The organism is Paenibacillus sp. CF384, assembly GCF_900106745.1.
In the GTDB taxonomy this organism is placed as follows: domain Bacteria; phylum Bacillota; class Bacilli; order Paenibacillales; family Paenibacillaceae; genus Paenibacillus_Z.
In genome coordinates this window covers 57,672-115,017 of the sequence record NZ_FNNV01000016.1, presented here as the reverse complement: position 1 = coordinate 115,017, position 57,346 = coordinate 57,672, and the positions used below count along the sequence as shown (strand labels likewise).

Sequence of the window (57,346 nt, the reverse complement as noted above, 5' to 3'; positions counted from 1 at the left end):
GCCAGTGTAATAAGGGCATCGATCAGTACGATGACGAAGATAATCGCGAGCAGCTTTCGTTCCTTGCCGAAATACGACCACAGCCGGCCCAGCGTCGCCTTCAAATTCTTCGGCTTCACAACCGGTCCCCGGCCCATAAAGCCGCCTCGGCCCGGGACGTTCACGGCAGGCATCGGCGGCGGCGACCCCTGAGCTTGAGCCTGCGATTGCGTTTGCCCCTGCGCCGGAGCACTTCCCTCAGGTCGTTGATTCCGTTCAGACATTGGCACGCGCCTCCTTGCCGGTCTGCGACCGATAGATTTCCTGATAAGCCGAGCAGCTTATCATCAGCTCTTCGTGTCGCCCGGAGCCCACAATCTGCCCGTTATCGAGCACGATAATACGGTCTGCATCCATCACAGAGGACATACGCTGCGCGATCAGGATGCAAGTCAATCCCTGCGCATATTCGCGAAGCGCTTCCTTAATGCGAGATTCCGTCGATGTATCCACGGCGCTCGTGCAGTCGTCCAGAATCAGAATGGACGGCTGGCGAATGAGCGCCCTGGCAATGGAAACCCGCTGCTTCTGACCTCCGGAGAGGTTAACCCCGCCCTGACCTAGCAGCGTATCGTAGCCTTCAGGACAATCCATAATGAAGTCATGCGCCTGCGCCATCCGCGCCGCCAGCTCGACCTCCTCATGGCTGGCATTTTCCTTGCCCCACAGTAGATTCTCCCGGATGGTGCCGGAAAACAGAACGGCTTTCTGCGGCACGATAGCGATTTGCTCCCGAAGCGACTTTAGCTCGATGTTCCGCACATCCTGCCCGTCCACTTCCACCGTACCTGAGGCAGCATCGTAGAATCGCGGAATAAGATTGACGAGCGTGCTTTTGCCCGAGCCTGTCGAACCGATGATCCCAATTGTCTCGCCCGGTTGGCAGTCCAGCGTAATATCGCGAAGCACCGTATCCGAATCGGCATACGAGAACGATACGCCTTTGAACGCAATGCTCCCCTTGCCGCCGAATTGCCCGGAAACCGCCTTCTGCTGCCCCCCATCGCTCACCGTCATCGAATCCTTCTCCGCGAATACCTCGCCGATCCGCTCAGCCGACGCCTTCGCTCTTACGAACATCGTGAACACGCTCGATATCATCAACAGCGAGAACAAAATTTGCGTCATGTAGTTAATAAATGCAATAATATGGCCAACCTGCATGTGGCCTCCGTCGACCCGTACGCCGCCGATCCAAATCACCGCGGTAATCCCGAGATTCACGGTCAGCATAATGCTTGGACTGAAGATCGACATCAGACGCATCGCGCGAGTCGACGCTTCCTGATAGCTGTCGTTGACCATGCCGAACTTGTCCGTCTCGTAATCGACGCGATTAAAGGCTTTGACAACACGTACCCCGGATAAATATTCGCGCGACACGCCATTAACGCGATCGAGCGCACGCTGCACACCTGCAAACAGAGGAAAACCAATACGCATATTGATCACAATGAGCAGCGCCACGAAAGGAATGACAACCGCCAATACAAGCGATAGAGGCGGATTCAATCGAATCGCCATAATGAGACTGCCGATACAAATCAGCGGAGCTTTGACAAAGATACGCATGAGTCCGTTCGTGAAGTTTTGAATCTGGGTCACATCGTTCGTCAGCCTTGTAACCAGAGAAGCCCGATCGAATTTGTCGATGCTGTCAAACGATAACGTCTGAATCCGGCGGAACAAGTCCGACCGCAGACGCGTGCCGAAATTCAAGGATACATGGCTGGAGATAATGTTGCGCATCGTCGCTCCTGCCGCACCAATTGCCGTTATGAGCAGCATGTAGCCGCCGAAACGGAAGACATAATCCAGATTTCGGTTCGCAACACCAACGTCAATAATCCGCGACATCAGCGTCGGCTGCATGAGATCGCATAACGCTTCGAGCATTAGGAATAGAATCGCTGCGGCAAACGGTTTTCCGAATTGGCGAAAATAAGGCTTTAGAAAGCTCAACGTTCAGGACTCCCTCACAGTTTGTCTTCCTTATATTGTAACTACTATTGCCCTGCTATTGGAACCCGGTTAACGAAAACTAATCACGGAGGTACCCTGTATGAAGAAAATAGTAATCATTAGCGCAGCTGTCCTTGTCCTCCTTATTCTTATTCTATTTGGCACGCTTAAATGGATGAACTCGCGCACCTTTCAAGTATTCGGAGGCATAACGAGCCAAGTGGAGACGAGTCAGAAGGTCATCGCAATCACCTTCGACGACGGCCCTACCGGCAATGTCGATCAGCTCCTGCCGCTGCTGGACAAGTACAAAGCCAAAGCCACCTTCTTCCTCATTGGCGGAGAGCTGGAGCAGCATCCGGAGGAAGGCCGCAAGATTGTAGAAGCCGGACATGAAATCGGGAATCACACCTTCTCGCACGACCGAATGGTCTTCAAATCACCTTCCTATATCAAGGACGAAATCGAAAAAACCAATGCGCTAATTCGCCAAACCGGCTACAAGGGAGATATCCTATTTCGTCCGCCTTACGGCAAGAAGCTGCTTGGACTTCCTTATTACTTGCACAAACATCATATGAAGTCAATCACTTGGAACCTTGAACCGGATACGTACTATTCGGCGACTGCCGATAAGGTACGCTATGTGGAAGAGAAGGTGAAGCCGGGAGACATTCTGCTGCTTCATCCCATGTATGACCAGAACGAGATCGCCGCAACCGATGAAATCCTGCAGGCGCTAACGGAGCAAGGGTATGCCTTTGTTACGGTTAGTGAGCTGTTGAAGCTGAAGTAACCCTGACGAGCGAGCGGGATTGCTCCACGCATGCGCACGGGAGGGAAAGTGGGGGTGGTGCACGATTCCAGCACTTCGCATAAGCTGCGGGCGGGTCATTGTTGCATATTGTGCAACATTTCTGAAGCAAAGTTAGCTTCAAACAGGAAAAGTTGCACAAATGGCAACATTCTTCCTAAATATGGCCTCATAGCAGCTAATTCTCTTAGGAATGTTGCATCTTGTGCAGCATTAAGTGAATTAAGGCTATTCGACGGGATGAAATGTTGCATTTTACGCAACATCGGCGCGGTCCCCTTCCCCGACCGGCAGAAAAAGGACCGAGCAGCAGCAGCCGCTCGGTCCTTTCTCTATCTTACACATAACGAATGGCCGTACCATAAGCATTCAATGTCCCAGCCGCCAGACCTGGCGTGAGCAGGATGCCGATAACCGCATCACACTCCGATACTGCCCCGCCGGCGAGGCCAAGCTGCTGCAGCAAATTCACAGGCGAGCTGTTGCTTATCCTGCCGGAGTAGACGGTGCACAGCACTTCATAAGGCTGCGGCAGCGAATGGACGGTGTATACGGGGACGACCCGAGCCGTGTCCGCTGCCGCCGGCTCCGTTGTTTTCGCATTCTTATTGCCGAACATGGATCCATCACCCCGACTGTTGTTTTGCAACTATCATAGCAGATGGCTTCGTGCTCGCATACAGCCTTGGCCCAATTAAGCTTCTTGCCGCAGCTGGAGCCTATTCAATTAGCTGATCCATGTCATGTCTGCCTTCTTCACTTGCCATTCTCCGTCCTTTAATTCCACCACAACTTTCATTCCAATGGCTCCGTCACCCGAACGATACTTGGAACCCTCTACTATAAGCTGCCTCTCCGTAAGCTCTGCCTTATCCACTTTCAACAGGATTCCGTCAAGCGACAGTGTATTCTTATTAAATAACCCTTTGGCCTCTAACTGCTCATAGGTCGCTTCCATCACGTCCACCTTATAGGTTTTGAAATGGTCCAGAATCTGTCCCTTATCTGCCCCATCGAGGTCTTTCAAGTTGCTCATATCAATGGCAATGTATTTCATTCCGCCATTGAGGCCTTCATCAACCGGCATATAAGCGTCGAGAGCCAAGCTGTACAGTTCGCCTAAATCCGGAGCAGCGACTTCAGACTTCTCCCCGCATGCACTCAATAGCAGCATGATCGCGCATAAGGATACCCACATTATTTTTCGGAAAAGCATGCCAGCCTCACATCCATTTCGGCTCTATTGCTATACAAGACGGCGTGAATAGTAAAATTGTTGCCAGGGTAATGATATATAATCCGCCTTAGCAGCATCTATGAGTCGATATTGAATATTCCTTGACAGGAATATTCCTAATAGAGTATATTCAAAGCAGGAAATTTAACTCTGGAGGTATCATAATGACCGATAACCAAGCAGTAAACGCTAACGAAGTAAGCACGAAGGATGGGAAATTAGTCATTTCTCGTACTTTTAACGCACCGCGCGAGCTAGTTTTTAAAGTTTTTACAGAAGCCGAGCATCTGAAGCACTGGTGGGGACCTAAGGGTCTGGATCTTGAAGTGGTACAGCTTGATCTGCGTCCCGGCGGCATATTCCTCTACACCATGAGCACGCCCGATGGACAATCCATGTGGGGCAAATTCGTTTATCAAGAAATCGCGGCACCGGAGAAGCTTTCTTTCTTCAGCTCGTTCTCTAACCCAGAGGGCGGCACGGAACGCCCTCCATTCGCGCCGCAATTTCCGCTGCAAGTGCTGAATATGGTTACTTTTACCGAGAACGAAGGCCAAACGACGATTAAGCTTGAAGGCGGCCCTCACGAAGCAACCGCTGAGGAGAACGCATTCTACAAAGGCATGTTCGAATCCATGCAACAAGGGTTCGGCGGCACCTTCGATAAGCTCGACGACTACTTGGCAAGCTTGTAATCGACAGAAACAGGGCCGTGATTATCACCCGTATGGGCGATTGTCACGGCCTTTGTATGGAATTTGGGGAATAATACTTGCATCAACAGTAAAGAAGGTGCCCTAATAATGAAGAACAACAAGCATTACGCCGTATTCGCCCTGCTCTTCCCCTGCATCATCGCATGGGATTTGTTCATGGATCTCCTCCAAGGGCTTCCTCCGGACCGCATGATCAGAAATTTAATATTCCCGTTCAACATGCTGGATTTGGTCGAGAGAATCATGCTTGCAGCACTCCTCTTCTTCTATATTCGTAAGCCGTTTATGGCTCTTGTACGCAAGCTCATGCCAGGGCCCGGCAACCCGCCTTCGTCAGGAGGAAGCGACGGATCGCCATCTGCGCCGAATTAAGCCAATCAGCATAAGTACGGTTGGAATCGCGTACTGGAGAGGCAGATGAAGGTAATACGGCACGATCTTGAGTCCTTCTTGCAGATGTTCCGTCAAGCTTCCAGCGATCGTAAGCGATGAGAACAGCACAATTAAGCCAATCGGCATAATGAGTGTCTTGTGATCCGCAATCCGAAACAAATCGCCGGCGGCCAAGATCGCGGCAAACATGAAGGTGCCGATTTTGACGAAGCTGGTGATGATAAATAAGAAGAGCACAATCGAATCCATTCGCTGCACAATTTCAGACAACCTTAGTCTGCTCAAGGAAGTAAACAAAGGAAAGGTCGCTCGCGAAGCGATTTCAGTACCCAGCACGGACGTATTCACGTAAGTCGCAATGCAGAGCAGTATCGCGCTGAACACCATCGCGCCGGTACCGATCTTGACCGCTTTATATTTCTTGTTCAGGTAAGGCAGGAACATCGTCATGACAATCATCTCGCCGAATGGAAACGTGATGTTCGTGGGGAACAAGGCTTTCCAGACGGGGGTCCATCCTTCGCCAAGCACCGGGAGCAGCCGCTTGCCATCCGACAAATCCGAGAACATCACCAAGACGATGATGAACAGAAACATGAAACAGCAGATCATGAAGAAAACAAAGGTTGTTCTGCCAAACACCTCGACTCCCAGACGAATCGTATACCCGGTCGCGATCAGCATGACCAACGAAAGCGCGAACAGCGGTGTGACATCATAAGCGGCAGCGGATAACAAATCGGCAAAGTCTCTCACATCGCGCCCGGAAATATAGATGAAATACAGCAGGTACGCGAAGCCCAGTATCCAACCTGGAACAGGGCCGATAATTTGACGGATGTACCCTGTCAGGGGAAGGTCGGGATACAGTCTATACAGCGTGCCGAACACCCCGGCAAACAGGGCAACGCCGCACAGACAGCCGAGCACAATGACAATCCAGGCATCCTGCTTCGCTTCCATCCCCATCTGAATGACGACGGCTGTTCCCAGCTCGAATAAGGTAATCCATGCAAACAAATGCAGCGGCCCAATGTAAACCACCCGGCTCTTCATGCTGCCATTCCTCCCTGTATCAAGGCTTCTCCATTAGCGATTTGCCCCTCATGCCCGATCTCATGATCTGCCCTTGGAAGGTGATGCTCACCTCCGCTTCAGAGAATGCTTCCGCCCAATTGTCTTCTACTTGCTTCCACGCCTTCGGATGACTGCGCTGCAGCACTTCGCCGAAACCAAACACATCGGACTGTACGGCTTGGGCACGTTGAATCGCCGCCATCATGCTTGCTTTGACCAACTCGCCCCATTCTTGCTCCAGCTTGTTCAGCACGGATAATTCCGTAAGCGGAATGCCGCATTTGACCTCGGCTACGTTCCCCTCTGCCTTCACGACGATATGCACCTTCGCATGACCGTCTTTCATCGAAACCTGCGTCTTCGTTTTACTCTTTATGACTTCAAGCGCAATGCCGTCCGCCTGACCTTCACATGACAAATTCATAATCGTACTGTTCATTTGATCGATGATGAACATGTACCCGCGCGATTCTGAGTTCTCCAGCCAGCCCGCGAGCTTCTTGTCACGGAACATGGCAATGCCGGATATTTCAAGGTGATAAGGCAGACGTGTCTGCCCCAGGTTCTGCTGCTGCGTCACGTTCTGCTGATCCCCCAGCAATCGGAGTCCGCTGATGGACGGATCGGCCCCCGGATTGATCAACTTCCGGATCACCTCGTCAATTCCGATATCGGGAGAGCTGGACCAAATTTTCGACGAAAATTCGCTGGCACCCAGAACAGCCTCGGCTTGCAAAGGCGCAAGCGGCGTGATCGTACTTATTAATTTCCCCGGGGGGCTGCCCTTGGCAACAAGCAGCATGGAAGTTAACCGCACCTCATGCGATCGTTCGAAGAAGTCGAAAATCTCTTCGATTCCCGCCTTAGCGAGCCTCTCGCCGAGAACCACAACTTGAATGTGAGAGAAGAACAATTGCCTCGGCACCTGCTTGGATGCCTTGCGTATGCCTTCAAACAAGGTTTTGGATCGCACGCTGTAAATGGAGAACGGCGCACCTCCTCCACCTCCGCTATTGCTCGACTTTGCTAACTGGCCCGGGATGACAACCTGGAAGGTCAGCTCGTATTGATCGGCATCAGCCGCTTTGTCGATCGCCATTGCCGTCACAATCGCAAGCTTGTTCAGCTCTCTGCTGTTCCAGCAGCCGGTTGCGAGCAAGACAGAAGCCAATGAGACAGCAATCAGGACAAGCTTAGCCAATCGTTTTTCGATCTTCATTAGTCTGATCCCCCTACTCACTCGCTCTCTGGTTTCTGTCCCGGAGGCATCCGAACGGTCTCCTTCGCCGTATCGTCCGGCCGGTCTTCAAGACTCCAGTGCGGGAGACGGACAAACACGTCTTTCATCTGTTTGTATTTGAATGGCACGAGCGGAGACAGGAAGGATACGCCGAATGAGCGCAGTGCATTCAAGTGCGCTACCATCATGATCATGCCTAATACAATGCCATAGAACCCAAGTAATCCGGCCGCTATCATGAATAGGAATCTCAGCATGCGTGCCGTTATGGCCAGATTGTAGGCCGGAATGGAGAAGTTCGCGATGGCGGTTATAGCCACGACGATGACCATGATCGGCGATACGATACCGGCCTGAACGGCCGCTTCACCCAGAACCAGCGCGCCTACGATCGACACCGCTTGTCCGACAGCCCTGGGCATCCGAATGCCGGCCTCCCTCAGGATCTCAAAGCAAATCTCCATAATGAACGCTTCGACGAGCGCCGGAAAAGGAACGCCTTCTCTGGACGCCGACAAATTGATGAGGAGTGTCGTTGGCAGCATCTCTTGGTGAAAAGTCGTTAAAGCGATATAGGCAGCCGGTCCGAACAACGAAATTATGAATGCCACATAACGCAATAATCGGATGAAGGTGCCAATATCGTAACGCTGGTAATAGTCCTCTGCAGCCGCAAAAAATTGCGAAAGTACGGTGGGTACCACCAAGGCAAATGGAGTTCCGTCTACCAAAATCGCAATACGTCCCTCGAGCAAATTAGCTGCGATGACGTCGGGTCGCTCCGTGTTGAATACCGTTGGGAAAGGAGAGCTCCAGTTGTCTTCGATGAACTCCTCGATATACCCGGATTCCAGGATCGCGTCCGTGTTGATTCTCTCCAACCGGCTTCTTACTTCTTGCTTAATATCATCCTTGACGATTCCCTCTATATAAAGCATCGCAACCGAGGTTTGCGTAACGGAGCCAATCTTGATGGCTTCAAAGCCAAAATTCGTGCTCCGTATCCGGCGTCGTACCAGCGAGATATTCGTCGAGATTGATTCGGAGAAGCTGTCCTTCGGTCCCCGAATGACAACTTGGGTGCTCGCCTCCGATACGGCACGTTTCTCACCGCCAATCGTGTTGCCGCAGACGCACTGGCCCCAGCCGTTGACAATGAGAAGCGTCTTGCCGGTCAACAATTCGAGCAGCATGGATGTCCAGTTATCGAGCACTTCGATCTGCCCTACTGCGAGCGCATTATCGCAGATAAACCGGAAAGCAGTCTCCGTAGAATCCGCGTCCTCCGGGATTTGCGGCAGAAATGGCGACATGAGCGAGCGCATCACAAATTCGTTCACCATTTCTTTATCTGTAATGGTATCCAGATAAACCGCAGCCACGTGAAGCGGCTGTCCCGTACGCAGCGTGAATTTGCGCACGATGAGATCCGGGCTGGATACCAACTCCGTTCGGATTCGGTTTATATTGGCATCTAGATCCGTTTCAAGCTGCCCGGGCGCAACGGTGCGCTTCTCCTTGCCGCCTCCGCCACCGCCGCCCGCCCTGCCATGGCCGAATACCGCTCTACGTATCCTCATCAGAGTTGCATCTCCTTCGACCTGCAATCGATCTATTTGCGTACCACATTGGCTAGTATGCCTTGTTTGTCCTTTTTTTACCTATTGGGATAGAAAAAGCCGGCAACTCTCCCGAATGAAGAGTTACCGGCTATATGTTTGTTAATTAGACTGCTCGTACTCGCCTTTGATAATAGCCAGGATACGTTTAGCTTCTATTGCCGCAGCTGAAGCTTTATCGTTCCAATTGTAGGTGATAAGCGCCTTCCATAGTGCCCAGCCGCATGCCCGGTGGCGTGTTCCTTCGTCACAGCCGAGCTCTCTAAGGAAGATCTCCCTGCTTTCAGAGTCGAAGAATGTCCATGCCATCACGTAATCGCAGGCCGGGTCGCCCGTGCCCATTGTGCCGAAGTCGATAACCCCACCCAGTCGCCCGTTCTGCGCCAAGAGATTGCCCACTGCAACATCGCCGTGCACCCAGACCGGCTTGCCCGTCCATTGCGACTGTAGGGCTAGGTCCCACTTTTCATGAAATCCGCGAGTATCTAAGGTCGACTTGAGATTCTCAATTGCAGCCTTCGTTTCCTCATGATAGACAGTAAGTGAACCGCCCCGATGGAAATTATGCGTTCCCGCAGGAGGTCCTTCCGAAGCCGGAATGGCCTGAAGCTCCTTTAAGAAAGCAGCTAAATCTATAGCCAGCTGATTCAAATCGTCTATTGAAGAAAGGCTTACGGTTTCCCCATCAATCCATTGATTGATGGACCACGGCCACAGGTAACCTTCCGCAGGATTCCCTTTAGCTAACGGAACTTGTATCGGTAAAGTCAGGTGCGGTCTAAGCTGAGGCAGCCACGTTAATTCTTTTTCCACTTGTGCCGCATATGCCTCATGACTCGGCAGCCTGACACTCATCGTGCTGCCTAGATGGAAAGTTCGGTTATCATGGCCGCTATTGGCAACCGGATAGATCGGCAAGTCTGCCCATTTCGGGAACTGGCCTTTGATCAGTCTGCTTACTAGTTCCACGTTGATCTCCGTCATTCGATATCATGCACTCCTTCGTGCTTTGAAAATTTTGATTTGTGCCGCGAAATCCACCGAAACTGGACCGACTCCTCACCCGATCAAGGGAGCCGATTGTCCAAGTGTCCCTTCTACATCGTTCCCTTCCTTCCGCCAGTATTCGATGCCGCCGAGCATCTCTTTGACTTGGAATCCAAGACCGGATAACCGCGCCGCGCCTTTCGTGCCGCCATTGCAAGCCGGCCCCCAGCAGTAAACCACGATTACTTGTTCTTTCGAGAATGCGGCTGTCGTCTCTGGGCTGATATTGTTGGAAGGCAGGCTGATTGCGCCCCGAACATGACATTCTTCGTAGGCTTTCGTGCTGCGAACGTCGATAAGCAGGAAATCATTCAGACCATGCTGCATGTCATACCGCACATCCGCAACATCGGTTTCCACAGCTAGTTTGTTCATGAAGTGACGATGCGTATGCTCAGGCGATGCAGCAGGTGTTTCGAGAACGAGAGATTGGCGTGTTTGAGTGGTCATTTGGATTACCTCCGGTAGGGTTGTGGTTTTTGTTTGTTGATCTCAATGTATCACAGCCCCTAACCATGGAGTTATCGATAGAAATCTATACTATACTTCACTCATTTCGATAATTAGCGTTGTCGCCGCCGCTGAGCAGTTCCACCAAGCCATTGAACGCCTTGGACTTCCATTTCTTCTTCGAATAAATCAATTGCGTGTAGAACTTGCAGTCCGGGTGGACAAAAGGAATCGCGATCAGCTGACCTTTGCGAATCTCCTCAGCCACCGTAATCCGGGGCACCAAGGCAATCCCAAGTCCATAGATGACGCACTGCTTGATCGCTTCCAAATTGCCAAACTCATAGGAGAGACTGAAGCTCACTTGATTGCCCTTCAGCACCTTGAGCAGCATCGCCCGGTATGTGCAGCCATCCTCCGTCAGGATGAGGGACTCGTTCTCCAAATCCTCGACATGAACTTCGCTTTGTCCATTTAATCTATGATTGGGACTCGTGATCATAACAAGCGTTTCTTCCCGCAGGATGCTGCTGTGAAGCTCTGGGTCCGTGAACGGAGGATCCAGAATGATCCCAACGTCGAGCTCGCCCTCTTTGACCGCCTCGATAATGAACGGCTCATTTGCCGGCTGAATGACTATGTTAACTTCCGGAAACTCGCGGCGATAAGCCTGTAGATGCGGCGGGAGGTAGAAGGCGGCTAATGTCTCGATCGTCCCAATCGAGAGCGTCCCCTTGGCTTGTTTGGCTACGACTTCTTTGGACTCCTCGTGCAGTCTGTGGATATCGTTGGCGTATTGCAGGAGCGCTTCACCGGCCATCGTCAGCCTCATGCCTCTTCCGAACCGCTCCAACAGGACCGCCCCGTACGCTTCTTCCAGCTTCTGAATCTGCGACGTGATGCTCGACTGGGCATAACCCAGCGATTCCGCGGCCCGCGTATAGCTCCCACACTTCGCTACCTCGCGAAAAGTCTTCAAGTACGTCAGTTCCATGGGTACCGACCCCATTCCTATAAGTTCCCGCTACTTTATCATGATCTCGCTGTTCCGGCAATCCATACGGCGCTGAGCCAGGTGCAGCTTATAGACTCGAATGGAGCTCTCGCAGCGCGATTAATGCTTTTGACTCCAACGCCTGTAGCTCAATCAGGAGTACGGCGCATTGTTCACTCTGTTCGAGTGTTTGCGTGCGTGGTTCCGTATAGGGATACATATCCTTTAATACCTTACCTTTAGCCGCAATTTCGGTATAAGTGAGGATGAGTTGATCCAGGCAGCTGAGATTGAGATTCGTCATGCTCGCTCTGATTTCGGACAGAAACTGGGCTGCATGATGCCTGGCTTCCGTTATAATTTCGACGAATAAACTGAAGAAATACTTATCTAACTGCTGGCTTTCAAGCGCCGTTAACCACCGATCATAGGCATGCGATCCGACGAAATAGGTTTTGCCGGACCATCGATAAGAGCCTATCTCATTTAACTGGATGACGAACTCGAGTGCTTCTTTCAGAGCAGCCTGATTCTCTCTCGCGACTGGAATAGACGTTGCCCGGTGAAGCGAGATTAGTCCGCTGGTGGAATCGGCGGTTTGCGTATCGGATGACTCACGATCATGTACGCAATTGATGCACGGGCATAGACTTAACCCTAACTGATTCCACGGGATCACATCATCGCTGTGCTCATAACCCGTGTGCCAATTATCGGTGTAGTACCCTTGATCGTCGTATGCAAGGATGACCGACGACTGGTTGCTGATATCGATGTTTTTGGCGAAGACTGGCTGCCCCGCGTTAATGGCTTCTCTCGCTTTCTCCCAAGCCTCCGCCTGTAATTGCGTGAAAGCCTCTCCCTCTGCATGGATGTGATAGCCCTCAATATCCACGCCCAAATTACGAGCAAGCGCAATACCTCCGGTTCCAACGGTCCTCCATTAGGCTCACACATGTTCTCGTCAAGGATGTGCAGGAAGGCAATGCCGGTCATGCCATAGATCCATGATGTCGTTAGCGGAAGTTGATAGTAATCAGCAACCGACTTGATGGCACCGACGAGTGAAGCATCTAGGCCGCTGAACTTATAATTCTCGAGCTTTACCAACGTGTTAGGCTGAACGAACGTATCCTCTTGCATTTGGCAGCACCACCCTCGCATGATCTCACAAAGAACATTCACCATTATTATCCAACTTACCTGCCGAACAACAAAAAAATACAGAGCCGCGGCGATACGCTCACCACTGCTCTGTACGTAGACTTATTGCTTAAAAGAAAGCCCGACTGCCTCCAACGCCGCTCTCAGCTTTGGCATTGATCCGGGTCCCATCCCGTGAAATTTGAGTATTTCCACTTCCCTATATTGCGATAGCTGCTCTAATGTGGTGACCCCGTTGTTCTCCAATGCACGTCTTGCCGGTGCCGACAGCTGAGACAGAAATCCACTCTCCGGCTTCCGCTCTTGCTCGCAGGTCGGGCAGGTCGGACAATCCGTGCTTTTATAATACTGATGCCCTTTTCGGCAGGTACGTAAGGACTTCTCAGACGTTGTCATTGGTGTACAACCATCCTCTCCGGGGAATGCTCTGTTTTGTTTATTGTACCGCAAAAAGACCGGCAGCTGTCGCCTCCAGTTGTCCTCCGACAATTATTTGTGCCAATCCTGCAAATTCACTACCATGTAGACTTCCTGGTTGGCTACATGGGAGCCAACGCTGTATATTCACTACCATGTAGACTTCCTGGTTGGCTACATGGGAGCCAACGCTGTAAATTCACTACCATGTAGACTTCCCGGTGGGCTACATGGGAGCCAATGCTGTAAATTCACTACCATGTAGACTTCCCGGTGGGCTACATGGGAGCCAATGCTGCAAATTCACTACCATGTAGACTTCCTGGTTGGCTACATGGGAGCCAATGCTGCAAATGAGGACCCTAACAAAAAAAGCGTGGGACACTGCCATCACAGTGTGCCACGCTTTTTTACTTTAGCCGTTCTCACCCGACCGCCGCATCTACGAGCTGCCGCAGCTGCTTGGCTGCCGCGAATGGCTCCTCGGCCAGCGATATCGCAGAGATTAGCGATATCCCGTCAGCTCCAGCACGGATAACCTCGGCTGCGTTCCCATCGGTAATTCCGCCGATGCCGACGATTGGGATGCGCATGCCCCGTTCACGCATCTGCGTAAGCACGCTAAGACCCGAGGCGTCCTTGGCATCCTCCTTCGTACGCGTGGAGAACAGCGGGCCAATGCCTAAATAGTCCGCACCGCAACGAATCGCCGCCTCAGCTTCCCGCTCATCGTAGGCAGAGACGCCAAGCAGCTTGTTATCGCCAATCAACCGGCGTACGGTCGTTGCTGCTTCATCCTCCTGGCCGACATGGACACCGTCCGCGTCCACTTCCAAGGCGAGCTCGACATCGTCGTTCACGATGAACGGAATGCGATGCTCGCGGCACAGCTCACGAAGCCGCCAAGCAAGCGCTACTCGGGCATCGCCGCCAAGCGCGCCGCTTCCCTTCTCCCGGAACTGAAACATAGAGACGCCGCCTCGGATCGCTTCCGCCAACACCTGCACGGGATCGCTTCCCGGCAAACAGTTGTTGCTCCCCATGATGAAATAAAGCCGCAGCGCCTCACGAATGGCATCACCCTGCCATGCCCCAGCGCTCATCGGCCGCTCTCCTGATCGCGGTACGCCCAGTGATTGGTCGGCCCGTGGCCTTGTCCAAGACCAAGCGGATATTCGATCGCCGCCTGGATGAAGGCTTTGGCAACCTCGACTGCCTCAGTCACGTCTCGGCCTTTGGCAAGCTCAGCCGTAATCGCGGAAGCGAACGTGCATCCCGTGCCATGGGTATGACGCGTTTCTCTCCGCTGGCTGCTAAATTCATAGAAGTCCCGTCCATCATAGAGAATATCGATGGCCTGCCCGTCATCGGACAGATCATGGCCGCCTTTGAGCACGACATGCTTGGCGCCGAAATCGGCGAGCCGCTTAGCCGCTTCTTTACGCGCAGCAATGCCGGAGATCGTCATCCCCGTCAGCGCTTCCGCTTCCGGCACATTAGGCGTGACGACCCAAGCCAGCGGAAGCAGCGTTTCTTTCATCGCGCGAACCGCTTGATCCAGCAGCAGCGAGGCTCCGCCCTTGGCGATCATAACCGGATCGACAACAACCTTGCTCCAGCCGTAGCGGCGGATTTCCTCGGCAACCGCAACAATAATTTCATCGTTGAACAGCATGCCCGTCTTCACCGCATCCGTGCCGAGGTCATCGCCAATGGCCTCAATCTGCGACCGAACCGCTTCAGCCGTAAGCGGATAAATCCCCCGTACGCCTAGCGTATTCTGCGATGTAACAGCCGTTATTGCCGACATCCCATATACCCGCAGCTCTTGAAAAGTCTTCAAATCCGCTTGAATACCGGCACCGCCGCCGCTATCCGAGCCTGCAATCGTTAATGCTCTCGCTACATGACTCATGCTTCAATCCGCTCCACTCGGCCCAGCTTCTCGATATCCTCTACCGTTACATTCGACAATTGATCGAGGAACGCGATTTGGAAGCTGCCGGGTCCTTGTCCGGCCGCCTTCACGGCAGCAAGCTCAGCAGCTACGCCGTATGCCGCTAGTGCAGCGACCGAAGCAACGATTAGATCGCTCTCCACCGCCGCGAATGCGCCGATAACCGATGTCAACAGACAGCCCGTTCCGGTAACTCGCGTCAGAATCGCATCTCCGTTGCGCACGGCAAACGTTCTAGTTCCGTCAGACACGATGTCTGCCTCGCCGGTAATAACGACGACAGTATCAAGTTGAATAGCAGCATACTTAGCTAATTCGACAACATCGCCGCCGCTCGTTCCGGCATCGACGCCTTTGATCGACCATTCGCGGCCGACAACGTTTGCGATTTCGGCGGCATTGCCTCGAAGGATGCTGATCTTCACTTCTGCCAGCAATCCTCTTGCAGTATCCGTACGATAAGCCGAAGCTCCCGCGCCTACCGGATCCAGCACGACCGGTACACCATGCGCGTTCGCCGAGCATCCTGCCAGCTTCATCGCTTCGATCTCCGTTTCGTTCAGCGTGCCAATGTTGAGCACGAGCGCTCCCGATATTTTGGCGATATCCGCAACTTCCTGTTTGGCATAGGCCATGACCGGCGATGCGCCCAATGCTAGCAGGCCGTTTGCCGTGAAATTGGTGACGACGACATTCGTAATATTGTGAATTAACGGGTTCGTTTCCCTTACTTGTCTCAGCTTGCTCGCTACTGCTTGAATATTCATAGCCTCGCCCACCTCTTCTTTACTATTTTGCCACTCGAGTATCAAAAAAACGCCTTACCCGCCAAAAGAGGGTAAGGCGCAACAATGCGCACGACAGCCGTGAACTTCCTACGATGGCATTACCCAACAGGTTAAACGGTCTACGACGGATTAGTCGTACTCTCAGCCTGTTTCCACAAGCTCCCGCGCTTATTCGATTGTGATCAGTGTAATCCATGACACCCAAAATTGCAACGAAATTCGCGGGATACGGATACGGACATGGACACGGATGATTAACTAATTCTATCGAGTAGTCCTAGCAATCTGAAAATACTAGAATAGAATAGTGTATCCCGCTCTGAAAGGAGGATACACCTCATGGCAGGCATAAAAACATTTGTAAATACGACCGGAGCCGCATTGGATATAACGCTGTTTATCCGCGCAGGATTTGAGCCTTACAACCAATATGGCACGGAATCCTTTACCCTTGGACCGTATGGGACAGAAGAGGTTGCTTATGGCGACGACAACAACAAGTTTCTGAACGGCATCCTGATTTTCACCATTTTCGAAGGTGACCTCTATAGTAAAATGCAATTCGTTGTGACCGTCGAAAGCGATTTTGATGCCTTAATTAACACGAACAGTACCCTTACGTACACGCTAGTGAACACGGATTATGTGATTTCAGGCAGCAACTAATGATGCTTTGATTTACGCTCGCGACACAAACAGCCCCCGCTTCACGCAACGTGATGGCGGGGGCTGTTATGTTCATCTACCGGTTACAGAACTCACTTTACCGTCACAAGCGCTTCCGCTTGCTGCCCCAGCTTCTGATCCCCGATCGTAATATCGACGGCGATTCGGGCTCGTTTTACGGTTATCCCAGCAGGAACTGTAATCGTAAACTGTATCGTCGCCACCTGGTGTGGATCGATCTCCAGCTGTTGTTCATCGGCTTCCATGTTCCAGCTTGGAGGCGTAACCAGCCGAACAGTAACCTTCTCCCTGAGTGAGAACGGATTTAACACCTCAACCGCGATCTCAGTCGTTTCCCCGTTGGAGACCTCAACTTGATACGGTTTAATCCATGCGCAGTACCCTTCCGCTCCCAGATCAATCTTCTCTAGAGTCAGCAGCTCGTCGTGCAGTTGCTTCAAGCTCTCCCCGTCCCGCTTCAGCTTGTCGAAGTAACCTTCCTGCACCCATAGCGGGTCCCAGTGACCGGAAATAATCAATTCGGGGTTCAGCTTCTGGTACAACTCTGCACTCAGCACATAATCATGCGAACGGAACCGGTTCTGATACACGTAATTATTCAAATTCCCGTCGTTGCCTTGCTGATCTCCGATAGCCAACACGCGTTTCCCATCGACTTCGAACGAGATCGCAACCGCATAGAGCGTATGCCCAGGCTGCTCGTAGAGGCGGATCTCACACCCCTCCCACACAACGGTTTGTTCGAGAGGTATTCTCCGATCTACCGGGATCGGATCATACCAAATGCAGGGCACGTCGTAGTGGGATGGATTTTCGAACAAATCGGCAAAATTATCGGCTACCCACGTCTCCGTACCTTCGACATCACGCAGAAGATTAAACCCCGCCACATGATCGTCATGATAATGCGTCGGTATGACCACATCAATCTTGGTCACGTTGTATTGTTTCTTCAACTGCTCAATCGGAAAGAGGTTTGGCCGGCGTGATGCGCGATCCGTACCTGCTATGAAGATGGCATGCAGGTTTGCATAACCGTAGTCGATGAGAAGCGCTTTGCCGCTCTCAGACAGAAGGACGAAGGAGTTGGCAAAACTACGCGCATTCCACAGCAGGTGAGGAGTAATTTCCCGAAACTCCGGTTCCTTGAACGACTCATAATCCGCATATTGGCCGCGAAGCCGGAGAAGCTGCTCTAGTTTCTCGATTAAAGGTTCAATGGCAGCTGAGGGCTGCTCCATTATTTCGCCGTGTGACGGAAGCAGCAGTTGTAAGCCTTTATTGCGTAGGGCTGCCAACGAACAGATGGAATGATAGACCCCTTCGCAGCCGTTATACGACCACTGAGTGGCAGACATGGACCACACCTTTCCCGGGCCGGCGATCAAATCCCCTGTAAATCCAACAAGGTTGCCGTCCAATACGGTTGTCAGCGTTATCGATCCCGTGGTGTGACCGGGGGTTGGAACGACGTTAAACGAATACCCGCCGAAGTTGTGGTTACTATAATCCTTCAATGTTCCGGCAATCGGAATCGGCTCGAGCAGCGAGAATTTATCTTGGCGCACATTGTAATTGACGAGTATTTCACGAGCCTGCCAGTGTTGATCCACTTGGGCAAACAAATCCTGCTCATGATGAGGCACCCACACACTTGCACCCGCCGCAACCGCTTTGTCCAAGCCTTGCCCTTGATCGCGATGATGATGCGTCATCAGAACATCCGTTACCTTGTCGACGCCAATAGAAGCCAATTCTTCAAGCACAGCCCCGGATCCGAAATCGATCAAGACTGCCTCGCTGCCATTCTTAATGACATACACCAGACAAGTATCCTCATATTGAAAAAGATGCGTCGAAATCGGCTTCAGCATGCCCGTTGCCCCTCCACTATTTCTATTATCGATAAGTTTGTCTTCTCATCCACTGGGTCGCTACCCACTTCTCGCCGACTACAATGGGGTTGCCGCCATGCAAAGTAAGTCCGTTCAAATGGTCGTCGGTATAGAAATATTCAAAGTAGACAGCGCTTCCTTTTCTAGGTGTCACTGCAAAACGAAGCGAAGGAAAGTACGTTTCTCCGCCTTCTTCCACATCATTTAAGTACATGACCAAGGTGCTGATGCGATTGTTTACGGCGTGTCCGGTCTTAAAATAGTCATAGTGCGGCTGGTACTGCTCACCGGCCTTATAATGTAAAATTTGCAGTGGCTCCGCATGCGCGAGCGGTACATTCATGAGCTCGGCCACCCGGGTTTCGATGCGATGAATCGATTCATTCTCGCTCTCCTCGAAGAACATGCTGCTGCTGGTGCGAATATCGCTTACCTCGTGCGACTTGCCAATCTTAGCCCGCTGCATGCGGTTTGTAGCCAAAGCGATCAACGTATCGCACTCGGCGTGGCTCAATACATTTTCCAAGATGAGAATTAGCGGTTCTTCGATCCTGCCGACAATCGTAATTTCCTGATCCGTGGTTACAATTTTGTTGCTGCTCACGTTCACAATCGTCTGCTCTTTAATCGCCAATGTCCCGTCCTCCTCTGCTTCGAATACTGAGGAAGTAGTCGAGTGAAACGGTATTCCAGTTGGTTACTCTTTCGTCAGACGAGCCTGAAAACCCTTCCATAGGATGGATTGGCGCATTGCGCACACGCAAAAAGGCACGGGTGGGGGGACCCGTGCCTTTAGCAGGTTTACCAGTTGCCGCGGATTCTAACGAATCGTCGGAGCCTTATTCAGCCGAATTTCGGTGTTTCGAAATTCTAACGAACCGTGGAGGTCTTATTTCGGGCAAATCCGCCCTCAACCCCCGACAAACCACCAAATAAGGCCTGTAGGATTCGTTAGCTTTTTTTCGGGGCTGTTTTCGGGCAAATAAGACCTGTACGGTTCGTTAGCGCATTTCACTGTAGATAAAATCATCCTCTTCAACATTCTCATACTCGGCTAACTCACTCCACAACCGTTCAATGTCTTGTTGCAGCAACGGTTGTACACTCGCACACAATTGAAGCAGATCATTAATCTTATTCTGCTTTACTTTAATTCTTACGTTACGATTGTATCCGTCAGCAAGTAAAGCGGTTATTGTGTCCGAGTTGTGCTGCCGCTCGCTGTGGAATAATTCCTCCACAAGATCTTCGGCCATGAACGGTTTTGCAATAAATCCTTTTGCCCCGGCACTAAGACTCTCAAGCACGTTTAGAACCTGCGATCTCGCCGAACACATAATCATGACGGCTGATGAATGGATCTGATGAATTCTTTTCACGACATCGATGCCATTCATACCAGGCATGTTAATATCAACGATGGTTATATCCGGTCTTAGCTCATCGTATAAACGTACACCCGACTCCCCGTCTGCTGCCTCTCCAACGATTTGAAAACCTTGTTTCTCATCGATATCCCATATTGCTTTCACTCCATAATGGCAAGCAGGTCCATTACCTGCTCATCTGTGTAATAACGGTAGCGTGTCGATGGATGAATATGATTTGGCTTAAATAAGCCAATTTGGTCATAATGACTTAAGGCATCTACGGATATCTTCACCATCTTAGAAAGTTGGCCAATTGAGTGCATAATTCCCTCCACAAAATTTTCGTTCCGGAACTGAATTCATCGTAATGCCTAGGGTAACACAAGGGTCAACTACAAATCGAGAATTAAAAAGAGCACCGGGAATCACTCCTATGTGGAGGATTGCCGGCCCGCTTGCATCATTTTATTACTTCATTTATTTTCAATTTATTTAAGTATTCATCATTTTTGATCGGGTTGTTAGGGATTTTCAGTGTTTTTAAATGTTTAAGATCCCTTAATGGCTCTATATTACTGATTCTATTATCGCTCAAGTACAGAACAGTAAGATTCGGTAAGTTACGCACCCAATCGATTTGTTCAATATTGAGATTTTCTGCCGATAAAACTTGAAGTTTTGTCATCGCATATAATGGAGAGAGATCAGAGATCGGATTCAACCCTATACCTAAGACGATAAGATTATTAAGCTCGTTAATAACTTCTATATTTTTTACGTTGTTGCTATCGAACGCCAGCGTGTACAGCGAATGGAGCGTTCTTAAAGGAGCTAAGTCGTTCACATGATTACGAGTCATGTCCAAGTAGGATAAGTTTACTAGATTTCCAAGAGAACGGATATTACTAATCTGATTCGAACCTAAATTCAAATACGTTAATTTGGTTAGCGATGCAAGACTACTGACATCTTGAATTTTATTATTAGATAGGTCTAACTCTTTAAGATTTATGAATTTCTTTAAATCACTTAGATCTGTCAAAGAAATGCCACTCAATGAAAGCTGCTCAATTCCTTCAATATCCGTTTCTTTTATTGCTTGTTTACGATCAATATGTAGAGATTCTCTTACCGCTACTTCCACTAATGGGTTAGTAAAAATAGTATTACTGCCCTGTCTATTAAATAAAAAGTAACCTGCAATTAAAATAATAATAGCCGTCAATCCGAGTATATTTCTTTTCATTCGAACATTCCTTTGGTGTTTGAAACACTTAAATTTTTCTTACGACTAGAAGTATATGTAAATTCTGTATGCGAGTCAATGTTTGTTCATAATATTGTAAATAAACAAAGAAATAATAGTCGTACACAAAACAGGGCCAGGAATCTCTCCTATGTGGAGGACTCCCAGCCCTGTTTTTTACATCCAGTTGTGCAACTTGCAACTATTCCTGCGCGATAATGTTTCTCCTAATCGGCGGCAGCTGCGGAATAATCATCCCCACCAGCATAAACACACAACCGATGACGCCGCGTGTATCCAGCAGCTCACCGAGGATCAAATAACCGCCTATAACCGCAAACACCGTTTCCATGCTCATAATAATCGCCGCCTGCGTCGGATGCGCACCCTTCTGGCCAACAACCTGCAGGGTGTAAGCAATCCCGACAGAGCATATTCCGCCATACAGCAGAGGAATAAGGGCCTGCGACAGTCCTGTCCATTCGATCGTCTCCGTTGCAAAAGCAACGATAAAGCTAAGCACGCAGCAGGTTACCACCTGGAAGAACGACAGCTTTATGACATCCGTCCGCCGAGATAACTTGTCGATCAGCAGAATATGCGCCGACCAGAAGAATGCCCCTACGAGCTCGTATAAGTCGCCGGTTCCGAGCGTCAGATCACTCTTTAAGCACAGTAAATATAAACCGTATACCGCAATAATCGCACCTACTGCACTGTTCGCATTAATCCGCTGCTTTAGAAACAAGCCCAGAAACGGTACGATTACAATGTATAGACCGGTGACGAAAGCGGCTTTACCCGCTGTTGTGTATATCAGTCCGATTTGCTGCAACGACGCTCCGCAGAAGAGGATCAGACCTGCTATGAAGCCGGAGGCGGCGGAGCTCTTGACTGAAGCCTTAATCTCGCCGGCTGATTTCCCGGATTTGCGGTCCAGCCAGATGATGAGTGGAACCAAGGATAATGCACCTAGCGCAAATCTAACGGCATTAAAGGTAAACGGCCCTACATGGGACATCCCTTCTCGCTGAGCGACAAAAGCGGACCCCCAGATGCAAGCCGTAATCAGAAGCAATAAACTGGATTTCATTTGTTTACTCATAAGATGTCGTCTCTCCCAGCCAATCTTTTTGAAACACCAACTAACCATACCAAAAATACCGGTACCTTTGTATATCGATTTCCCTTGAAACACGGCCTGGTACAATTTGACTCACTAATAGTGCGGTCTTTCCAAAAAAGAGAGCACGATTACTTATTCCCTTTTGCTCGGACTGCCCCTATACTAATGATTAATGACAGAGAACGATAATCAATCTCAATGATAGGGGTTATAAACATGTACGCAATGAAACGAATGTCCTTACTCGCTCTACTGATCTCCCTGGTCCTACTCGTTGCGGCGTGTGGCAACTCATCTAACAAATCGAACACCGCCACGGACAATTCGAATGCGTCGGCAAATTCGTCGGCATCCTCGAACAACGCTGTGGCATCCGAAGACTCAACAGCGTCGGAATCGGAAGCAACCTTCCGCACGTTAACGGATGTCATGGGTCATGAAGTGCAAGTGCCAACGCATCCGAAACGGATTATCGCTCCGTTCATGGAAGACCCGCTTGCCGCGTTGAATCTCAAACCGGTCGCGCAATGGGGTGCCGGCGGCGTTCCGCAGCACTATTTGCAGGATCAGCTGAAAGATATTCCCGTGCTGGATATGAACGGCGGTCTAAAGCCGGAAGAGGCACTATCCTACAAGCCTGACCTTATTATCTTCCTCGCTCCGACTTACATTGCCGACGGCAGTTACGAGCAGTTTGCGAAAATCGCGCCAACGTTCGTATTATCCGAGGACGAAGCAGACTGGCGCGGCAACATGCAGAAGCTAGGTGCATTGCTTAACGAGGAAGATGCCGCCAAGCAAGCATTGGACAGCTACGATCAGAAGCTCGCTACAGCAAAAGCTACGCTCGGTACGCTCCCGGCTAACAAAACAGCCGTTGTCCTGCAAGCTGACGAAGAGAAAGGTTTTGCCCTGTTCGGCCCGAATTTCTACGGCGGCGCTACGCTGTATGGTGCACTTGGCTTCAAGCAGCCGGCTGTTCTAAAGGGTGAATATGAGCAGTATTCCATTGAAGCGCTCGCTGAGCTGAAGGATGTGGACTATATCTTCCTCATTACCGGGGAAGGACGCGGTAAGCCGCCGGTCAATAATACGCTCTGGAAGTCCCTCTCCGCGGTGAAGGCAGGTCACGTATTCGATGCGGATTCCGGCCATTGGTTCAACGCCAATCCGATTGCAAATGACCTGATTATCTCCGATGTTCTGAAAGATATCCATGAATAAGAATATCAATTTCGACTCTCAGCCCATGGCTGGGAGTCTTCTCCGTTACACGCTGCTGGATGTTAAAGCCCTTCGGATTACAGCGCTTGAAACCGGATCTGAACGAGACTTCATTGAGCCGAGTAAATCCCATCTGCTCCTGCTGTCCGTTTCCCATGGCGGGAACCTAGTCATCGATGGGCATCTTCATGCGCTTCGTCCCGGAACCTTAATTATCTGCGCCCCCGGCCAATTAATTGAGCTGACCAACTTCGCGGGGCTCCCTTTTGAATTGCTGCTGCTTGAATTCGAAGTACACGCTTTTCCTTCAGGGAATTCTGCCGCGCGATTCCCTTTTATCGGTGAAGCGACGATTCCTTCGGCTGCCACGGCCGCACATCTCTTTGATACGCTGCGTTCGAACTGGAACCGCGACAGCGCCGCTTCGCGTCTTCGCTGCGAAGCCGGCTTGCTCGAGCTGCTCAGTCTTGTGCTTGGCTATCAAGAACAGAAAACAGCTTTCGCCTTAGAGAGCGCTCGGCTGGAACTCGAACGACGTTACAAAGAAGAGCTCACCATCGACTCGCTTGCGGCCATCGCCGGCCTAAGCCGCTATCATTTCATGCGACTGTTTAAGGATCGTTATGGCAAAGGCGTGTCTGAATACCGCACCGAGCTTCGTCTCACGGAAGCGAAGCGTCTGATGGAAGGGGACAAGCCCTTGCTCATCAGCCAAATCGTATATGAGGTGGGGTTTAAGAATGAAGCTTACTTCAGCAGCCTGTTCAAGAAAGAAACCGGGGTTGCCCCGGCCGTCTATCAGCGCAACCAGAAGCTTAAAGTGGCCGCGTACAGCTGGATCAACTTCGGTCAATTGCTTGCCCTGCAGATCATTCCATTCGCTGCTCCGATGGATCACTATTGGACCGATATGTATCGCAACAAATACAAATACGAGGTGAAAGTGCCGCTCAGCCATCGGTACGACTACAATTACAACGCTTTGCGGCAGGCGCAGCCCGATTACATTATCGGGATCGAGGATCTTATTCCGCCGGAAGAACGTGCGAGGTTGAATGCAATAGCGCCGACTCTGTTTCTGCGTAACGAGGACGATTGGCGGCGTCATCTGCTATTGATTGCGGAATTGCTCGACAAGCCGGAAGCAGCACGCAAATGGCTTACTCGCTACGATCGCAAAGCAGCCGCGACCAAAGAATCGCTGTCACCCCTAATTAGACAAGACGCCTTGCTGGTCTTGCTCGTCTGCCGCGATCAGCTGTATGTATGGGGGCGCAGAGCCGGTACGGTATTGTACGACGACCTCGGCATACCCGCTCCGACGACCATATCCGAGCTCGAATGGAAGCGGCCCATCCAGCCCAATGAGCTTGCAGAATTAGCGGCCGATCGGATTCTGCTTCATGTTGAAGGCGATGAAGCCGCGCAAGCGTTATGGAGTCGACTCTCCCAGTCCCAAGTGTGGCGCGAGCTCGCTCCTGTCCGGGGCGGCAAAATCCATCTCGCCTCCGGCTACTCCTGCTTCGAGGCTCCTTGGAGCGATTATGCGGCGAGTCAGCACGATATTTTTCTCAGTAACGTTCCGCAGCTCTTCTCCTCGCATCTCGAATGAATTATTCCACTAAATAAGGCCGGATTGTCATCGATTAGATGGCAGCCGGCCTTTCGTTTATCGCTCAAACCGTATGAATTACAGCGTTTTCCGTGCAAATTGCATCGTATATTGTTCATCGAAGCCAAGGCTATCATACAGATTTCTGGCGTAATTCCCCACCACGCACCATAGGTCGACGTTGGCATGGCCACGCTGATAAATCTCGTTGCATAAGTACATCGTAAACTTCCTTCCGATGCCTTGCCCCTGCAGGTCTGCACGAACAGAAATACTGCTGAGCTCATGATTAGAAAGATGGCCATACGCAGCAATTTCCCCGTTGAATATGTAGACAAAACGATCTTGCATATCCTCCTGCCATGATCTCCGCTCTTGTTCACTGGGTTCCGCAATCACGGAATCCGGAAAGGAGCCGACACGGACACGCATCTCATGAAAAGCTCTGGCATACAACGACTGACTGACCGTATAGTCTTCGTCCGTGTATCCTCTCACCGGAAGCTCCTCCAAGGAAAAAGGCTCGCCGGTTCGCCGCATTAAGGTCGACGAGAAATATTCGACATAACCGAGTTTACGTGCAAACGTAAGGGTTGAGGGATGACTGGCGCGAAAAGAACTCCTGACTTTCTGGGTTCCGCCCGTTCGCAATCGTTCCTCCGCGTACCTTACCACCGCAGAACCAATGCCTTGCCTACGATACGGTGGAGCGACAAACACGGTTAAATAGGACAGCGTTCCAGGTTCGTTCACTTGAGCCAGCGCAACCAGCTTATCTTCGATAAACGCCGTAATAAACAGCTGCGGCTCTGCATCAAGCACCCGAAGAATATTCTCTCCTGCATCAACATGGCTTAATAGTTCCCGTGCGGCATGATAATCTCGCTCATTAAAACGCTCGTATCGGATTGATGTTGTGTTCATGTAGCCTTCAATACCACCTTCCCCTTCGTATTTACGCCAGGCGCTGTCTACGACGTTTATCCCTCTATCCGGTGCATCTTTCTATATTTGTGCGGCGGCAGGCCAATCGTCTTCTTAAACACGTTCTTGAAGTGGGTTTCACTCTGATAACCGACCAGCTCAGCGATTCGGTACACCGGCTCTTTCTCGGTCCTCAAGTAATGCTTGGCAACCTCCATCCGATAGCCAACCAAATATTGAATAGGGCTGATTCCCTCGGATTGACTGAACACGCGGCATGTATAGCCCGGACTAAGAAAAGAAGCTTTTGACAGCTGCTCGAGCGTAATCGCGTCCATGTAATGATTATGAATGTATTGTTTAATAGCGGTGACTGTCCGGTCGCTGCTTGTCGACGTTTCCTTGGCAAAGCCGGTATAGACGATCTTGGCTAGCTCGATTAACAGAATGGCCAAATAATAACGGGTGCTAAGCTCGCCCGGTACGTAAGGATCTTCGGCCGATTGCAGAATCATCCGCGATAAGGAAGCTATCTCATCATAGCGATCGCCCAGCTCGATGACCGGGCTGATTCCGGCTTTCATGAAAGTGCCAGGCGGCAGATCGGCAAGCTGGAAAGCTGCGAAGGATATCGAAATCGCTTTAAACGGTTGCGAGGCGTCTGCCAGCTCCTCATGCCACACGCCGGTATCATAGACCAGCATCGTTCGCGGTCCGACTTTATAGGTTGTCCCATCGATTAGAAACGTTCCGCTGCCTTCGGAGATCAGCAGCAGCTGCGCCAGCTCAGGGTGATGGTGAAGGGGGAATACGAATTGTTCGCCCCGCTTCAAATCGAAATTTAACACGGCAGGCACGAATGGCAGGAACGGTTCGACAAAAAGCGATTGAGTCAGGGCGAATCACTCCTTTGTTATAAAAACAAAAGCGCATATCTTTTCGACCAGTATACCCTCTGCAAAGCACTTACAAATTATCATATACTCGGGTTACCAGTTGTTGCAAGCGCTTTCCATTCAACAGGTGAAGTGGCAAATCAAATATGAATGCAACACAGCGTGAGGTGAAAGAGCAGTGGGAAAAGAGGGAAAACGCGAGGCAGTCGCAGGTTATCTGTTCATCGCTCCGTGGATTGTCGGTTTCGTCGTATTTGTGTTGGGAGCCTTGATCACCGCTTTTTATGTCAGCCTGACGGATTGGGATTTGCTTACACCGTCCAAGTGGATTGGCGCAGACAATTATAACACGCTCATTCATGACAAGAAGTTCTGGATCTCGCTGAGAGTGACGGTCATCTACGTCGTAACCGCCGTTCCGCTCGGCATCGCATTCGGCTTCTGCATTGCACTGCTGCTCAATCAGAAAATAAAAGGGTTGTCCGTCTGGCGGACGATTTACTATTTCCCCGCCATCTTATCGGGTGTCGCCGTTTCGCTCATGTGGATGTGGGTACTGAATCCTGACTTCGGTGTCATTAACCTTCTTCTCTCTTACGTCGGCATTCAGGGTCCTGGCTGGATTGCCAGTCCGGATTGGGCGCTCCCGTCATTGGTCCTTATGAGCGTCTGGGGCGCAGGAGGCGGAATGATTATTTACTTGGCCGGACTTCAGGGCATTCCCACCGAATTGTACGAGGCTGCCGAAATCGACGGCTGCAGCAAATGGATGAAGCTGTGGAAGATCACGATCCCCATGATGACATCCGTGATTTTCTTTAATCTGATCATCGGAATGATCAGTGCGTTCCAGACGTTCACGGAGGCCTACGTCATCACCAATGGCGGGCCTGATAACGCTACGCTGTTCTATGCGATGTATTTGTACCAGAACGCCTTTAAGTTTTTCAAAATGGGCTATGCTTCCGCTCTTGCCTGGGTCTTGTTCTTGATCATTCTGCTGGTGACCGTCTTATTGTTCGCGACCTCGAGAAAATGGGTGTATTATGCGAGCGGAGAGGAGAATCGGGGATGAAATCAGCTGCCGGGCAGTTGCAGAAAGCACTTATATATGCCGTTATCGGATGCGGCGCCTTATTCCTGCTCGTTCCGCTTTGGTGGATGATTACAACCTCAATTAAGCCTTATGCGGACGTGTTTATATTCCCGCCGGAGGTCATTCCGTCGCGATTCCGATGGTCCAACTATCCGGATATCTTTCGGATATTGCCGTTCGGCAAATACTTTCTGAACACCTTATTTATTGCCGTGTTCGTCGTCAGCGGCACTGTCTTCTCTTCGGCGATGGTTGGTTACGGCTTCGCCAACTTGAGGTTTCCCGGACGCGGCGTTCTCTTCATCGTGATGCTGTCAACCATGATGATCCCCTACCATACCACCTTGGTGCCCCAATTCATCATTTTCAAAGAACTCGGCTGGCTCGACTCCTATTTGCCTCTAATCGCACCGGCCTTCTTCGGGACGCCATTCTATATCTTTCTATACCGGCAATTCTTCATGAATATCGCCAAGGAGTACAGCGATGCCGCCAAAATCGATGGCTGCGGCTATTGGAGCACCTTTATCCGCATTATTATCCCGATGTCGCTCCCCGTTATTGGCGTCGTGACCATTTTCTCATTCAACGGCGTATGGAATGACTTCCTCGGACCGCTCATTTATATCAATTCCGAGCAGCTCCGAACCATTCAACTGGGTATTAACGCGCTTAGAGGCTTGCATACCGTGGAGTGGCATCTTCTGATGGCAGCTTCCGTCATCGCGCTCGTTCCGACTGTCACCATCTTCTTCTTGTTCCAGCGCAAGATGATTCAAGGCGTGGTCGTTTCCGGAATCAAAGGGTAACGGAAGGGGGGATGTCGAAGGCCGTGCCGGATTGAAGTTTCGTGAAGCAGTTAAATATTAAGGGGAGGCAACACAAATGAGAACGCAGAAAGTCGTCAAATGGAGCCGTTTACTGCTATTGTGCACTGCCGTTAGTTCGCTCGTCTTCGCTGCAGCATGTTCAAACAATAATTCAGGCGGTTCCGGAGACAAGGTCACGATTACTATGACGTATACCGGCGATGAGAATGCGACGAAAGTGTTGAAAGCGCGGATCGATAAATACTTAGACAAATCGCTTAACATCGATGTACAAGTTACACCGATACCCGGAGGAGAATACTGGGATAAGGTAACGACGATGTTTGCCGGCGGCACGCAGCCGGATGTGCTGTTCATGAGCGAACCGCTCAAGAAGTTCGCAAGTCAGGGCAAGCTGCTGGACATGAATCCGTATATCGAAGCCAGCTCGACATTTAATAAAGACGATTTCTATCCGGCGTCACTGGAGTTCTATCAATACGACGGAAAACAATACGGTATTCCGCAGGACTTGAATACGGCGCTCTTCTTCTATAACGAAGATATGTTCAAGGCTGCCGGATTGAAAACACCTTGGGAATCCTACGAGGAAGGGAACTGGACGTGGGAAACGTACTTGGAGGATGCCAAGAAGCTGACGCTGAAGGACGGCGATCGTTTCGCGCAATTCGGCACCAGCTATCCGGGAATCGGGCCATGGTGGTATAGCGCTTGGGTATTCACCAATGGCGGATCCTATTTGAACGAAGACAGCACGAAATCGGCATTCAACGATCCGAAAGTCATCGCTGCGCTTGCGTTTACAAGTGAGCTATCCAACAAGTACAACGTAGCTCCGTCACCGGCCGGCGGCGGTCAAGACGTGACGGGCATGTCGTTTGCAACGGGCAAGATCGCCATGGAAGCGAACTTCTCTTGGGCAATCGGCGGTTATAAGACGTTGCCGTTCAAATGGAACGTAGCGCCGATGCCGGTGGCAAGCACCGATATCGATCCGCTCACCACTTATATTCACAACTCAGGCTTCTCCATCTCCAAAGATACGAAGCATGCTGATGAAGCATGGGCGGTTATCGAAGCGCTCTCGACGCCGGACTCTTACTCGGATGACGCAGCCAGCCGTGGCATTATTCCACCTAGACCGAGCGTCGTCGACAAGAAAGAGATATTGAACGCGGAAGGAATGCCGTCCAACGCCAAGATCATTTCGCAAATGCTGCAAAAAGGCAAGTTGTATCAGTTTACCGAAACGACGGCGGAAGAGGATCAGGTGTATATCACTTACGGCGATCAAATTCTGAACAAGAAAGTGACGCCGGAAGAAGGCGCCAAGAAGATCGCTGAAGAAATCGACGCCATATTAAGCAAGGAAAAGTAACCATACTTAAGGGGCGCTCCATTAAACCGGAGCGCCCCTTTTTATCTTAAACCTTATCATTTGCATGAATGTTGTACGATAGGGGTAGAAGTACATTATCGAGTGAAAGGGGTTTATGAAATGAATCAAATCAAACCTATATTCCCGTGTCCCTCCATCAAGGAACAGACTGCCTTCTATGAACATCTGGGCTTCGAAACCGTGTATACCTCCAATCGTCCGCATACGTATGCCGTTGTAAAGTATGGTGAGCTGGAGATCCATTTCTATGGAAGCAAGAAGCTGGTGCCTGCCGCAAATTCGCAAATGTGTTACGTGCAAGTGGATGACGTCAATCGTCTCTATGAGGCTTTCACTTCCGGCTTGAAACAAGCGACCGGGCGAATCCCGCGCTCCGGCATCCCCCGCATATCGAAGTTGAAGGACTTGGCAGAGGATCGTCGCTTTATCATCACGGATCTGGGAGGAAATACGTTGTATGTCGGAACGCCTAATACCGAGCTTGCCAATCCGGCTTTCTTTCGGACGATCGAGAGCGCGGAATGGTCCGGTCCCTTCGAGACGCTCTTCGATTTAATGTACTCCAAAGAAGATACCCCGTCCGCGTACAGAATGCTGGAGAAGTTTTTTCCTGCGGATCTCCATACGTTGAACGTCGAAAACAAGGACTTAGCTAAAATACTGCTCGTTGGATTGGATATTCATCTGCAGCTCCATAACGATGTCCATCCGGCTGTGAACGTTCGACTAAAGGCGCTTATTGACGCTTGCGATCCAAACGATGCCGATTGGCTGCGAATTTCTCAGCAGTTTGCCGACATCACGAACGGCGAATAGCACGAGCATAAGCGACAACCGGCGGCTCGCCGAAAGCTTGCGCGTAGTCCTCACCTAACCATACGCCGAAGCTGGTCTGCCGGTTGAACCCCAAACTCCGATAATACGCCGCGTCCTGATGGATAACCTCTTCGTAGAAAGGCAATGCTTGCAACGGCTTGGTCCAGTTTAGAAACCTGGAGTTGTCCATCCAGTATTCCAGAATCTGAGCGCCATCCTGTCCGAATAGCTGCAGTAGACCCGGCAGATGTTCGAGCTCCTTATAATTCTCTGGACAATCCGAATCATCAATCGGACGGGCTGAATTGCGGTAGATAGGCGCATATTCCAGGAATATCCCCGGGTCGGGCTGTACCTTCACTGGCGCTTGGATCGTATCTTGGTAAGCCAGATAACAATGCTCGGCCGCTTCATCGAAGCGCCGAATCCCCCGCAGGATATGATTGTAGAAAATCATTGCCTGGTCGGAAGTAGATAACGTACGGCATTCTTCACAGTGGCAGGCACTGTTCGTCACGTCGTCGATCCAGAAGTAGTATCGCCCGGATTGTGTAGGCAACGCTCGAGCCAGCTCTTCTGACCGCGCCTCTAGGAAATGAAGTCCCTCCTTGTTGGAAGCACACAAGTTGAAGTCCGGATTGCGATTTCCTGACTCGTCCAGACGGAACCAGTCGGGATGCTCGGAGAAGAGCGCTCGCGGAACAAGCCATGACATCGCGTGCGACTCGAACTCGAGGTCCACATTGAGCTCCTTCATCCGTTCTGCGAATTGCGCAAAAACCGGGGTTTTCACGAATTCCAGCATCTTCTCGAGCTCTTCAAGCGCTCCCGCTCCCCAGCCCGGATGGATCCCCACCAGATTAAGGCCTGAACGCGCAATCAGGTCCGCCCAATAAGGGCCAACCTCCTCTGGCAGAATGAGTATGCCGCGTTTATCTTCTTTCATGTTGGTCGTCTCCTCTGATGCTGTTAAAATTTATCCGCCGTATACCAGAAGATCGGAAGCGGAAACCATCCGGCAGGCACGTTTGCTCTCGAATAACGACCTTGCGGAGTAAGGAGAAGCGTCTGCGCCTGCTTCTTATCCAGCTGGACCGCACCGGGCTCGGCCGACCGTTCCACCGTCACGCCATTCTCATCCACGCGAGCGGTAACAGGCTGGCCATCCAGCACGGCGGAGAATTTACCCGGTGCAAGTCCGGTCGTCCGATGGGCAAGCGTCAAATAAGCTTCAAGCACACGGGCAAAGTCTATGATATGGTACATATCCGATGTACCAATTACGTAATTTTCGGCAAAACTGCTCAGGCTCGCATTTAGCTCCGTCTCGTAGTCCGGCGCGAATACAGCGATCCATTCCTGACCCGCATGTGCCAAATACCCTTTGATTGCGCGCGGCACATCGTTCACATTCTCCATCGCGATCTCCGTAATTTCATTGCCTTCTTTGTTGAGGATGATATAGCCAATAAGCTTGTCCCCGTCTAACACGCCGATCGCTCGCTGCTCCAGTCCGTGCAAAATGTACGACATGTGCTGCTCGTTACGATGAACGAATGCAGGCCTAGCCTCATTCAGCTTATGCGCGAAGGCCGCTGCGCCTTCGATCTCGAACAACGGGGGGAAGGTCAGCCCCTTCACTTCTGCGTCCTTCAAAGCATGGCGGCAATTGACCTGGCCCACCGAATACTTGATTTTCACCCCTCCGACGGTAAAATCGAAATACTCGTACCGCTGCCGCTGACCCCATAGGACGACCATATCGTACGATTCAGGCGCTTCTTCCAGCCACTTGTTCATCAGCACCTTCATATGCCCTTCCCCGCGTGCTCTCGGGTGCACCGATACAATTCCCAAGTATCCGATGCGCAGCGCAACGCCGCTTACGTTCATCGACTCCGGGTAGATGGCTACCTGCGCGCGCAACCGTCCCTGCTCATCTGCAGCCACCATATGGATACCCGAATAATCGACGTCCTTGCTGTACACTTTGGGCAGCACGGTCTCGACGTCAATCTTAAAGGCATAATTGGCTAAATCGATATATTCTTCACGTTCATCCGGTCTTGCCTTTCTATATTCCAGCATGATAGTAGCTCCCTTATATAAGAATTGGATGTATGCATTCAGGCATCTGTTTGTAAACTACCTTCCATTATACCGAAAAAAGAATCCCCCAAGACGAGTCGCTTCATATTGCAGTACTTTCGACAAAACTTTCTTCTCCCGCCAGATAACTAACAGACTTCATGCGGAAAATAGCTACAATTTCTTAGCATATGTTTCACCTGCTAAGACTTGATCAATCGCCTGCTAATTGACAAAAGCTGTGCCGACCCTCCGGAAAACAAAAAACCGCGTTACCCATATGGTATCGCGGTTTTTTCGTGTGAGCTCCTGCCCTGGCAGTCTACGCTCTAAGCTCTGCGAGCCGTCGATTCTCTCACAATCAGCTCCGGCTCGATCTGCATCGTCACGCTGCGTTTGGCAGGCTCGTTAATCACGTTCAGCAGCAGCTCCACTGCGGCATGCCCGATCCGGTCCGACGGTTGCCGGACTGTCGTCAGCCTCGGATGAAATTCGGAGGCCAGAATCTGGTCGTCGAAGCCGACGAGCGACACATCCTCAGGTATGCGAATGCCCGAGGTCATACAAGCGTTCAGCACACCTACCGCAATGTAATCATCCGAAGCGAAGATCGCGGACGGCAAGCTTCCTTCGTCGATCCACTGCTTCGCAATGCGGTAACCGGTAGGAATTTCGAAGCCGCCTCGCTCCATTCCGTAAGGCTGCAAACCTGCTTCTTCGAGTGCGAAGCGGAATCCCCGCTCGCGTTCCCTGCTGCTGAGGAAAGAATCCGGCCCTGCAATATGCGCGATTTCCGTATGTCCAAGATCAATCAAGTGTTTCGTCGCTTCGTAGCCGCCCTTGAAGTTGTCTACGATGATCGAAGTTACTGAAGGATTGCGCTGCGAGTTATCGATCATAATAAACGGAATTTTCTTCTTCTTCAGTTCCATCACATACTCATCTTCATCCACGGGAGACAGCAAGATGACCCCATCTACGCGATCCTCCTGAAACAAGGAACGATGAAACGTATCTTCGTAGCCGTTCGAGATCGACAACGCGAGAAAATATCCGTGCTCCGCCAACCGGTCGTTGATTTCCTTGACCACAGCATCCAAGAAAGAATCATGAAGCGTCGTCAGCATCAAGCCGATGATGCCCGTTTTTCCTCTGGCTAGACTGCGAGCCGATGCGTTCGGATGGTAATCGAGTTCTTTCATCGCTTGAAGCACTTTCTCCCTGTTGTTTTGACGCACGGATGATGAATTATTTAATACCCTCGAAACCGTAACTACGGACAAGCCTGATTTCTTCGCAACATCAAAGATACTGACTTTCATCGTTATATCGCTCCTATACGAATAAAAAATGACTGCTCTTACCGTATCATAGTTGGAGCCAAGAGCAAACTAAGACGCGCGTCTCTTGATTTACTTGTTGACGCGTTCCAGCAGCTTCGTCAGCTTCTCCTGAATGCGCGGAAGCGCGACTTCGACCTTCTCGTCCCCGTTCTCGACGCCAGCCAGCTCGTTAATGAACAATTCGTTGATCTGCGAGTAGTTCGAAATCAAGTGATTATACGATTCGAAGCCGTATTTGTATGCGCCGTCGAACACCTGCTTAATTTGAGCCGGATCGATGCCTTCAAAATTATTGTAATACGTCTCCGCCGCCGCTTGGTTGACCGGAGGATTGCCGCCGCTCAGCTCAATCGACTTCTTCTGCACGTCTGTCGTGATCAAGTATTTGATCCATTCCAGCGCTTCTTTCGGATGCTTGGAATCTTTGAGCACGAAGAGAGGATCCACGTACAGCACGCTTCTTACATTCTCATTGGGACCTTGCGGTACCGCCGCAACGCCGACCTTGAAGTTAAAGTCGCTGGATGCCGCCAGGCTCCAGGAGCCTACGACGGACATGGCGATTTTGCCGGAGAGGAACGGATCGCCGAATTGGCCGGAAACCGACTTCGAGAATGCAGGTGTCGGAGAAACCTTCTGATCCCAGATAAGACCGTATACTTTCTTGTAAGCTTCAATAACGTCCGGCTCCGTCAGGTTGATCTTAGAAGGCTTGCCGCCATTGGTCCACGTATCGTCGGAGTAGACTTGACCTCCAAAATAAGAAGGCCGTTGGTCGCGCTCGCCGAACCCGAAGTCCACGCCGTATTGCGCCTCGGCCAAGTTCTTCGAATCCACCGTCATTTTCTTCGCGTAATCCACCATCTTATCGAAAGTCCAACTCTTATCCTCGTAGTCCGTCGGAGGATACGCAAGTCCGGCTTTGTCGAACAGGTCCTTATTGTACAGCATGACCGTCACGTAACTATTCAGCGGGATTCCGAAAGTCTTGCCGTCCACCTTGTAGATGTTCATGACATCATCCGGAATGTTATAGTCGGATGCCTTGAAATCAGCGAGATAAGGCGTCATATCCATCAGCATCCCTTTGTTGTAGTACTCCATGAATCCGCCATACCCCCAGTGGGAAGTGACGTCCGGAGAGTTCTTGGCGGCTATGGATGATTGAAGCTTGGAGTCGAATTGCTCATATGGCGCTTTGGTCACTTTAATCTTAATGTTCGGATGGGTTTTCTCGAAATCCGGGATTAGCTTCTCCACGAAAGTGCGATCCGGGGAATCGATCGTATAGTGCGTGATCGTGACAACATCCCCGTCTTTACCGCCTCCATCTGAACATCCCGCCGCAACCAATCCAACTAATCCGAACGTTAGCGTCAAGCTAAGCATCGTCTTTCCAACCTTTGCGCTCATGCAAATCCCCCTCGTTAATAGTAGTGACGGACTATGTGAACAACTACTTGATACCGGTAAGAACGATCCCTTGGACGAAACGTCTTTGCGCTACTGCGAACAGAGCAACAATAGGAAGAACCGACAGCAGCGAGGCCGCCATCATAAGATTCCACGGCGCAATGCGGAATTTCGAGGACATCATCGCAGCCATCCCGATCGGAAGCGTGAAATTCTCCTGCGAATCCAGGTACAGCACAGGCGTTAAGAGGTCATTCCAGCTCCAGAGGAAGGAGAAAATCGCTACAGTCGCTAATACCGGACCTGCTAACGGGAGCGTTAAGCTCCAATAGAGCTGTATCTCTCTGCAGCCGTCGATTCTGCCCGCATCATAAAGCTCATTGGGCAGCGTCGTGAAGAATTGCTTCAATAGAAAAATCATATAGGCCGATGCAAAGAAGGAAGGCAGAATGAGCGGCAGCAAGGAATCGTGGAGCCCGAGCTTCGTAAAGAGCAGAAACTGCGGAATCATAATCGCCGGATAAGGCAGCATGAGCGTGCTGAGCACGAGCATGAACAGAAATTGGCTTCCTCTTGCCCGGTACCGAGTAAAACCGAAAGCAACGAACGAAGAAGAATATACCGTTCCGATTACCGTCAATACAGCCACAATCACGCTGTTTATGTACTGCCGTCCGAACTTGATCTCCGAGTTCACGAAAAGTTCTTTGAAGTTCTCCCAAGCAAAGTGCTCCGGAATGAAGGACGGCGGATACACGAACATTTCCTTCGTCGTCTTGAGCGATGTCGATAGCATGAACCAGAACGGCATAATCATGGCGACGGTAACGAGCAATAGAATGAGAAATCCGATGACTTGGAGCAAATCGACCTTCTTGGCCATCCCACTCATTGCGGGGTTCCCCCTTCGTAATGCACGTATCGTTTGGACAGCTTCATAATGAAGAACGTAATGACTGTAACGGCAATCAGCAGTATCCAGGACATGGCTGAGGCGTAACCGTAGCGGAAGTTTTTGAAGGCGTTAATGTAGATGTTGTAGACGTAGAACCAGGTGGAATAGTTCGGCCCGCCTTGGGTAATCGTGTACGCTTGCGTGAACACTTGAAAGGAGTCAATTAATCCGATGATGAGCTGGAAGAGGATAACGGGAGAGATGAGCGGCAATGTGACGTTCCAGAACGACCTGAGCCTTCCGGCTCCATCAAGCTTCGCTGCCTCAAGTAAGTGTGCCGGCACGCCTTGCAATCCAGCTAAGAAGATAAGCATCCCCCCGCCTAAACCCCAGAAGGACATGATAATGAGGGCCCACATCGCATATTTCTCATCGAGGAACCAGTTAATCTGATCGACGCCGAACATGGATAAGAAGTAATTGAAGAGACCGGCTTGTGGATTAAATACCCAGAACCAGAGGAGCGCCATCGACACGCCCGAGATCATGCTCGGAAAATACATCGCCGTCCGGAACAAACCGCGGAACGGAATTCTCTGATTGATCAGGATGGCGAAGATCAGGGAGAGGACAAGCGTCAAAGGAACACTAATGAAGGTATACCGCAGCGTGACCTCGATGGAGTTCCAGAACAACTCGTCGTGGAACATCTCGTTGTAGTTGCCAAATCCGATAAACTCCGGCGCATGAATGATGTCATACTCCGTGAAGCTGTAATACAAGGAAGCGAGCACCGGAAACAAAGCGAATACAATAAATCCAATCAGCCACGGAGACACGAACAAGTAAAACAGTCTTCCCTCGCGGCGGCTTGCCCTGGTTGACTTCACGCCACCAATCCCCCTTCGATTGCCCAATCGACCAGCGCCGGAATGACGCATTTAAAGTTTAATCGCTTTAACTTTAGGTATAAAAAAATAAATATAACACAGCTTGTTATATGAAAATTAAAGCGATTAAACTTTACACAATCATTATAAATGGAAATAGAAGCATTTGACAAGGACAATTATTAGGCGCGCCCAGGGCTACACAAAACATTTACAAATCTATGATTTCTCGAAAACACACAACTTGTACTCTACTTGTAGACATATTGAATTTCTTAGGAGGGTATATAAAAATGAAACAATCATCAAAACTCACAACAGCGGTTTTATCCGCATCTTTGCTCGTAGGCGCCATTGTTGCTCCCGCATCCAGCTTCGCAGCAGCACCGATCGCCAAGAAACCGGGTGCTTTCACGCAAGCCAGCGTGGAACGCACAGCTCAAGGTAAATTAATCGTACGTTGGAAAGCGGACACTGATCTAGGCGCAGCCAAAGTATACTGGAGCACATCCCCGGACAACATCGAGACGACTGGTAAATTGCTGGCTAAGACTTACTCCGCATTTAACGGATTTGTAACCGAAGATCCTAAACCGGGCTCGCACATTTACTTCCTTGTCAAAGGCGGGAACAGCTCAACGATCGAGACGGCTGAGCGCAAAGTAAACCTGCAAGGCGCCTTTAACTTCCGCGACCTCGGCGGCTACAAAACGACAGATGGCAAAACGGTAAAATGGGGCAAACTATTCCGCGGCGAAGAGCTTGGCCATCTGACGGATGCAGACTTGAAGACCATTCAAGAAATGGGTATCAAGACTAACGTCGACTACCGTACCGATGCGGAAGTTAAAGCTCTTCCGGATCCGGTAATAGCAGGTATCAACAACATTCGTACGGATGCAGGCAACGCAGGTTGGACTGCTGATATGAATGCGATGATCGCTTCCGGCATGATGAAGGATGCCGCATCCGCCGTTCAAATGATGGTTGGCTTCAACAAACAGATGGTTGACGCTCCGAAGTTTTACGTGCAATTGATGGATCTTCTTAACGATCCGAAGAACGCCGCTCTCTTGCAGCACTGTACGGCCGGTAAAGACCGCACAGGTCTTGGCTCCGCTATTATCCTTCTGACGCTTGGCGTTGATGAGAAAACCGTAATGGACGACTATCTGCTCAGCAACTTCTACCGTGCGGATGCCAACAAGAAGATGATCGATGGTGTAAAGCAGCAAGTAAAAGACGAGAACGTTGTTGCTGCCATTACTGCACTGATGGGCGTTCAGCAAGAATTCCTTCAAGCAGCTATTGACGAGATGAAAGCAAAGTACGGCTCCATAGATGCATTCCTGGAAACAGGACTTGGCATCACGAAAGAAGAGCGCGCTAAGCTGAAAACGATGTACACGGAGTAAATCTGATAGCAAGGAGTCGCTCCCCGTTGCGGGGCGACTCCTTTTTCAACTGCATTGGGATGCTGTCAGTTTGCAGTCCGCCTCTTGCATGTCATAATATACAGAGGAGTGCAAGAGAGAGAGGAACGTGTAATGATGGCGAATTCGACACTAATCGATACCGCGTACGACTATGTAAATACCCAAATTCGAACCGGCGAGTTCATGCCAGGTTCACTTCTGTCTGAGAACGAATTGTCCGAAACCCTGAACATGAGTCGTACACCTATCCGCGCGGCCATTTCTCGCCTTGAGCATGAAGGACTGCTCGTTACGCTTAAGAATAGAGGCGTACTCGTCAAAGAGATCTCCATGAAAGAGGTCATTGATACCATGGAGGTTCTGTACCTGTTTCAACTGCAGGCCATTGCTCTACTGAAAGATGGTGTAGTAGAGCCGGATCTCAAGAATCTGCAGGAGCATCTGAACCGTTCCATCCTGGCTGAGCAGAATAATGATTATACACAGTACCTTGTGAGCTCCATGAAATTCTCTGAATGCTTGCTCAATGTCATGAACAACGGCGTCATTGCGAAGATCGTCGATGCCAGCGTCAAACAAATGATTCTCTTCGCCACCATTAACTTCAAATTAACGCCTCATGAGCCGCATTATTCCGCCAACCGACTGAATCAATCCATCTACGACACGATTCTAGCAGGTGACTACGATCGATTCCGAGAGATCGCCAACCAATCCTACGCCCATAACCGGCAGCGCATGCTGCGCATGTCGAGATTATAGAATAACAACAAGGGCTTCCTTTGCGGGAAGCCTTTTTGTATTTTATTAGCCACCGATTCTGCCTAAATAAGCCGATCAAAATATCCTTATTTTTCTTGTTAGATGCGGTATAATTTAATCTATGTATCTACCATTACTCGGTCTATAAAAGGAGGAGCTCCACTTGATTCGTAAGATGCTTGCGTATGCCATTGGACTTATGAGCCTCTCTTATATTTTCCTCGTTCCCGACGAACCGGAAGTCATCAAGCTGGTTTTTAAGCTGATTCCTATGATTCTTATCCTGACGTATGCCTTCTTGCTCTGCCCGACCTCTCGGCAGCCGAAGCATTCGCTGCTCTTGCTCGGTTTGCTCTTCTCGATGTGCGGCGACGGTTTAATGAAATGGTTCGTTGCCGGTCTCTCTGCCTTTCTGATCGGACATCTGTTCTACACCACATCCTTCATCCGGCAAATGCGGTTCTCTTGGCCGCGTGCCGCGACCCTCATTCCAATTGCTGCCTATGCCGGATATATGAGTATACGGCTGGTGCATGCCCTTCAAGACAGCGGGCAGAGCGGACTCATCGCACCTGTTCTTCTCTATGTAACGGTCATCTCCATCATGGCCTGGACGGCAATTCTGACCGGCAATCTTTACGCTGTAATCGGATCACTGCTCTTCTTGGCCTCCGATTCCCTTCTGTCTTGGAATATGTTCGTTTCGGACATTTCCCACCCCGACATTTGGATCATGGTCACCTACTATGCGGCCCAATTCTTCATTGCCAATAGCTTGAGGGAACCATCCCTATCGACTTCAAGCACGCCTCATTTTCCCGCAAAATATTAATCATTATAAGAGTATGTTCTCTTTCCTTAATAGACATAATTATAGTAGAATCGAACATATGATCTACTATTTTGCTAGAGAGGATGAATGTTTAACATGGAACTCCCTGTAACAAATAGTCCTTCATCAGAAGCTAAGCCCTCTATGGGCTCCATGCTCAGAAACCGGTTTATTCAAGCAATCTTATCAGCAGGCGTATTCATGCAAATTGGCATCTGGGTGCGCAACTTCGCGGTGCTCTTGTTTGTCGTCGAAATGACCGATGGGGACGCGCTTGCCGTCTCGCTGGTCTCGGTAGCGGAGTTCGCGCCTATTTTCGTATTCTCCTTCATCGGCGGCGCATTTGCTGATCGATGGAAACCTAAGCGAACAATGGTAATATGCGACCTGCTTAGCGCAATATCAATCTTCGTTATTATGCTCACCTTACTTTATGGCTCTTGGCAAGCCATATTCTTCGCCACGTTCGTCTCGGCGATTCTGTCGCAGTTCTCTCAGCCTTCCAGTATGAAGTTATTTAAGCTGCATGTACCGGGCGAGCAAATGCAGGCCGGCATGGCTTTATTCCAGACGATGATGGCCGTGTTCATGATTTTGGGTCCGATTCTGGGCACATTCGTATTCGAACAATTAAACATCCACTGGTCGATGGGCATTGTCTGCGCCATGTTCCTCATCTCTGCCGCCGTACTTACGCTGCTGCCCCCGGACAGAGACGAAGAGAAAATCGATAAAGGGACTTCGATTTGGACCGAGATGAAGATGGGGCTCGATTACGTTCTTCATCGCAAAGCGCTCGTCGCTTTGGGCGGCTCTTTCCTCGCTGCGGGACTTGGCATCGGCGTCATTCATACGCTGGCCGTCTTTCTTATTACCGAGCAGCTCGGATTGCCGAAGGGCAATCTACAATGGCTCTTCGCGGCCAACGGCGCAGCGATGCTTGTCGGCGGGGGATTATCGATGGTGTTCTCGAACAAAGTTGCGCCGCAAACGCTTGTTTTATGGGGCATGCTTGTCACGGGGATTGGCGTATCCATCATGGGATTCTCCGAGATGTTCTGGCTCACGCTCGCGATGGAAGCCATGATCGGCCTCTTCATGCCAGCCTTGCAGATCGGTATAAATACGCTCATTCTGAATAAGACGGAGGAATCATTCGTTGGGCGTGTGAACGGTATTCTGACACCTATGTTCATGGGCGCCATGGTGGTTACCATGAGTGTCTCCGGTTTCTTGAAGGACAGCTTATCGCTCTCTTGGACCTATCAATGCTCCGCTGCAATGTTTCTAATCGGCATCGTGTTTCTACTGCCTATTTACCGAATCAAGGACCCGGTTCCCGTTGCGGTGGAAGCGCAGTAAGCAGCACGATGAAACTAAGAAAAGGCGCCACAGATCTCCAATCTGTGGCGCCTTTTCTCGTCCTCGGCCATCTGCGCCCCCCTTGATAACTCTAACAAATCCTAGCGGGCTTATTTGGTCGCAAAATGTCCATCACGACTCGAAATCAGCTAAATAGGACCTCTGTGATTCGTTAGATTTTTTTGGATGCCATTTTCGCTTAAATAAGGCTTCTACGATTCGTTAGCGCCTAGCAAACGGTCAATCTCTTCGACGGGCGACATGGAGAACGGCACCCCAATGACGGCGAACGGATTGGTCTGCACGTTTATGGAGACGAGCTCGAATTTCGCCAAAAAGCTTATCGCGCTTCCATTCCTCCATAAGAATATGTCCGGAGAAGGTTTCTAGGAGCTTAATGTACGCCTCCACATGATAGATGCGTTCCCAATCGAAATGTCGGAGGTGAACAACCTCGAACAGACCGCTTGCCTCAATCTCGTCTACTTGCTCCTGAAGTTCTCCGACCCGCGGCCAGTCGTTGTCCTCTACAGGCTTACCTTCCCCGATTTCATGATACACGTCTTGAATGTCAACAAAGAAGGGATCTCCTTCATCCGCAAAAACGTGATTGGCATTCCAGAACGCCAGGTGTCCGCCCGGACGAAGGGCTTGCCATGCCTTCCTGTACCGAACTTCAGGATCAATCCAATTCCAAGCAGTCGCAGCGAATACCAGATCGTAACCATCCCCCGCCTCCGGTTGCCACACCTCGAAATTCCCGTTAATAACGTTAACATTCATGCCTGCAAGGTTGCGCCGAGCAGTTGCAGCGAGCTCCGCGCCGAGTTCGATGCACGTGATATTAAATCCTCGCTGTGCTAGTGGAAGAGTCGCCTTTCCTGTAGCACAACCTACTTCCAACAAACGGTTGCCTGCCTTCAAATGGGTCACGCGCAATAGATCATTGAGCAAGTCTTCGGGGTAATCCGGACGCGCTTGCTGGTAAATGCTCGCGGCTTGTTCAAACGACTCGCGTAATTTATTTTGATCATTCTTCACGTTTAACCTGCCTCCCTATACGCTGTAAGAGCTGCCTATTTTCCGATTTCCCTTTCGTTTACTATATCCCCTGGTCATTCACCCACTCCAAGACTATCCCTTCCGAATATGTTGTAGGTGCTCATACCTATTCGACTCGAGGGAGTGGAAACAGTGCCCGGACTATTACGAACAGTGAACGGAACGACTACCCTATTCGCAACGGCGAGCATCAAATCCAAGCAAGAAGGCATCTTAAGCGCGAACGTCGACGTGGTCGCCAATCCCCGCAGCGGTGTCATGGACTTCTTCCTAAACATTACGCAAAATGCATGCAATTTGGCAACAATAAAGATCCAGTCTCTGACTCGCACAAGCAGCAGACTCACCGCTTCCTTCGGCAAACAAGTGAAAGGTGCTTGCAGCGCCAACATTATTTTTCGAGATCAGAAAGGCAAGCTCACGGCCAGAGGATTTATCAACAAGAAAGCCATCGTTCCGATCAAATTCGGCGGCTGCGGCTGTCAAGATGGATGCTCTTGCGGAGGTTCGCAGAAGGTTCGTTTCAAAGACGGCACTACGTTAAACGTGCGAATAGGCAAATCGCTTAACCTTGCGCTTAAGCGCCTATTCACGAAGCTTGCGCGGGAACTAAAGAAGCTGACTCCGCGAAGAAGCAGAGCTGCCGTCGCTGCCGCAGCGGCTAACGATCGGGAAGCTTGCCGAGCAAACTGTGTGCGAATCGGCAACGCTTGCCGGGCCGCGTGCGGTATTTTCGCTCCATTATGTGCACCGATTTGCGCTACCGCTCAGGGAGTTTGCATCATCCAGTGCGGTTTTTGATTCGTAGATAACTAAAAAACAGAGCCGGCAAATTCTTGCCGTGCTCTGTTTGTAGTCTACCGGCTCCCGCTCACGAACAGCTGCTTCTGATCGTTGACCTCCGCGTAGAAAATATTCTTGATAGCAGAACCATGCTGGGATTTGAGCTGCTTCTCCAACCAGTCCTCGTTTACTCCGGCCGCTTGAAGCTGGTCTTTCATGAGATAACCATCGATAATGACCGCGTATGAGAGCCCTTCCTGTTGAGGCGAGAGCTTGAGATCATCCGGCGTTACCGGTCTTGCCGTCGATTTCGGCAGTATGGACAAGTCTCCGCCCGCCTCCAGAATCGCATACTCCACGTCCGACACCTGAAAATAACCTTGTACCCGGAGCTGGGAGAGCAGCATATGCAGATTCATGCTGTTCTTTCGGAGCTCTTTCTTGTCGATGACCCCTTTGGCAATGAGAATCGAGGGCGTAAAGTCCATCTTGTAAAACCAGCGGTGCAGCGACAGCTTCGCGATTACCACTAGGCAAAGACCCATAAAGATCATTCCTGCAGCCGTCTTGAACGAGTCCTTATTTACTAAAGGCTGCGCGGCCACGTTCGAAATCACGAACAGAATGGCCAAGTCATAGGGAGTCAGCTGAGCTATTGATTTTTTGCCGATAAAATTGGTGACGAGCCAGGTCGCCAGAAGCACGATTAAGCATCGCACGGCGAATACGAAGAATTCCATTGTGATCACAGCTCCCTATGGTGACTTTGGCGATAGAGAAGTAATATTGTCGAACAAGACCAGCGCTTCCTTCGTGCTGTACCGAACGGTTCGAAGATCCTTCTCCTCTGTTGCGGCCTTGAGCACGTCTAACGTAACGTTCATCAACGTGAAACTGGTATCGGCGTACTTAATCGCGATGAGGGTATGGCCCTTCTTCCAAATTCGCAGTACGCTCTCGACTTCTTGCTGAGCCTGACTCCATTTCCCTTGAATCGCATAGGACTCGACGCTATGAAGACGGTCCTGAAAGTCGGGGTTCCCCGCATGGAAGAGTTGATATTGCCATATGAATAGTCCGCCTAATAGCAGAAGCAGAATAACCGACAAAACGACAGTTAAACTTTTTTGTTTCAATGTAAAAAACCTCCTTCTGGTTAGCATTGACCAGAAGGAGGGGAGTCAAACCATGTCCATTGACGCGATGGAGCTGCGGCTGCAGGTGCTTATTTATTCAACAATTGAACCACGTCATCCAACTGAGCGTTAAACGACATTACGTCATACGAGAACCATAGATCCGAATTGACCGCATACACTTTGCCTGCCTTGACGGCGGGGAGGTTCTTCCACAGACTGCTCTTGTTCACCTCATCTACGAAGTCGGGGTCATTATCGAAGGTGACGAGGAACAAGCGATCGGCCGAAGCGTAGTCGGGCAGCTTCTCAAGCGATATATTCAGCCCTTGTTCATTGTTGCCTTTACTCATCTCCGCGCTTACCAAATCCGTCATTGGAAATTTCAGCGCATCATATAAGGTATACCCGACATTGCTGTTTCCGTAGATACGCAGTTGCTTCATATCATAACCGCCGATAACGACGACACCGAAGGTTTCCCCCGGCTTAACGAAGGTCGCCAGCTTCGCCCGCGTGTCCTCTGCTTTCTTCTCGTAAGCTTGAATCCATTCATCGGCCTTGTCCTTCATGCCGACAAGGGCCGCGACTTCCTTGAAGTGGACAAACGCATCGTGGCCTTCCCATTGGACTGCGATTGTCGGGGCGATCTTGGTCCATTGCTCTACTTGATCCTTGTTATATTCTGTGGCGATAATCAGATCCGGCTTTAAAGCGAGCATCTTCTCTACATCAGGGGCATTGGCCACCCCAATGTCCTCGATCCCTTCCAGCTGATCCTTAGTCGCTGCATAGCCTGTGAGTAGATGAGTGGCGGCACCAACCGGTTTAACACCAACGGCAGCCATCTCCGGTAAATACTGCGTCGTAATGATACGCTTTGGATGAGTGGGAATATCCACCTTACGACCAAGCGCGTCCGTGAAGGTATAGGTAGCAGACTCATTGGTATCGACTTCTTTATTTCCGTTGTTTCCGCAAGCGGACAAGAGCAAGAGTATGAAGACCAACATCCCGATCAGTGCGAGTCGGTTCTGTTTCATTCGAAGCTGTAACATAAAACGGTTAAACCCCTTTTCACGATATATTTTAAACTCCAACTATTGCGTAATAATGAGAATTATTATCACTTACTGTTGAAGTATAAGCTATTCCACTGCTTGCGAAAATGGATGATGGTGCTCCGTTTCCCTGTATGATCATGCTTTTAGTACGCCTGGCAGCTCGTCCAGAAACTTTCTCTGCGTATAGGCCGAGTACTCGAACCACATGTAGGGCGACAGCAAGGAGATGTTATGGTTTCTTACCGCCCTCAGTTCCGCCCAAGCTTCCACCTGGCGCAGCTCTTCCCAGCTTGTTCGCGGATCTAAGCTATCCGTCATCATAATGAGCATCCGATCCGCGTCCAGCTCGGCCAATCGCTGCAGCGTCAGTTCCTGATGTGAATGATTGATGTCTTTCCCCAGCGGGGACATAAACCCAAGGTCTTCATACATGACGCTTGCGACCGAACGGTTGCCATACGCATAGATTTTTCCTTGATGCAGTTGCAGCATGAGCACAGATTCGTTCCGGCTCAGACCTTCTAATTGATGCGTGGTTTTGATAACTTTCCGCTCGTACTCCTCCATCCATGCCTCGTATTCGGCCTCATTGCCCAGAAACTCGGCGGCGAGCCGCATATGCTCTCGCCAGTTGGCAGATGTCCAAGGTACAAATAAGGTAGGCGCGATTTCTTTAAGTTTGAGCTGTTCTTCTTCGACCGTGAAGTCATCGATGCCGATAATAAAGTCCGGCTTTGCTTGCCTTAGCGCATTCAGATTGAAGTCATAATGATGGCTTAGTTTCACCACGACGTCGGATTCGTACTTCCGACGATAAATGTCCGTCCAATAATGATCCATAGGCGCGGCATAAGGCACAATTCGCAGCGGCAGCAGCTGTCCGATATTCGGGAAGCTGTACGCTGCGATTTTACGTTTGCGGCTCTTCATGTAAGAGGCCGGCGGAATGCCGACCTTCTGCTTGAATTTGCGGGCGAAGTAATACTCATCTTGATATCCGATCCGCTCGGCCACTTCTTGAAGACGAATGTCCGTCCTCTCCATCAGCCTCTTGGATTGGCTAATTCGGAGCTCTAACAAACAATCGATTGCGCTTATGCCGAAGGCGCGCTTAAACGAGCGCATATAATGATAGCGGCTAAGCCCTGCCAGATCCGCCAACTCGTCGATGGTAATATTCCGGTTATAATGAAGCTCCATATACGCCTTCGTTTGAGTTAACGTATACTTCACGGCTTGATCCTTGCGTGAGAAATCAAGCAGCAAGCGGTATACAATGTCGTGAAAAAGCGCCTGGGACTGGAATCGCTGTATTGCTGCTCCGCTCCCCCACAAGTTTACGATGGATTCGCAGCTTTGAACGATTTTCACAGGGTCAGATAGCTGGACGATGCCGTTTACCGGAAAATCGCCCTTGGTACTGCCCTCATCTACCTTGATGTCAAAGCGAAGAATATATAGCTCCGAGTCCTCTTCCCCTTCAACAACCGCATAGACAAGCTGATTCGGCAAGCATAGGATCGCACTGCCTGCCGCCAACGAGGAATACGCTCCGTCCACGGCTATCTGAGCATCCCCTCTGCCCACAATCAGAATCAAATAAGAGTCAATATAGTTCAACGGTATGCGCCACTGCGCGTCCTTCACAACTTCGATTTCCTTAAGCTTCATCCATACTTCATCTAGCTCGTGATGCTCTTTCATCTCCGTTCGAGCCCCTTCGTTAAATGATAACTATTCTCAGTAATAGTTATCATATCATAGGTTTGCAGACAATAGAAAAGGCCTCACCATCCCTAGGACGGTGAGGCCTTCTATCATGCTCTACTTAATGCATCATCACGGGAGCATTGACTTGATCCGTTGCTTCGCCTTCCACGGCTTTCGGCTTCCGAAGCAGAATGGCCAATAAGGCGCCGGCCGTAGCGATACATCCGGCGATGAAGAACGTATCTCCGAAAGCGGCTACGAGCGAGACAGCCGCATCGCCTTTACTCGTAGTCATATGATCCGTCATTCGCGTGCTCAGATAACTGGCCAATCCCGCAACCGCGAATGACACCACGACTTGCTGAGCAGCGGACGTAAGCGGCGTTACCCGGCCTACGAGATGGCGAGGTGCTGCTTTCAAGATATGCGTATTAACCGGCATCATCGACAGTCCCATGCCTACGCCCATAATCATCGTTGCAATGATGACGAAGCCTGAGCCGGAATCCGCTTGAATTTGCGACATATAGAACATGCCTGCCGCAACAAAGGCGACCCCGACCACACAAACGGCGCGAGCGCCGAATTTATCGAACAGTTTACCGCCAATAGGCATAAACAATCCTGTCATCGCGACCTGCGGCAGGATCATAAACCCGGTTTTGAGCGGCTCATAATGAAACACTTGCTGCATGTACATCGGCACGAACAGGAAGGAACCGAATAAGGCCATGAACATGAGCCAAGACGTAACCATGCCGATGGTGAAGTCCGGGGACTTGAACGCGCGAAGCTCCAGTAACGGTTGTTTATGGCGAAGCTCGACAATAATGAATAACACCAAGGCTACGAAGCCCACAATTAAGCCGACAATCGTTTTCGTAGAACCCCAATCTTTGCCGCCTTCACTAACCGCGTAAGATAACGTAGCGAATGCGATCGGTGCAAGGAACATGCCCCATATATCGAGTTCCGGCACGGTTTTGCGTTCTACTCTCGGTAAGTACTTGAGGCCAACTAAGATGGCAATAATACCGATTGGCAGATTGATCAGGAAGATCCAGTGCCACGTCGCGTATTCCAGCAGATAACCGCCCAATACCGGTCCAAGCGCGGGTCCCAGCATCATTGGAATGCCGAGCATGCCCATGACCGCACCCTGCTTGTTAGGAGGAGCAAGCTTGAAAATAATCGCCATCCCGATCGGCTGTACCATGCCTCCGCCGATACCTTGAATAACACGATAGGCGATCAGTTGTTCAGGCGTTGTCGCAAAGGAACATAGAAGAGAACCTGCCGCGAACAAGAATATCGTGATCAGAAAAATTTGTTTGGCGCCGAATCGATCGGTTAGCCAGCCGGCCAGCGGAATAACCGCGGAAAGCGCCAGCGTATAAGCAGTAATGGACCATTGCATCGTATTGACGGACGACTTGAAATCATCCATTAAAGTCGGCAATGCAATGTTCATCACCGTACTGTCGAGGATAACCATGATCATCCCGACGACGATTGCCATTAGCGGACCCATAATCGCTTTCATCGAGAACGGCGCTTCCTCTGTGGCAGCAACTGCATTCGAATAGTTAGACAACTTATCTCCTCATTTCCTTAAACTCTTACCAATAAACGGTACTATTATTGGTCCGATTTTGCAATCGCCTAAACGACATTTATTGTTAATTTTTAGTTTCAGAAAAAAGAACCCGCTTCCCGCAGGTTCATGAAAGCCCATTCCGGATATCAGGCAATTTCGCCGATATCGTGTTGGCCGACAATAAGCTTCACCGGTTCCAAGTACACCCTGGTAACGACCGGTTGCGCAATCATATCAAGCTCGATATCCTTGATTTGATAACGAGCGATTTTGCCTTCCCTTTTGTCGTAGACAACGCTAAATTCCTTCAACCCCAATTGATGAATCAAGATGGATGAACCGATCGACAAAGCCGCCGTCTCGTACTCCCCATGCTCAAACAACACTTCCGAGATAATTTCATCATCCATATCCACGATTTTCACTTGCTGGCAGAACTGGTAGTGCATGAACGAATCTCCCCTTCCATTTCTTCTAGATGCCGATGTGCCTATGCAAATCGTTAGTACCATTCTCCTATAATATCGGTTGCTTCCTGCTAAAATTGAAATTCAAGCCGGCGTTTTGTGATTCCCTGCACCACTATGCTACAATACTGAGATTAATGTAATTACACATAAGCGAGGTCTTATCGACAGCTATGCTAATCATCGGAATTGCAGGCGGCACGGGATCGGGTAAAACAACGGTCGCGCGCTCAGTCATTGAACATCACGGGTCTGATAAAGTGACCTTTATATCGCAAGACAACTATTACAAAGACCATCCCCATCTTACGATGGCCGAACGCGAGCAGCTAAACTACGATCATCCGCTCGTGTTCGAGAACGACCTGCTGGTCGAGCATTTGAAGCTGCTGAAGGCCGGACAGACCGCCTACGCGCCGGTCTATGATTTCACCATGCATGCCCGCTTCAAGGATCGAACCGAGAAGCTCATGCCCTACAACATCGTCATTATTGAAGGGCTTCACGTGCTCTCTGACGAGAACCTGCGGGCGATGCTCGATATCAAGGTGTTCGTCGACACCGATCCGGACGTCCGTATACTGCGCCGGGTATTGCGCGACATGGAAGAGCGCGGCCGGTCGATCCAATCCGTCCACGATCAATACTTGCAGACCGTCAAGCCCATGCACGAGGCTTTCATCGAACCGTCCAAGAAATACGCCGACATCATCATCCCCGAAGGCGGGCAGAATGAAGTGGGCATCCGACTGCTTTCCATATTGACGGAGAAATACTTAGGCGAGAAACGCATAACCGAATAGGTGAACATAACAAATACATCGCCCGGGCACAGCCCATGGCGATGTATTTGTTTCATTTCGGATCTTATCTGAGACAAGTGAGCGCCAACTTCATTTTCTCGATGTAGGCGGCTTCCCCGCCGGTACACATGAACGTCACATGACCGCTCCCCAAGCCTGTTTCGATGCCATAGCGATTCAACAACGCCGACAACCTTCTGACCGTGCCAGCGTTTCCGTTGACGATCTCGATATGGGGCGGCAATAGGTCGCGGAGAATATCCGTATAGAACGGATAATGCGTACAGCCTAACACGATAATGCCGTACTGGTTAAGATCATAGGGGGCAAGCTTACCTCGGAAGTACTCACCCATGACATCCCTATCGAATTGAAGGGATTCGCAGTACTGGACAAGCTCCGGCAACGGCAGCGAATCCACGATGCCATCTTGATCTACGCGGGATACGAGCGCATAGTATTTAGGCATCTGCAGCGTAAGAGGTGTAGCGAAAACAAGTACTCTCTTGCCGGTTGCGCGATTCATCTCTACGGCCGGTTTGACGGCAGGCTCCATGCCGATAATCGGAAAGGAATACCGCTCTCTCAGCTCGTTTATCGCAATGCTTGTCGCCGTGTTGCAAGCAATAACAAGCGCATCGATGCCATGCTGAACCATCTTCTCCACAGCTTCAAAGACGAAGGTCTGCACGTCTTCCTTCGATTTGGTCCCGTAGGGGACGTGCGTGGTATCTGCCATATAGAGATAATCCTCAGCAGGGAGCAGCCTGAGCGATTCCGCCAATACCGTAAGCCCGCCAATGCCGGAATCAAAAAAACCGAGTTTCATAGGGAATCAATTCCTATCGAATGTTGTAGTCATAGTCATACCTACAGCATAGCGCGATTGAACTCCCTAGGGCAAGAACTGACATGTTGTTTTCGTTGCCATTTTCACAGATTCATAGAGATGAACCTTTACTCTGTCGCAAATTCCGAACCGCTGGCCGATGGATTCTTCTCGACTTGAACGACTTCTCCGGTTTCGGCATTGATCGTTGCAACGTAAAGATCGTTTAGCTGGATGTCCATTTCCTTACCCGCAAGTAAATCCCGCTTCGCTTTGGCGAGCTCTTCATCGGTGTACGTGTATTTCTGACTTTGGAAAGCTACAAAATAGAACGTGCCTTCCATGTCTTCGCGTTTGCCCAAATTATAAGAAATATCCATGCCGCTTAAGGATACGTTATATTTGTCTTGAATCGCTTTCTCCGCCGTTACAACGGCGATCTTCTCGTGCACCGGCACATGTTCGACTTTAGTAATGGCGGGCGGCTGGTGTTTACCGGTAACCTCCACCTGCTGCGCATGATCAAATGTAGACGCATTTGCCGAGATCACGCTGTTTCCTGCAACCAGCACGGTCGCTACTCCCAGAGTCATTGCTGCCGTGATAAACTTCTTCTTCATTCTTCATTACCTCCAATAGTTTATGGTGTTTCGTAGCTACAAACCCACTATAATGGAGCCGCATTATGAACTAATCTTCAAGTTGTAATCGAGTTGTAAAATACACGGAGACCCTTGTATATTCATTTTCTTTGGACTCGATTCGTATGGTTGCACCATGGAGCTGGGCAATCTGATGGCAGATGGATAAGCCAAGCCCAATTCCACCTAATTCTTTGGAACGGGATCGATCCACGACATAGAACGCTTCCGTAATTCTTGCGATGTCCTTCTGCGGGATGCCTCTTCCATGATCCAAGACTTCAAGCACAACGCCTTCGTCATTATGGAAGCTTCTCAATAGAATCTCCCCGCCAGCCGAGGATGCTTTGATGCTGTTCTCGACTAAGTTAATGAACAAGGACTGCAGTAGTTCTTGATCGCCATAGACTTTGTCAGCCGAGCACTCCCATCGCACCTTCATCTGCTTTGCCTCTACGTGATGCCGCTCCATGTTTACCACATAGGCGAACAGATTCTCTATATCAACAGGCTCCCTTGCAATCTCACCGCTCTTCAAATACAGTAATTGCATCATTTTGCCCGAGAGAACATCCAGCCTCGCAATATGCTCATGAATGTACTGAACCGCCATTTGTCGTTCATCCTCGTTATAATTGGCATGATTCAGAAACGCGCTATACCCCTTGATCGCTGTAATGGGTGTTTTCAGTTCATGCGTGAGGTTGTTGATGAATAACTCTTTGTCTTCGCTCGCCTTATTGATCGTTTCAATATGATGCGAAACCGCACCCGCCATCTTATTAAAATCTTGCGCCAATTCCCCGAACTCGTCGTTCCCGCTTACCTTCACTCGCTGCTCATACGCGCCTGCGGCAATGGCCTTCACGCCTTTGTTCAACCTGCGAATAGGCGCGGTTAATTGAAACAGCAGAAAAATAAGCGCTGCCGATAAAATCAACGAAATGACGATGCTCAATCGAATGAAATACTGCCGCAACGTGACATGATAGTCCTGTAAATACTCCGATTTTCTTGAAATAACGAGTCTTAAGTCTTGGAGCTCCATCTTTCCGCCGACAAACAGCCATAGCTCGCCATTCATCTTTCTGTAAACGAATCGGTACGGCTCCCCGTGAAGCTCCGCCCGCTCCCCGGCAAACTCATAGGCATTGGAGAAGAGCAATTGATCCGCCCGGTAAACCTCCAGAAGGATATTCTCTTTATTAGGATTGGCCGCAAAACTGGCGATTAACGTCTCGTAGTCGGTACTTCCCGAGCTTTCGGTATAGGCGCGAAGGATGTAGCTTAATGATTTTTCGATGCTCCCGTATTCGCTCATGCCTCTTGAGATATCCAATTGTTCGTTTAGTTCATAGCTCTTCTTGAGAAGCGCATAGGCCCCGAGGTCGAAGGCGATCAGAAATACAATCAACACGCTTAAGTACGTCTTCTGCCAAAATTTCACCTCTACACCTCTAGCCTGTACCCGTATTTATACACCGTCTTGATTCGATTCTCCCAATTCAGTTTCTTTCGCAGCTTCTGAATATGCACGTCAACGGTTCTTGTCTCGCCATAGAAATCAAAGCCCCAGGTCTGTTCGATAATTCTCTCGCGTGACAGCGCGATATTTTTATTTTGCACAAGAAGGTCCATTAATTGAAACTCCTTATTCGTTAGCTCCACTTCTTGTCCTTGAACCGTCACAACATGCTTGTCCAGATCAACGACGGTGTCATCCAGCCTAAATTCGTTGGCAGTCTTGTGGTTTCTTCTTAGAATGACATGGATGCGCGCGATGAGTTCCACGGCTTCGAAAGGCTTAACGATATAATCTTCCGCTCCGGTCTCGAGGCCGTGCACTTTATCCGAAACCGTAGTTCTTGCCGTCAAGAAGATGACCGGCACGCCCCGTTTCACGATATCCTGTACGATTTCAAAGCCGTCTCTGCCGGGCAGCATCACATCGAGAATAACTAAATCGATTCGCGTCTCATTCAAGGTTTGCAGAACGTGATCGCCACTATATAATTGCACATACTCATGCCCGACCATCTTCAAATTGACGGCAATCAAATCGTTGATGGCCTTCTCATCATCTACAATCAGTATTTTCGCCATAAGCATACACCTCTACGCCATGATAGCAATTCCGAAATGGAAAGTTATCATGGAGTTGTAAAATTGTTTATCCCACAGTCTACCCCACTGAAGTTGATCCATTCCAAGCAGAGGAAGTCTCCTGCTAATTAAAGATATAAAAAAACAGAGCAACGGCAGCTATATCGCCGTGCTCTGTTTCAAATTTGAACGTTTATGGCTGAAGCAGCCAACGGTGAGCCTTAGCAAACAGCGGTCCCCACGTAGATTCGTGGTGCGTGCCGCCCGGAATGTAGTCGAATTGAATTCGACCTTCCGCCACCCCTGCTGCAATCAGCGTCTGTTGTGTCAGTGTAACGTGCTCATGAGCAATCCGATTAAAGTCCGGATTGTCGGTCTCCAATTCGCCGATGCTCAGATAGACGCGCAGCGTGGGAGAGATAACCGACTTCTGGATCAATTCAATGATTGCACCGTTGTCATGCCACATGACGAACGATAATCCGCCTACTCGGTCGAACTGGGCGGGATAACGGATAGCGGCGTAGAGCGAGATATACGCTCCGAACGAGCTTCCGCTAATCATCGTATGCTCCGGTTCGGGAAGGGTCCGATAGTGAAGATCGATATACGGTTTAAGCGTCTCCGCGAGGAATGCGGCGTAAGCTTCGCCTTTGCCTCCGAAGCCATATTCCGCGTTAATCGTGAAGTTATACTCATTGTTGCGCTGGTCGCCTCCATTGTCGATAGCAACCACGATCGCCTCGATCTCCGGTTCATCAACTGCCAGCTGCTCCAATGTCTCGTCGACGCCCCACTCGGTGCCCCATGACGTCGGTTGATTAAACACATTTTGACCGTCGTGCATATAAAGGACCGGATACCTGCGATCACCTTCGTTATAGCTTCTCGGCAAGTAGATCCACACTCTGCGTTCGGTCTGCAATTGCGGAATCGGGAACGCTTCGATCACCCTCACATCACCGGTAATGGTATGTACGGCGTCGTCTTTCAGCACTTCTCTCCACGGCAAAGCAGTAAGATTCATCATCGTTTCCCCTCAGCGTGAATAAGCTTTAAGCTTCGCGCATGATGGCGGCCAATCGGCACGACCATCGGGGAATCCGACACAGGGTCGCGAATGACCGCGCAGTCAAGGTCGAAGACTTCTTGGATCAAGCCGGCCGTAATGACCTCAGACGGCTTGCCTTCCGCCACCAGCTTGCCTTCGCGAAGAGCGAAGATATAGTCAGCATAACGGGCGGACAAGTTAATGTCGTGAAGCACCATGACGATTGTCGTGCCGTGCTTGCGGTTGAGATCGGTCAACAAATCCAATATCTCGACCTGATAGGTAATATCCAAGAAGGTCGTCGGCTCATCGAGGAACAGAATGTCCGTCTGCTGCGCCAGTGCCATGGCAATCCAGACGCGCTGCCTCTGGCCGCCGGACAGCTCATCGATATTCCGGTCTCCCAGATCTGTGATCTTCATAATGTCCATCGCTTCGGCGACGGCCTCGTAATCCTTCTTCGTCCATCCGCCGAGCCAGCTCTGATGCGGGAAACGCCCTCGGCCAACCAAGTCCGCGACCGTAATCCCTTCCGGCACGATCGGAGACTGCGGCAATATGCCGAGGATCCGAGCGAGCGGCTTGGGGGAGAACTCGTGGAGCGCCTTGCCGTCCAGCGTGATTTGGCCGGATTCCGGTTTAATCAGCTTCGCCATGGTTTTCAGCAGCGTGGACTTTCCGCATGCATTGGCTCCGATAATGACGCTGATCTTGTTGCTCGGAACGGATAAGCTCACACCATGGAGAATCGTTTTGTTGTCATAACCCGCAACGGTTTGTTCAGCTTGGAACTGATGGCTGGGTTTCATGATTAGAAATCCCCCTTTCGGTTCATTCGGATAAGCAGGTAGATCAGATACGGCGCTCCGAGAATACCGGTGATGACGCCCACGGGAAACCGGGTCTCGAACGCATACTGGCCGATCAGATCAGCCCCTAGAACCAAGATAACGCCGACCAGACCGGCAGGAATAACGGTCGAGTAGCCGACGCCGACCAATCGCTTCGCGATCGGGCCCGCCAGAAAAGCTACGAAAGCAATGGGACCTGTTGTCGCGGTCGCTATGGCAATTAAGCAAACAGCGCTTAAGACTAGCAGAATGCGGGTTCTGTCCGTGTGAATCCCAAGGGAAGAAGCCGATTGTTCGCCAAGCTCGAGCAGACTAAGGCGCTTGCCCAATAGCATGATAATTGGGGTGCACACCAATACGGTAATCGCAAGCGGCGGGAGATCATCCAATTGCGTGCCGTTAAGGCTTCCGCTTAGCCAGCGGAATGCTGCAGGAACGTCGTATGTTGAGCTAATCTTCAACAGGTAGGTAATGACAGATCCGAACATGGCATCCAGACCGATACCGATCAGAACAAGCCGCCCGATGGAGAAGACTTTCCGACGGGACAACAGATAGAGCAGCATCACCGAAGCTAAGCCTGCCAGGAACGCCGAAATGGAGACTACCGCTTCGCTCGTATGAAGGTAGATGATACAGAAGACGGCTGCGACGCTGGAACTTGACGTAATGCCCAGTACGTCCGGATTCGCAAGCGGATTCCGGAGCATCGTCTGAAACGTATTGCCCGCTAATCCGAAAGCAAATCCTGCTAACAGTCCCGCCAGCATGCGCGGCAACCGGATCGTCTCCATGGTGAAGGTCAATCCTTTGACCTCTCCTCCCAGCAGAACCCGCACGATATCTTTGACCGGATAGATCGTATTGCCGAAATAAAGCATCGCGAAGCAAAGCAGGAAGGAAATGCCTCCGAGCAGGGAAGTAATCAGGACAAAGCGGCGGCGCCTTAGACGCCTGCCCGTCATAATGAGGTTAATCGTCGACGTATTCATCATAAGGATCGCACTTTCGATCTAATCGCCAACAGGATGAGGATCGGGGCACCGACGAATGCGGTGACCATGCCGACCTCCAGCTCCCCGGGGCTTCCGAGGACTCTGCCGATGACGTCAGATATGGTTAAGATAACCGCGCCGGCCAAAGCCGACATCGGAATAAGATAACGTTGATCAGGTCCGATTAACAGACGGATG

General features: G+C 50.4%; 61 protein-coding genes and 1 riboswitch (2 of these 62 only partly in view). Of the genes, 16 read left to right on the top strand and 45 right to left on the bottom strand.

Features of this window, described 5'->3' with window-relative positions; genetic code table 11:
- Together BLW29_RS23205 and BLW29_RS23200 are read right to left on the bottom strand one after the other, a co-directional pair.
- Positions 1-173, bottom strand: partial view of an ABC transporter ATP-binding protein gene (locus BLW29_RS23205; protein ID WP_090984190.1) — the 5' portion only. It extends 1,651 nt beyond the left edge of the window; only the first 173 of its 1,824 coding nucleotides appear in the window; it begins with the start codon at positions 171-173; the stop codon falls past the left edge of the window.
- 82 nt (positions 174-255) lie between these two features.
- Positions 256-2,001: an ABC transporter ATP-binding protein gene (locus BLW29_RS23200; protein ID WP_090984047.1), complete on the bottom strand. Its 1,746-nt coding sequence runs from the start codon at positions 1,999-2,001 to the stop codon at positions 256-258.
- A 100-nt stretch (positions 2,002-2,101) separates the two neighbouring features.
- On the opposite strand from BLW29_RS23200, the gene BLW29_RS23195 reads away from it, so the two are divergent.
- Positions 2,102-2,797 (top strand): polysaccharide deacetylase family protein, encoded by a 696-nt coding sequence (locus tag BLW29_RS23195; protein WP_090984045.1) that lies wholly within the window; start codon positions 2,102-2,104, stop codon positions 2,795-2,797.
- A 95-nt stretch (positions 2,798-2,892) separates the two neighbouring features.
- On the opposite strand, the gene BLW29_RS23190 is transcribed toward BLW29_RS23195, so the two are convergent.
- The 3 genes from BLW29_RS23190 to BLW29_RS23180 form a co-directional block, all read right to left on the bottom strand.
- The gene (locus BLW29_RS23190) at positions 2,893-3,081 is read right to left on the bottom strand and encodes a hypothetical protein (protein ID WP_090984043.1); all 189 of its coding nucleotides are present in this window, start codon (positions 3,079-3,081) and stop codon (positions 2,893-2,895) included.
- 71 nt (positions 3,082-3,152) lie between these two features.
- Positions 3,153-3,434 carry a hypothetical protein gene (locus tag BLW29_RS23185; protein WP_090984041.1) on the bottom strand — a complete coding sequence of 94 codons (282 nt, stop codon included), beginning with the start codon at positions 3,432-3,434 and terminating at the stop codon, positions 3,153-3,155.
- 108 nt (positions 3,435-3,542) lie between these two features.
- A complete protein-coding gene (locus tag BLW29_RS23180) occupies positions 3,543-4,031 on the bottom strand; it encodes a peptide ABC transporter substrate-binding protein (protein WP_256208827.1) in 489 nt (162 codons plus the stop codon).
- A 185-nt stretch (positions 4,032-4,216) separates the two neighbouring features.
- Between BLW29_RS23180 and BLW29_RS23175 the strand changes: the two genes are divergently transcribed.
- Positions 4,217-4,747, top strand: a complete 531-nt coding sequence (locus BLW29_RS23175) for an SRPBCC family protein (RefSeq protein ID WP_090984036.1) — start codon at positions 4,217-4,219, stop codon at positions 4,745-4,747.
- A 108-nt stretch (positions 4,748-4,855) separates the two neighbouring features.
- Complete coding sequence (locus BLW29_RS23170; RefSeq protein WP_090984034.1) at positions 4,856-5,140, top strand: YczF family membrane protein; 285 nt, start codon at positions 4,856-4,858, stop codon at positions 5,138-5,140.
- Here the strand turns inward: BLW29_RS23170 and BLW29_RS23165 are convergent.
- From BLW29_RS23165 to thiM, 11 genes are all read right to left on the bottom strand, one after another.
- Positions 5,102-6,217, bottom strand: a complete 1,116-nt coding sequence (locus BLW29_RS23165; RefSeq protein ID WP_090984032.1) for a GerAB/ArcD/ProY family transporter — start codon at positions 6,215-6,217, stop codon at positions 5,102-5,104. The genes BLW29_RS23170 and BLW29_RS23165 overlap by 39 nt on opposite strands.
- Before the next feature lie 19 nt (positions 6,218-6,236).
- A complete protein-coding gene (locus BLW29_RS23160; RefSeq protein WP_090984030.1) occupies positions 6,237-7,457 on the bottom strand; it encodes a Ger(x)C family spore germination protein in 1,221 nt (406 codons plus the stop codon).
- A gap of 17 nt (positions 7,458-7,474) precedes the next feature.
- Positions 7,475-9,058, bottom strand: a complete 1,584-nt coding sequence (locus tag BLW29_RS23155) for a spore germination protein (RefSeq protein ID WP_256208825.1) — start codon at positions 9,056-9,058, stop codon at positions 7,475-7,477.
- A gap of 141 nt (positions 9,059-9,199) precedes the next feature.
- Complete coding sequence (locus BLW29_RS23150) at positions 9,200-10,081, bottom strand: aminoglycoside phosphotransferase family protein (RefSeq protein WP_090984028.1); 882 nt, start codon at positions 10,079-10,081, stop codon at positions 9,200-9,202.
- 75 nt (positions 10,082-10,156) lie between these two features.
- The gene (locus tag BLW29_RS23145) at positions 10,157-10,594 is read right to left on the bottom strand and encodes a rhodanese-like domain-containing protein (RefSeq protein ID WP_256208824.1); all 438 of its coding nucleotides are present in this window, start codon (positions 10,592-10,594) and stop codon (positions 10,157-10,159) included.
- 97 nt (positions 10,595-10,691) lie between these two features.
- Positions 10,692-11,588 (bottom strand): LysR family transcriptional regulator, encoded by an 897-nt coding sequence (locus BLW29_RS23140; protein ID WP_090984026.1) that lies wholly within the window; start codon positions 11,586-11,588, stop codon positions 10,692-10,694.
- Positions 11,589-11,676: 88 nt separating this feature from the next.
- Positions 11,677-12,489: a hypothetical protein gene (locus tag BLW29_RS23135; protein ID WP_090984024.1), complete on the bottom strand. Its 813-nt coding sequence runs from the start codon at positions 12,487-12,489 to the stop codon at positions 11,677-11,679.
- 365 nt (positions 12,490-12,854) lie between these two features.
- Positions 12,855-13,148 (bottom strand): RNA polymerase alpha subunit C-terminal domain-containing protein, encoded by a 294-nt coding sequence (locus BLW29_RS23130; RefSeq protein WP_090984022.1) that lies wholly within the window; start codon positions 13,146-13,148, stop codon positions 12,855-12,857.
- A gap of 446 nt (positions 13,149-13,594) precedes the next feature.
- Complete coding sequence (gene thiE / locus BLW29_RS23125; protein ID WP_090984020.1) at positions 13,595-14,272, bottom strand: thiamine phosphate synthase; 678 nt, start codon at positions 14,270-14,272, stop codon at positions 13,595-13,597.
- Positions 14,269-15,084, bottom strand: coding sequence for a bifunctional hydroxymethylpyrimidine kinase/phosphomethylpyrimidine kinase (thiD, locus tag BLW29_RS23120; RefSeq protein ID WP_090984018.1), 816 nt, complete (start codon positions 15,082-15,084; stop codon positions 14,269-14,271). Before thiD ends, thiE begins: the two co-directional genes overlap by 4 nt.
- Positions 15,081-15,893 carry a hydroxyethylthiazole kinase gene (gene thiM, locus BLW29_RS23115; RefSeq protein ID WP_090984016.1) on the bottom strand — a complete coding sequence of 271 codons (813 nt, stop codon included), beginning with the start codon at positions 15,891-15,893 and terminating at the stop codon, positions 15,081-15,083. Before thiM ends, thiD begins: the two co-directional genes overlap by 4 nt.
- Before the next feature lie 88 nt (positions 15,894-15,981).
- Positions 15,982-16,090, bottom strand: a riboswitch (TPP riboswitch).
- 163 nt (positions 16,091-16,253) lie between these two features.
- Here thiM and BLW29_RS23110 point away from each other — a divergent pair.
- On the top strand, positions 16,254-16,580 hold the full coding sequence (locus tag BLW29_RS23110) for a hypothetical protein (protein WP_090984014.1): 327 nt from the start codon (positions 16,254-16,256) through the stop codon (positions 16,578-16,580).
- Positions 16,581-16,672: 92 nt separating this feature from the next.
- Here BLW29_RS23110 and BLW29_RS23105 read toward each other — a convergent pair whose 3' ends face one another.
- The 6 genes from BLW29_RS23105 to BLW29_RS23080 all read right to left on the bottom strand — a co-directional run bounded on the left by BLW29_RS23105 (position 16,673) and on the right by BLW29_RS23080 (position 22,217).
- Positions 16,673-18,475, bottom strand: a complete 1,803-nt coding sequence (locus BLW29_RS23105) for an MBL fold metallo-hydrolase (protein ID WP_090984012.1) — start codon at positions 18,473-18,475, stop codon at positions 16,673-16,675.
- 25 nt (positions 18,476-18,500) lie between these two features.
- A complete protein-coding gene (locus BLW29_RS23100) occupies positions 18,501-19,130 on the bottom strand; it encodes a 2OG-Fe(II) oxygenase (RefSeq protein WP_090984010.1) in 630 nt (209 codons plus the stop codon).
- Positions 19,131-19,497: 367 nt separating this feature from the next.
- Positions 19,498-20,028, bottom strand: coding sequence for a response regulator (locus BLW29_RS23095; RefSeq protein ID WP_090984008.1), 531 nt, complete (start codon positions 20,026-20,028; stop codon positions 19,498-19,500).
- Positions 20,025-20,189, bottom strand: coding sequence for a MerR family transcriptional regulator (locus BLW29_RS32170; protein WP_090984006.1), 165 nt, complete (start codon positions 20,187-20,189; stop codon positions 20,025-20,027). Before BLW29_RS32170 ends, BLW29_RS23095 begins: the two co-directional genes overlap by 4 nt.
- 137 nt (positions 20,190-20,326) lie before the next feature.
- Positions 20,327-21,112, bottom strand: coding sequence for a leucine-rich repeat domain-containing protein (locus tag BLW29_RS23085; protein WP_090984004.1), 786 nt, complete (start codon positions 21,110-21,112; stop codon positions 20,327-20,329).
- Between the two features lie 202 nt (positions 21,113-21,314).
- Entirely contained in the window at positions 21,315-22,217 is a 903-nt protein-coding gene (locus BLW29_RS23080) for a DMT family transporter (RefSeq protein ID WP_090984002.1), read from the bottom strand.
- Between the two features lie 237 nt (positions 22,218-22,454).
- Between BLW29_RS23080 and BLW29_RS23075 the strand changes: the two genes are divergently transcribed.
- Positions 22,455-23,462, top strand: coding sequence for an ABC transporter substrate-binding protein (locus tag BLW29_RS23075; protein WP_177186783.1), 1,008 nt, complete (start codon positions 22,455-22,457; stop codon positions 23,460-23,462).
- Positions 23,455-25,074, top strand: coding sequence for an AraC family transcriptional regulator (locus BLW29_RS23070; RefSeq protein WP_090983998.1), 1,620 nt, complete (start codon positions 23,455-23,457; stop codon positions 25,072-25,074). The genes BLW29_RS23075 and BLW29_RS23070 overlap by 8 nt, the downstream gene beginning before the upstream one ends.
- A gap of 78 nt (positions 25,075-25,152) precedes the next feature.
- Here the strand turns inward: BLW29_RS23070 and BLW29_RS23065 are convergent, their stop codons facing one another.
- Positions 25,153-25,998: a GNAT family N-acetyltransferase gene (locus BLW29_RS23065; protein ID WP_090983996.1), complete on the bottom strand. Its 846-nt coding sequence runs from the start codon at positions 25,996-25,998 to the stop codon at positions 25,153-25,155.
- A gap of 56 nt (positions 25,999-26,054) precedes the next feature.
- Positions 26,055-26,846, bottom strand: a complete 792-nt coding sequence (locus BLW29_RS23060) for an AraC family transcriptional regulator (protein WP_143044451.1) — start codon at positions 26,844-26,846, stop codon at positions 26,055-26,057.
- A gap of 226 nt (positions 26,847-27,072) precedes the next feature.
- Between BLW29_RS23060 and BLW29_RS23055 the strand changes: the two genes are divergently transcribed.
- The 4 genes from BLW29_RS23055 to BLW29_RS23040 all read left to right on the top strand — a co-directional run bounded on the left by BLW29_RS23055 (position 27,073) and on the right by BLW29_RS23040 (position 31,035).
- Positions 27,073-27,969 (top strand): carbohydrate ABC transporter permease, encoded by an 897-nt coding sequence (locus BLW29_RS23055; RefSeq protein WP_090983993.1) that lies wholly within the window; start codon positions 27,073-27,075, stop codon positions 27,967-27,969.
- The gene (locus tag BLW29_RS23050; RefSeq protein ID WP_177186782.1) at positions 27,966-28,799 is read left to right on the top strand and encodes a carbohydrate ABC transporter permease; all 834 of its coding nucleotides are present in this window, start codon (positions 27,966-27,968) and stop codon (positions 28,797-28,799) included. Before BLW29_RS23055 ends, BLW29_RS23050 begins: the two co-directional genes overlap by 4 nt.
- Before the next feature lie 76 nt (positions 28,800-28,875).
- Positions 28,876-30,198 carry an ABC transporter substrate-binding protein gene (locus BLW29_RS23045; RefSeq protein WP_090983989.1) on the top strand — a complete coding sequence of 441 codons (1,323 nt, stop codon included), beginning with the start codon at positions 28,876-28,878 and terminating at the stop codon, positions 30,196-30,198.
- A 120-nt stretch (positions 30,199-30,318) separates the two neighbouring features.
- On the top strand, positions 30,319-31,035 hold the full coding sequence (locus tag BLW29_RS23040; protein WP_090983988.1) for a VOC family protein: 717 nt from the start codon (positions 30,319-30,321) through the stop codon (positions 31,033-31,035).
- Here BLW29_RS23040 and BLW29_RS23035 read toward each other — a convergent pair.
- The 6 genes from BLW29_RS23035 to BLW29_RS23010 all read right to left on the bottom strand — a co-directional run bounded on the left by BLW29_RS23035 (position 31,019) and on the right by BLW29_RS23010 (position 37,664).
- Positions 31,019-31,981: a DUF4838 domain-containing protein gene (locus BLW29_RS23035; RefSeq protein ID WP_090983986.1), complete on the bottom strand. Its 963-nt coding sequence runs from the start codon at positions 31,979-31,981 to the stop codon at positions 31,019-31,021. The two genes, BLW29_RS23040 and BLW29_RS23035, sit on opposite strands and share 17 nt — an antisense overlap.
- 23 nt (positions 31,982-32,004) lie before the next feature.
- On the bottom strand, positions 32,005-33,123 hold the full coding sequence (locus tag BLW29_RS23030) for a GNAT family N-acetyltransferase (RefSeq protein ID WP_090983984.1): 1,119 nt from the start codon (positions 33,121-33,123) through the stop codon (positions 32,005-32,007).
- 329 nt (positions 33,124-33,452) lie between these two features.
- The gene (locus BLW29_RS23025; RefSeq protein ID WP_090983982.1) at positions 33,453-34,445 is read right to left on the bottom strand and encodes a LacI family DNA-binding transcriptional regulator; all 993 of its coding nucleotides are present in this window, start codon (positions 34,443-34,445) and stop codon (positions 33,453-33,455) included.
- A gap of 90 nt (positions 34,446-34,535) precedes the next feature.
- On the bottom strand, positions 34,536-35,879 hold the full coding sequence (locus BLW29_RS23020) for an ABC transporter substrate-binding protein (protein ID WP_090983980.1): 1,344 nt from the start codon (positions 35,877-35,879) through the stop codon (positions 34,536-34,538).
- 43 nt (positions 35,880-35,922) lie between these two features.
- Complete coding sequence (locus BLW29_RS23015; protein WP_256208822.1) at positions 35,923-36,771, bottom strand: carbohydrate ABC transporter permease; 849 nt, start codon at positions 36,769-36,771, stop codon at positions 35,923-35,925.
- Positions 36,768-37,664: a carbohydrate ABC transporter permease gene (locus BLW29_RS23010; RefSeq protein WP_256208821.1), complete on the bottom strand. Its 897-nt coding sequence runs from the start codon at positions 37,662-37,664 to the stop codon at positions 36,768-36,770. The genes BLW29_RS23015 and BLW29_RS23010 overlap by 4 nt, the downstream gene beginning before the upstream one ends.
- A 293-nt stretch (positions 37,665-37,957) precedes the next feature.
- Here BLW29_RS23010 and BLW29_RS23005 point away from each other — a divergent pair, with 293 nt between their 5' ends.
- The 4 genes from BLW29_RS23005 to BLW29_RS22990 all read left to right on the top strand — a co-directional run bounded on the left by BLW29_RS23005 (position 37,958) and on the right by BLW29_RS22990 (position 42,056).
- Positions 37,958-39,079, top strand: a complete 1,122-nt coding sequence (locus BLW29_RS23005) for a tyrosine-protein phosphatase (protein WP_090983977.1) — start codon at positions 37,958-37,960, stop codon at positions 39,077-39,079.
- A 132-nt stretch (positions 39,080-39,211) separates the two neighbouring features.
- Entirely contained in the window at positions 39,212-39,862 is a 651-nt protein-coding gene (locus tag BLW29_RS23000; RefSeq protein WP_090983975.1) for a GntR family transcriptional regulator, read from the top strand.
- A 163-nt stretch (positions 39,863-40,025) separates the two neighbouring features.
- Positions 40,026-40,694, top strand: coding sequence for a lysoplasmalogenase (locus BLW29_RS22995; RefSeq protein WP_256208820.1), 669 nt, complete (start codon positions 40,026-40,028; stop codon positions 40,692-40,694).
- A 96-nt stretch (positions 40,695-40,790) separates the two neighbouring features.
- Positions 40,791-42,056: an MFS transporter gene (locus BLW29_RS22990; protein WP_090983973.1), complete on the top strand. Its 1,266-nt coding sequence runs from the start codon at positions 40,791-40,793 to the stop codon at positions 42,054-42,056.
- A gap of 240 nt (positions 42,057-42,296) precedes the next feature.
- Here BLW29_RS22990 and BLW29_RS22985 read toward each other — a convergent pair whose 3' ends face one another.
- A complete protein-coding gene (locus BLW29_RS22985) occupies positions 42,297-43,097 on the bottom strand; it encodes a class I SAM-dependent methyltransferase (RefSeq protein ID WP_090983971.1) in 801 nt (266 codons plus the stop codon).
- Positions 43,098-43,250: 153 nt separating this feature from the next.
- Here BLW29_RS22985 and BLW29_RS22980 point away from each other — a divergent pair, with 153 nt between their 5' ends.
- Positions 43,251-43,919 carry a hypothetical protein gene (locus BLW29_RS22980; protein WP_090983970.1) on the top strand — a complete coding sequence of 223 codons (669 nt, stop codon included), beginning with the start codon at positions 43,251-43,253 and terminating at the stop codon, positions 43,917-43,919.
- Positions 43,920-43,975: 56 nt separating this feature from the next.
- On the opposite strand, the gene BLW29_RS22975 is transcribed toward BLW29_RS22980, so the two are convergent.
- The 6 genes from BLW29_RS22975 to BLW29_RS22950 all read right to left on the bottom strand — a co-directional run bounded on the left by BLW29_RS22975 (position 43,976) and on the right by BLW29_RS22950 (position 49,857).
- Positions 43,976-44,641, bottom strand: a complete 666-nt coding sequence (locus BLW29_RS22975; protein ID WP_090983968.1) for a DUF421 domain-containing protein — start codon at positions 44,639-44,641, stop codon at positions 43,976-43,978.
- A gap of 15 nt (positions 44,642-44,656) precedes the next feature.
- The gene (locus tag BLW29_RS22970; protein ID WP_177186781.1) at positions 44,657-45,037 is read right to left on the bottom strand and encodes a hypothetical protein; all 381 of its coding nucleotides are present in this window, start codon (positions 45,035-45,037) and stop codon (positions 44,657-44,659) included.
- Between the two features lie 89 nt (positions 45,038-45,126).
- Entirely contained in the window at positions 45,127-46,095 is a 969-nt protein-coding gene (locus BLW29_RS22965; protein ID WP_090983964.1) for an ABC transporter substrate-binding protein, read from the bottom strand.
- A 141-nt stretch (positions 46,096-46,236) separates the two neighbouring features.
- Positions 46,237-47,805 (bottom strand): AraC family transcriptional regulator, encoded by a 1,569-nt coding sequence (locus tag BLW29_RS22960; RefSeq protein ID WP_090983962.1) that lies wholly within the window; start codon positions 47,803-47,805, stop codon positions 46,237-46,239.
- A gap of 124 nt (positions 47,806-47,929) precedes the next feature.
- The gene (locus tag BLW29_RS22955) at positions 47,930-49,405 is read right to left on the bottom strand and encodes a DHA2 family efflux MFS transporter permease subunit (protein ID WP_256208819.1); all 1,476 of its coding nucleotides are present in this window, start codon (positions 49,403-49,405) and stop codon (positions 47,930-47,932) included.
- A 149-nt stretch (positions 49,406-49,554) separates the two neighbouring features.
- Complete coding sequence (locus BLW29_RS22950) at positions 49,555-49,857, bottom strand: hypothetical protein (RefSeq protein WP_090983960.1); 303 nt, start codon at positions 49,855-49,857, stop codon at positions 49,555-49,557.
- Between the two features lie 191 nt (positions 49,858-50,048).
- Between BLW29_RS22950 and udk the strand changes: the two genes are divergently transcribed.
- Positions 50,049-50,678, top strand: a complete 630-nt coding sequence (udk, locus tag BLW29_RS22945; protein ID WP_090983958.1) for a uridine kinase — start codon at positions 50,049-50,051, stop codon at positions 50,676-50,678.
- 64 nt (positions 50,679-50,742) lie between these two features.
- Here the strand turns inward: udk and murI are convergent, their stop codons facing one another.
- The 8 genes from murI to BLW29_RS22905 form a co-directional block, all read right to left on the bottom strand.
- Positions 50,743-51,507 carry a glutamate racemase gene (gene murI, locus BLW29_RS22940; RefSeq protein WP_090983956.1) on the bottom strand — a complete coding sequence of 255 codons (765 nt, stop codon included), beginning with the start codon at positions 51,505-51,507 and terminating at the stop codon, positions 50,743-50,745.
- 128 nt (positions 51,508-51,635) lie between these two features.
- A complete protein-coding gene (locus tag BLW29_RS22935; protein WP_090983954.1) occupies positions 51,636-52,127 on the bottom strand; it encodes a hypothetical protein in 492 nt (163 codons plus the stop codon).
- A gap of 70 nt (positions 52,128-52,197) precedes the next feature.
- A complete protein-coding gene (locus tag BLW29_RS22930; protein WP_090983952.1) occupies positions 52,198-53,595 on the bottom strand; it encodes a sensor histidine kinase in 1,398 nt (465 codons plus the stop codon).
- A 2-nt stretch (positions 53,596-53,597) separates the two neighbouring features.
- A complete protein-coding gene (locus BLW29_RS22925) occupies positions 53,598-54,251 on the bottom strand; it encodes a response regulator transcription factor (RefSeq protein WP_090983951.1) in 654 nt (217 codons plus the stop codon).
- 193 nt (positions 54,252-54,444) lie between these two features.
- The gene (locus BLW29_RS22920) at positions 54,445-55,281 is read right to left on the bottom strand and encodes an alpha/beta hydrolase (protein ID WP_090983949.1); all 837 of its coding nucleotides are present in this window, start codon (positions 55,279-55,281) and stop codon (positions 54,445-54,447) included.
- Positions 55,278-56,111 carry an ABC transporter ATP-binding protein gene (locus BLW29_RS22915; protein WP_090983947.1) on the bottom strand — a complete coding sequence of 278 codons (834 nt, stop codon included), beginning with the start codon at positions 56,109-56,111 and terminating at the stop codon, positions 55,278-55,280. Before BLW29_RS22915 ends, BLW29_RS22920 begins: the two co-directional genes overlap by 4 nt.
- 2 nt (positions 56,112-56,113) lie before the next feature.
- Positions 56,114-57,145 (bottom strand): FecCD family ABC transporter permease, encoded by a 1,032-nt coding sequence (locus tag BLW29_RS22910; RefSeq protein WP_090984176.1) that lies wholly within the window; start codon positions 57,143-57,145, stop codon positions 56,114-56,116.
- Positions 57,145-57,346: the 3' portion of a FecCD family ABC transporter permease gene (locus tag BLW29_RS22905; protein ID WP_090983945.1), read on the bottom strand. Its footprint extends 839 nt past the window's final position; 202 of the gene's 1,041 nt are visible here — the last part of the coding sequence; its start codon lies off the right edge, out of view; it ends in the stop codon at positions 57,145-57,147. The genes BLW29_RS22910 and BLW29_RS22905 overlap by 1 nt, the downstream gene beginning before the upstream one ends.

Bases quoted from the DNA above. Each gene is read 5' to 3' on its own strand.
- BLW29_RS22920 (WP_090983949.1), bottom strand. From the start codon at position 55,281: ATGATGAATCTTACTGCTTTGCCGTGGAGAGAAGTGCTGAAAGACGAC.
- BLW29_RS23180 (WP_256208827.1), bottom strand. From the start codon at position 4,031: ATGCTTTTCCGAAAAATAATGTGGGTATCCTTATGCGCGATCATGCTG.
- BLW29_RS23065 (WP_090983996.1), bottom strand. From the start codon at position 25,998: ATGAACACAACATCAATCCGATACGAGCGTTTTAATGAGCGAGATTAT.
- BLW29_RS23025 (WP_090983982.1), bottom strand. From the start codon at position 34,445: ATGAAAGTCAGTATCTTTGATGTTGCGAAGAAATCAGGCTTGTCCGTA.
- BLW29_RS22965 (WP_090983964.1), bottom strand. From the start codon at position 46,095: ATGTTACAGCTTCGAATGAAACAGAACCGACTCGCACTGATCGGGATG.
- BLW29_RS23000 (WP_090983975.1), top strand. From the start codon at position 39,212: ATGATGGCGAATTCGACACTAATCGATACCGCGTACGACTATGTAAAT.
- BLW29_RS22910 (WP_090984176.1), bottom strand. From the start codon at position 57,145: ATGAATACGTCGACGATTAACCTCATTATGACGGGCAGGCGTCTAAGG.
- BLW29_RS23195 (WP_090984045.1), top strand. From the start codon at position 2,102: ATGAAGAAAATAGTAATCATTAGCGCAGCTGTCCTTGTCCTCCTTATT.
- BLW29_RS23170 (WP_090984034.1), top strand. From the start codon at position 4,856: ATGAAGAACAACAAGCATTACGCCGTATTCGCCCTGCTCTTCCCCTGC.
- BLW29_RS23030 (WP_090983984.1), bottom strand. From the start codon at position 33,123: ATGCTGGAATATAGAAAGGCAAGACCGGATGAACGTGAAGAATATATC.
- BLW29_RS23075 (WP_177186783.1), top strand. From the start codon at position 22,455: ATGTACGCAATGAAACGAATGTCCTTACTCGCTCTACTGATCTCCCTG.
- BLW29_RS23185 (WP_090984041.1), bottom strand. From the start codon at position 3,434: ATGTTCGGCAATAAGAATGCGAAAACAACGGAGCCGGCGGCAGCGGAC.
- BLW29_RS23155 (WP_256208825.1), bottom strand. From the start codon at position 9,058: ATGAGGATACGTAGAGCGGTATTCGGCCATGGCAGGGCGGGCGGCGGT.
- BLW29_RS23145 (WP_256208824.1), bottom strand. From the start codon at position 10,594: ATGACCACTCAAACACGCCAATCTCTCGTTCTCGAAACACCTGCTGCA.
- BLW29_RS23040 (WP_090983988.1), top strand. From the start codon at position 30,319: ATGAATCAAATCAAACCTATATTCCCGTGTCCCTCCATCAAGGAACAG.
- BLW29_RS23165 (WP_090984032.1), bottom strand. From the start codon at position 6,217: ATGAAGAGCCGGGTGGTTTACATTGGGCCGCTGCATTTGTTTGCATGG.
- udk (WP_090983958.1), top strand. From the start codon at position 50,049: ATGCTAATCATCGGAATTGCAGGCGGCACGGGATCGGGTAAAACAACG.
- BLW29_RS23160 (WP_090984030.1), bottom strand. From the start codon at position 7,457: ATGAAGATCGAAAAACGATTGGCTAAGCTTGTCCTGATTGCTGTCTCA.
- BLW29_RS23175 (WP_090984036.1), top strand. From the start codon at position 4,217: ATGACCGATAACCAAGCAGTAAACGCTAACGAAGTAAGCACGAAGGAT.
- BLW29_RS22990 (WP_090983973.1), top strand. From the start codon at position 40,791: ATGGAACTCCCTGTAACAAATAGTCCTTCATCAGAAGCTAAGCCCTCT.
- BLW29_RS23035 (WP_090983986.1), bottom strand. From the start codon at position 31,981: ATGAAAGAAGATAAACGCGGCATACTCATTCTGCCAGAGGAGGTTGGC.
- BLW29_RS23150 (WP_090984028.1), bottom strand. From the start codon at position 10,081: ATGACGGAGATCAACGTGGAACTAGTAAGCAGACTGATCAAAGGCCAG.
- BLW29_RS22975 (WP_090983968.1), bottom strand. From the start codon at position 44,641: ATGGAATTCTTCGTATTCGCCGTGCGATGCTTAATCGTGCTTCTGGCG.
- BLW29_RS22950 (WP_090983960.1), bottom strand. From the start codon at position 49,857: ATGCACTACCAGTTCTGCCAGCAAGTGAAAATCGTGGATATGGATGAT.
- BLW29_RS23130 (WP_090984022.1), bottom strand. From the start codon at position 13,148: ATGACAACGTCTGAGAAGTCCTTACGTACCTGCCGAAAAGGGCATCAG.
- BLW29_RS23080 (WP_090984002.1), bottom strand. From the start codon at position 22,217: ATGAGTAAACAAATGAAATCCAGTTTATTGCTTCTGATTACGGCTTGC.
- BLW29_RS23105 (WP_090984012.1), bottom strand. From the start codon at position 18,475: ATGCTGAAGCCGATTTCGACGCATCTTTTTCAATATGAGGATACTTGT.
- BLW29_RS23190 (WP_090984043.1), bottom strand. From the start codon at position 3,081: ATGTTGCGTAAAATGCAACATTTCATCCCGTCGAATAGCCTTAATTCA.
- BLW29_RS23005 (WP_090983977.1), top strand. From the start codon at position 37,958: ATGAAACAATCATCAAAACTCACAACAGCGGTTTTATCCGCATCTTTG.
- BLW29_RS23140 (WP_090984026.1), bottom strand. From the start codon at position 11,588: ATGGAACTGACGTACTTGAAGACTTTTCGCGAGGTAGCGAAGTGTGGG.
- BLW29_RS23070 (WP_090983998.1), top strand. From the start codon at position 23,455: ATGAATAAGAATATCAATTTCGACTCTCAGCCCATGGCTGGGAGTCTT.
- thiD (WP_090984018.1), bottom strand. From the start codon at position 15,084: ATGAGTCATGTAGCGAGAGCATTAACGATTGCAGGCTCGGATAGCGGC.
- BLW29_RS22935 (WP_090983954.1), bottom strand. From the start codon at position 52,127: ATGAAGAAGAAGTTTATCACGGCAGCAATGACTCTGGGAGTAGCGACC.
- BLW29_RS23110 (WP_090984014.1), top strand. From the start codon at position 16,254: ATGGCAGGCATAAAAACATTTGTAAATACGACCGGAGCCGCATTGGAT.
- BLW29_RS23015 (WP_256208822.1), bottom strand. From the start codon at position 36,771: ATGAGTGGGATGGCCAAGAAGGTCGATTTGCTCCAAGTCATCGGATTT.
- BLW29_RS23020 (WP_090983980.1), bottom strand. From the start codon at position 35,879: ATGAGCGCAAAGGTTGGAAAGACGATGCTTAGCTTGACGCTAACGTTC.
- BLW29_RS23050 (WP_177186782.1), top strand. From the start codon at position 27,966: ATGAAATCAGCTGCCGGGCAGTTGCAGAAAGCACTTATATATGCCGTT.
- BLW29_RS23085 (WP_090984004.1), bottom strand. From the start codon at position 21,112: ATGAAAAGAAATATACTCGGATTGACGGCTATTATTATTTTAATTGCA.
- BLW29_RS22925 (WP_090983951.1), bottom strand. From the start codon at position 54,251: ATGGCGAAAATACTGATTGTAGATGATGAGAAGGCCATCAACGATTTG.
- BLW29_RS22915 (WP_090983947.1), bottom strand. From the start codon at position 56,111: ATGAAACCCAGCCATCAGTTCCAAGCTGAACAAACCGTTGCGGGTTAT.
- BLW29_RS22960 (WP_090983962.1), bottom strand. From the start codon at position 47,805: ATGAAAGAGCATCACGAGCTAGATGAAGTATGGATGAAGCTTAAGGAA.
- thiM (WP_090984016.1), bottom strand. From the start codon at position 15,893: ATGAATATTCAAGCAGTAGCGAGCAAGCTGAGACAAGTAAGGGAAACG.
- BLW29_RS23045 (WP_090983989.1), top strand. From the start codon at position 28,876: ATGAGAACGCAGAAAGTCGTCAAATGGAGCCGTTTACTGCTATTGTGC.
- murI (WP_090983956.1), bottom strand. From the start codon at position 51,507: ATGAAACTCGGTTTTTTTGATTCCGGCATTGGCGGGCTTACGGTATTG.
- thiE (WP_090984020.1), bottom strand. From the start codon at position 14,272: ATGAGCGCTGGGGCATGGCAGGGTGATGCCATTCGTGAGGCGCTGCGG.
- BLW29_RS32170 (WP_090984006.1), bottom strand. From the start codon at position 20,189: ATGCACTCAATTGGCCAACTTTCTAAGATGGTGAAGATATCCGTAGAT.